This window comes from Grimontia sp. AD028 (assembly GCF_000973155.1).
GTDB lineage: Bacteria > Pseudomonadota > Gammaproteobacteria > Enterobacterales > Vibrionaceae > Enterovibrio > Enterovibrio indicus.
Window position 1 is genome coordinate 1 of the sequence record NZ_LASY01000058.1, and the last position, 51,454, is coordinate 51,454.

Consider the following 51,454-nt stretch of genomic DNA (forward strand, 5'->3'; position numbering starts at 1 on the left):
GCCGTACCGATTTGAGTGGGCGTTTCCGCTGTGGAAGCCGCTCTCCGTGTCGGTGAGGCGGCATTATAGAGACTGGGATCACATTGGCAAGGGTTTTTATTGGTTTTTTTTTCGTTCGAACACAATTCAACCTAAACTTTGAAAAACACAACAAATTGCAACATTAGATAGCCGTCACATTCACTTACTAGCAATAAGAACTCAATATCCGTAATATCAACCCGACAATTGTATTTATTTTAGTCAGCATTGATTTCGATTCTTCATGCTATTTCTTCTAACCGACGTTTACTTTAGACGATTATGAAAACATCTATCAGCTTGCTTATTACTGCAGCCATCGCACTTCTTGGTGCATTGCTTTTAAAAAACTCCACTTTAATTGCCAGTACAGGTTATGCATTCGCACTTGGTGCAATTACAACAGGTATTGCCATTTCTCTTTTTTCTACTAAATCTTCAGGCGATATTTCAGAGTCTACCCCTTCCACCAGCAAAACCATCTATGTGGGCAACCTTCCTTACCGTGCAAATGAAAATGACGTGAAGGAACTGTTCTCTAAACATGGTGAGGTCTTTGCCGTGCGCTTGATGAAAGACAAGCGCACCGGGAAGCGACGTGGCTTTGGATTTGTCGTGATTGCAGCAGGAGATGCTGCTGATGCAATAGAAGCTTTGAACAACAGCGAATACGGTGAAAGGACTCTTAAAGTTAGAGAGGCGAATGATCCTAGAAAATCGGAGCGCGGCTAATCGTTGCAAAGCCCAACTTTTCTAACTCTTGATTTAGTGCTTCTTCTTCTTTCACTGGAGCGCTACTAAAAACAAAATGTTCAGCTTTACTGAGGGAGGTCATTTGATCTCCCTCTTTTAATAATGTCACTACACGGTTGGCGATCGCTTTACCTGAATCAATTACCAGACATTGTTCGCCTAAAATGTCTTCAATTTCTTCACGAAGTAACGGGAAGTGTGTGCAACCCAATACAATGCAGTCTGTTTTATTTATAAACGGTGCCAGTACATCGCTTAATATTTTTTTATCGACCTTTCTGCCACGCAATTTCCCCTCTCCCATTTGTACGAGTTCCGTTGAACCCACCATTTCAACTTCACAATCGGGCGCAAACTCTTTTACAAGCTGATGCGTATAAGGACGTCTTATTGTTGCGGGAGTAGCCAAAAGGCCAATGATTTTGGATTTACTGATTGCGGCAGCAGGCTTAATAGCAGGAACAACCCCGACCACCGGGACATTAAGCAGATCCCGCAGATGTGGCAGCACGAGTGTGCTTGCGGTATTGCATGCAATGATAACTAACGAGATATCCTGCTGTTGGCAAATCGCGGAGACCATTCCACAGACACGCTGGATAAGCACATCATCCGCCAACTCACCATAGGGAAAAGCTGCATTATCGAAGGCATACACGACATGCTGTTCCGGCAGTAGCTGAGCCACTTCCTTAAACACAGAAAGGCCACCTACACCAGAATCAAAAATCAGCACACTCTTCACGCTATAACCCTTTGTTATCCACTTGCGACGCAATCATACTTCGCACGTCAGCGAATTTGAATCTTTCACCTGACGAGATGATAGCTAAGGTGGTGGAATCTCCCTTCCCGCTGAAAACCTGTGATCTCAATATCCAGGGGATACTGAAAGCAAGGAGCATCGGTAACGATAGTGTGAAACTCCCCGTCTTCGCCACAAAGGTCACAGCCATCCGGAAGCTCAGCTAACAAATTGGCGTTATAGTCCCAACCAAGAAACCTTCCATCCAACTGAGAGGTATCAACGGTAGAAAGTGTGGTCTTAATGCCTGAAGCAATGATGTCGTTTGCAAGCACCTCGCTTCCCTCACCGAGCAATGGAAAAACACACTCCCAGCCCTGAGGTTCAATATAGCTTCTGCGGTATTCTTCAATGCCATTACAGAACATATCGCCAAACGCCACTGCATCGACATTTAGCCCACTACTGCGTATACCTTCGACAACCCTCTTCTGATAAACATCATTGGGAGGAAAGACTTCGTTCAGTTCGATAAGCACCAAAGGCAATCCAACGCTTGCTGCCTGCGCTTTGACAACATTGATGGGCGTGGCCTGGAAAGGAACAGTGCCTGCTACGTAAGTGGTATAAAGCCCGACAACTTGATAACGATCGTCTTCCAACAGTCGACACAGTGTCAGGGTTGAATCCTTACCGGATGACCAACTGATAATGACGTGTTTTTTCATGTTTGTTCCTGAAAGTAAAAAGCCGCCCGTAGGCGGCTTTAGTGAAGCTTAGAAGCGGTAGTCCATGCTGAGGTAGTAAGCACGTTCTGGGGCAGGATAGCCGCCTGCAGTTTCATAATCTTCATCCAGGAGATTATCAACTCTGCCTCTAACCGCTAGCTCATCATTGACCCAGTACGTTGCAGCAAGGTCCCAAAGACTATAAGCATCTAGGAATGCAGCAGCATTATTGATAGTCGCTCTATCCGGTCGTTTGCCGGAATATATATAAGAAAGGCTTAGATCAACATCATTAATGGAAAGCTCACCATTCCACTTAAAGTTAGTCTTGGATCGACGAGGTAACTGTGAGCCGTTGCTGTCTTTAGGATCTTTGAATTCTGCAATAAAAGTGTGCGCTAAAGGTCCTGTATCAAACAAAGCTTCAAGCTCAACTCCTCGAATTCGCGCATCAACATTGAATGGGTCGTTAGACTCAACGTAGTAAACGATAAGGTTATCTATCTCATTATCATACGCTGCAATAGATAGCGTCACCGGTTCATAGTCAGCGATAAAACCAACCTCGGCATTTCGCGACTCTTCCGGTTCTAGATCAGGACTTCGCGCAAACTCAAGGAAAGTCGGAGCCTTAAAAGCAGAACCAATGCTCGCCTTAAATTGATAAGTACTGTTGATTTGGTAAATGGACCCGACAGACCACGTTGTATACTCATCATATGAATCATGCTTATCATAGCGTACGTTAGACAACAACGTTAATGACCCAAACTGACCTGTAGCGCCTAAATATCCACCTGTATTATTTCTGCGCTGCCCAGCAAGAATATCGGTATACCCAATCGTTTCTTCACCCATTTTTTCTGATCGCCAGTCTACGCCAGCCTGAAGACCAACATAGTCATTTATTTGATATAAATTTGACCACTGAATATTGGTTTGCTTAATTGCGATTCTTGAAGATGGTGAAGTTTGATTACGAGGTGTTTCTTTCGTATCGTCATCTTGGAAGTTAAATACAAGAAAAGACTGGTAGTCATTATTGTCGTACTCAAGCTTAGCAGTGTAACTTGCGCTCTCTGATTGAGACTCTGTATACGTACCAAAGTTGTCATACTGAACAGTGTTATCAAACCACCGAATAGATGCGAATCCCACCCACCCCTCCGTAATGGCATGTTCGTAATTTAACATCAACTGACTACCGTCATAGCCATGCTTGTCATCATCATTTAAGCCGGGTTGTGGTCTTACATTATAGCCTTCGGTTTCTTGGAAACCTCCAGCAATTTTTAGCTGGCCATCTTCAGAAATTTCACTATTTACAGAGAAGTTACCCTCTCGATAAGCATTACTTCCAACCCCTACAACTACACTCTTTTCTTCAGAACCAGGCGCCGAGCGGGTGATGATATTCAGCACACCACCAATTGCATCGGAGCCATACATGGCTACCCCTGAACCACGAATTAATTCAATTCGCTCAACTTGATTGAGGGGAAAGCGATTAATATTTATTCCAGCTGTCATTGAGTTGTTCATGCGAACACCATCAACGAGAACTAACGAGTGGTTTGAGTTGGTACCTCTTAGGAATAGAGAAGAGTTATGTCCAATACCACCATTTGACCCCATTTCCACGCCCGGCAAGCGACGCAACACTTCAGTCAAAGTTTTGGCTTGGCTTTGGTCGATTTCAGCACGAGTCACAACAGTGATTGGAGCAACAACGTTTTCGACTGGCTGTTCAAATCGGGAAGCAGTAACGACCATAGTATCGTCAACAGAGGAAGTAGTAGATTCGGCGTGCGCAAACGCAGCCCATGGCAGCATACCTGCTGCAAGTAGCTTTTTAGACATATCAGATCCAAATATCGCGTGTATCCAATGATGTCAGGAGATCCTGAAACCATATTGTGACCCAGCTGATATTCGGACTTAGAGACGACCTACAGTGACGACTTCCCACATTCAGATGCAGTGTCTGGCTTTCGCCTTGTCACTTTCGTTTCTCTTTACCGCTGCGCGCCAGTTCCGGATTCTCACCGGATTCCCAGCTGGAGTGAAAGCGCGCAGAGTATAGAGGAGTCAGCGCGCCATTGATACATAGATATTGAGAACTTGGTCTCATTCGCCCGGGAAATGGGTGATTTGTGCTTGGCAGCGCTTTCAATAGCTGAGGCTGATAAACTCCACTTCTTCTACGTCCAGCTTCATCTTGATATACACCGTCAGTACGAAGAAGAAGTTAGCAAGCAGATTGGCGAAACGGGGCAGTACTGGCTCAAAGGTCACGCCGGATTCATCTAAGCGATGAAGCAGACGCACGGTTTTCTTTGAGCCCGTGCGACACTGATGTAGCGCCATTACACCAACCGGACCTCTTGGCATCACAAAACGGTTAATACGACCACGGCTTAATTCGTTGTAATGGTCGTATCTGGCATGTAGCCATTCCAAATCTTCTTCAAAGATGGCCGTCTTCCCCCGCACCGAACCATTGAGGTGATAGATTTTCGGGTGAAGGGTCTCGAGATCTTCCCTCACATCATCAAAACCTTCCGGCAAGGTTGCCAGAGCCATCCCCACCAAACTGCAAAGCTCGTCAGTGTGGATTTCATAGTCGCAGGTCAAGGCCGACTCATAGATAAACGGATAACAAATCTCTTTGCGGTTCTTTGGTTTTCGAAAGCTCATGGCAAGGCTCGGTCTGATAAAAGTGTGCCAATATTATCCCAAGGCACAGGTTTACGCTTCTACTGGCGAAAAAGTCAGCGAAAAGGCTGGACAATATGGTTCCGCTACTTACAATTTGCGCTCATTTTTAGTTATGCAGGTTAGGTAACATGAGCAATACCCTGATTGACACCACCCAATATCAGGCGCAATTGGACGAGAAAATCACGCGTATGCAAGACACGTTTGCCGAGTTCAATGCACCTGAGCTGGAAGTGTTTCCGTCTCCAGACAAACACTACCGCATGCGTGCGGAATTCCGTGTCTGGCATGAAGGGGATGACCTCTATTACATCATGTTCAATCAAGAGACCAAGCAGAAGTACCGCGTGGATCAGTTTCCGCAGGCAAGCCGCATCATCAACGATCTGATGCCTCTGCTGGTTGATGCTATCCGTCCGATTGAAAGCCTGCGTCGCAAACTGTTCCAGGTGGACTTCCTATCTACCCTGAGCGGTGAAGTACTGGTTTCAATGCTTTACCACCGTCAGCTTGACGAAGAATGGGAAGCAAATGCGCGCATGCTGAAGCAACGTCTGAACGATGAAGGCTTCAACCTGAACCTGATTGGCCGTGCGCGTAAGCAAAAGATCGTGATTGACCGCGATTACGTGGTGGAAAAGCTGAGCGTTAACGATCGCACCCTGACCTACCAGCAAATTGAAAACAGCTTCACCCAGCCAAACGGGAAAGTGGCAGAGAAGATGCTTGAGTGGGCAGTGGATTGTACTCAGGACAGCGCAGGCGATCTGCTCGAACTTTATTGCGGTAACGGTAATTTTTCACTGGCACTGGCGGACAACTTTGATCGCGTACTGGCAACCGAACTGGCCAAGCCTTCTGTAGAGTCGGCACAGTGGAACATTGCAGCGAACAACATCGACAACGTCCAGATCATTCGTATGTCTGCGGAAGAATTCACGGAAGCGATGGAAGGTAAGCGAGAGTTCCGCCGTTTGCAGCAAGCCGGTGTTGATCTGAAGAGCTACAACTGCAACACCATCTTCGTCGACCCACCGCGCTCAGGCATGGATGAAGGTACCTGCCGCATGGTGCAGGCTTACGACCGCATTCTGTATATCTCCTGCAACCCGGAGACACTGAAAGAGAACCTGGATATTCTGTCAGAAACACACCGCATCACACGTTTTGCGCTGTTTGACCAGTTCCCATATACCCATCATATGGAAGCAGGTGTGCTACTTGAGCGTAAATAAAAAACCAGAAACAGAAAAAGGCGCCTGAGGCGCCTTTTTTGTTTCTGCTGCCAGCATTACTCTTCGGCAGGGGTTTCTTCTTTCTTAGTGCCACCGACACTCAGCCAGCCCATCTTGAATGCCACCCAGAAAACCAACAGCATGGTCACGATAATTGGGAAGAAATTACCGCCAAGCTCTGGCACCTGCATGCGCACAAACGCCGTGTAACCAAAGGCACCGACCAGGAAACAGGCGAACGCGATAAGCGGTGTACCCTCGGTCAGTGGTTGATTAACATGCTGCTGGTAAAAGCAGTACACCGCCAGAATAAAGGCAATGATCGGGAAAACGGAGAAAGCAACGCTGTCGACGAAAAGCGTTGCCAGTGATGCGCTGCCACATAGACCTGCGACCACGGCGAGAAGGAGAAATTTACGCTCTGATTGGTGATTCTGTTCCATATTACTTACCTGCCTGAAGACAACTTATCCTTGAGAGCATTGCGTTCACGTTCTTTACGGTACCAGTAAGCGCCTTTCGCGATAATGCGCAGCTGGGTTACCAGACGTTCTGCGAGTTCAGCACGTGCGCGCTTGTCCAGATCCAGTGCTTCTGCACCTGAGCTGAATACCAATGTGACACATGCCTCTGCCTGATTATAGGCTTCATCTCGGGTCGATCCGCCTGTCGCCTGGAAATATTCCGTCAGCTCAGCGATAAAGTGTTGAATTTCACGTGCGACGGCTGCACGGAAAGCCGCTGAAGTACCGGAACGTTCACGCAATAGCAGCCTGAATACATTGGGGCTGCTTTCGATAAATTCCATAAAGGTTTCCACTGACGTTCTGACAACGCTACCCTCGGTGGCGATACGTTGGCGAGCTTGTCGCATCAATTGACGCAACAACAAACCACCTTCATCCACCATGGTCAGGCCAAGTTCGTCCATATCTTTGAAGTGGCGGTAAAACGACGTCGGTGCAATACCGGCTTCACGTGCCACTTCGCGTAAGCTGAGACTGGAAAAGCTTCGGTCTGCGCTGAGTTGGCTAAAAGCCGCGTCAATCAGCGTTCGCCGGGTTTTTTCTTTCTGTTGAGCTCTAATTCCCATCGTCAGTGTTTTACCTCATGAAATCTAACCGCAAACTATACTCGGTTTTTTTAGTGAGTTCAGTGCTAATACTCAAACTACGTTAAGAAGCTTTATTGTCCTATTCATCAACTTGCCTCATTGAAAAACCCAAAACACCTCATTTAATGCCTTGCCAGTCCTTTTCATGCCATAACCCCAGCCAATACTGACAAATTTGAGTCATGTCGCTCATTTATTATTCGGCCTAAGATCGGCGCCATATGCTCATTCCTGTTAACGACACAGAAGGCCTGATTTATGAAACATGTAAAAGTTGCCACCTGCCTCCTCTTCGCGGGTTTCTCCTCAATAAGTAACGCACAACTAGCCAAAGAAGAAGGGGTGACTGGTGAGTTTTCCATGTTGGCGGGCATGTCTTCGACGAACTCAAATTTATCGACCTCTGGTGATGAGTATTTACCAAATGGCGCACAAAAACGCACCGAGGAGTTAATTGGGGGAGCGCTTGGCAACCTTACCTACACCTTTGGCGAAGACCTTAATAAACAGGTTTTTATTGGTACATCTCGTGAAGACATTGCCACGGGTCTCATTGCTCTGGAAATGGGTTATCGCTATTTGACTGACTCCGGCACTAAAGTGAGTCTGGCGTTCCTTCCAACCGTGCTCAGTGAAGAAGTGTGGAAGGATCCTTACAATTTTGACGCAGCAAGAGAAACTACTGACAGAACGGGCAACGCCTATCTTTTCTCACTCTCCAACATCAATGGTTCTGCCTACTCCGTTGATCTCGGCATCGCAAACATCAAGGTGGATGAGGAATTATCGGGAGTAACTCAAGACGCTCAACAACTGATGAACAGAGATGGCAACAGCTATTTTGGCAAGCTGAGTTACCAAGGCATGCTGACGCCAACAAGCGGCTATAGCGTTTCTCTTCGCTACCTGCATCATGACACTGAGGGTGATGCGATGGCCTATGATCACCTTGGTGCGGAAGGCACATGGTTCAAGCTCCATCAACGCCACAAGTTTGCAGCAACGCTAACTACCGGCTCATCAAAATACAAAGCGCCAAACCCTATATTTGAAGATGAAAAACGTTCAGATACGCATTACACAGCATTCGGTGCCTATGAGTATGCAAATCTGTTTGGTTTTGAGGATTTCTCGTTTGTCTCTTTAGCGAGCTACACCCATCACACCTCGAATATCGACTTCTATGATTACGATGAATATTTCTTCTCGGCAGGGTTTAGCGTCTTTTTCTAAGGTATTTCCTTTCGTATATGCATTTAGAGGCCTGTTTTTACGTTAAGTTGCGTGATCACCTACGCTGAATAGGAGCGAGTTGATTCTCGCCACGCCTTGTGAGCGCTACACTTAGCCCGCAATCCTTAACATAATGAAAACAAAAGGCCATACGGACATGAGCAAAGCGACCCCTACATCGTCTAACCATTTTGATGTCATCGTAATAGGTAGCGGCCCTGGCGGCGAAGGGGCTGCCATGGGCCTGACCAAAGCGGGCTTACGCGTCGCGGTGATTGAAAAAGAAGGTACCGTTGGCGGCGGGTGTACCCACTGGGGCACCATTCCATCCAAAGCGTTGAGACACACCGTCAGCCGTATTATCGAATTCAACCAGAGTCCGATTTACACCGGCGACAACAAGCAGGTACACAGTACCTTCTCTGCCATTCTTGGCCATGCCCAATCGGTTATCGGCAAACAGACACGCATGCGCCAGGGCTTTTATGACAGGAACCTCTGTAGCATCATTCACGGCAGCGCCAAGTTCAGCGGCACGCACGAAATTGAAGTGAAAGCCGCGGATGGCAGCGTCGACAAATACACGGCCGACAAATTCGTTATCGCGACAGGTTCACGCCCTTACCGTCCAAAAGATGTCGACTTCAGACATCCTCGTATCTATGACAGCGACTCCATCCTCTCGCTGCAGCACGACCCTCGCCACGTTATCATCTACGGAGCGGGCGTTATCGGCAGCGAATATGCGTCTATCTTCCGTGGTCTTGGTATCAAAGTGGATTTGATCAATACCCGTGACCGCCTGCTCTCGTTCCTCGATAACGAAATGTCAGACTCGCTTTCCTACCACTTCTGGAACAGCGGTGTTCTGATACGTAATGATGAGACCTACGAGAAAATCGAAGGCACCAAAGACGGCGTTATCTTGCATCTACAGTCCGGTAAGAAGATGAAAGCTGACTGTATTTTGTTTGCCAACGGCCGTACCGGTAATACTGATGCGCTGAACCTGAAAGCCGTCGGCTTGAAGGCAGATTCACGTGGTCAGCTGAAAGTGAACGATAACTACGGCACCGAAGTAGAGCACGTTTATGCTGTTGGTGATGTGATTGGTTATCCAAGCCTTGCGAGTGCGGCTTACGACCAGGGCCGAATTGTGGCACAGGCAATTGGTGAAGGTCAGGCAAAAGGTCGCCTTATCGACCATATCCCAACCGGGATTTACACCATTCCGGAAATCAGCTCTGTGGGTAAAACCGAACAGGAGCTGACAGCAGCAAAAGTGCCTTATGAAGTGGGACGCGCACAATTCAAGCATTTGGCGCGTGCACAGATTGCAGGCATGGATGTGGGAAGTCTGAAAATCCTGTTCCATCGCGAAACCAAGGAGATCTTGGGGATCCACTGTTTTGGTGAGCGTGCGGCGGAGATCATCCACATCGGCCAAGCGATCTTTGAGCAAAAAGGCGAAGGAAATACATTGGATTACTTCATCAATACTACCTTCAACTATCCGACCATGGCAGAAGCCTATCGTGTAGCAGCCTTGAACGGCCTTAACCGTCTGTTCTGATTTGCCAACAGGCAATAAAAAACGGAGCTTCTGCTCCGTTTTTTGTCTCTGGACGAAAGTGAAAGGTGGCTAGATTAGCCTTCCAGCCTCACAATCTGTCGCCAAGGCAGTTCGGTATCACCCAATACAATGAAGTTCGGGTTTTCCAGAGAGTCCCGCTCGTTGTAGGACAGCGGTGAAAGCGTCATATCCAGAATACGTCCGCCCGCTTCTTCTACGATGCATTGGGTCGCCGCCGTGTCCCATTCACCCGTTGGGCCAAGGCGAAGGTAGCAATCCACCGCGCCTTCTGCGACTAAGCAGGACTTCAGCGCCGCAGAACCCAGAGGCACCAAATCATAGTTACGGCTAGGTTCAAGGCGGTCAGTGATCGCTTTAATGTCCTGACGACGGCTGATTGCAATCGACAGGGATGCGAGTTCATCTTCATGCTTGAGGATAGACAGGCGGTGCTTTTCACCATCCGGCATCACCTTCCAGGCACCATGACCTTTGGCGGCATAGTAAGAGACCCCTGAAACTGGACCATACACCACGCCCATCACCGGCTGATTGTTTTCCACCAGTGCGATAATGGTGGCAAAATCGCCGCTCCCGGCAATGAACTCCTGTGTGCCATCCAGCGGATCCACCAGCCAGTAACGCTCCCAGTTGCCACGCTCAGCAAACGGAATCGAAGCGTCTTCTTCTGACAGCACAGGAATATCCGGGGTTAGTGCACTCAGGCGTTCAGTGACCAGTTTGTGCGCCGCGAGATCGGCGCTGGTCACCGGTGTGTCATCGCTTTTTATGTTCTTTTCAAATTCACCACGCTGATAGATGTCCAGGATCACCTGACCGGAAGCCCGGGCAATCTCTATCACCGGCTGAAGCAGTTGTGACAGCTCCATGTAACACTCCTCTTGGGCTCTCACACTACGACTTTGTACAATGGTCTTTGGTCACGAAGTGATCAACGGCCGGAAAGCTCTCTCAAGGCCAACAGTAATGCGGTAATACTGCGCGCTTCCCCAAAATCGACGTGAGATAACAATTCTTCTGCCTGCGCAACAGGCCAACGGACCAACTCCAACGGCTCAGGTTCATCGCCCTCGAGCTTCTCTGGGTATAGGCCCTGCGCCAGAAGCAGGGTCATTTTGCTGGAGAAGTAAGACGGTGCAAGCACCACTTCTTTCAGCGGGAACAACTGATGGGCACCGAAACCAATTTCTTCTTTCAGTTCTCGGTTTGCCGCTTCTAAGGCGGTCTCACCCGGATCAATCAGCCCCTTTGGAAAGCCTAGTTCATAACGTTCAGTTCCGGCAGCGTATTCGCGCACCAACAGTAAGTCGCCGTTTTCTGTTACCGGTACGACCATCACTGCATTGCGACCGCTTGGCTTCATGCGCTCGTAAGTGCGCTCTTCGCCATTACTGAACTTTAAATCCAAGGCTTCAATCTGAAACAGACGCGATTTAGCAACAACCTTGGCGTCCAGAATTTCAGGTGGAATCTGCTTTTTCATGCTTGCTCTCCCGTTAACCGCTAAAACTGAGGCGATAACGGCCTTCGCTGTCCGGCGTACCTAAGAAACCAAGTTGGCCACGCATGCTTTCCGGGAATGTCTCTCCAGGCGCAAACCAGCCATTCAGGCTATAGCGTTGATCCGGTGACAGCGAAATATTGAAATCAGTTTCAATCGCATCTGATGCACTGTCACCATCCATCACCAACTGACCTTCATTACAGGACAATTGCGCGACCACCAACCCCGGATCAATCGTGCCGATGGGTGAAGCCACGTTGCCTTGCGACCAGGCTAGGTTGCCAGAGAGCGATTCACAGAAAGGCTGTTGGTTAAACAGGTAATCGCGTACGGTTAAATCAAACTGTCCGGACAGACTAACAGGCATTGGATACGGAATAAACGACTGCACCACATTGGCAGACGCCGAGACCAAAAGGTTGTTCGCGTAGAGACCGCCCAGGCTGTACCCCAGATTGCCACGTGCTGACAAACCCGGCGAGCCAGAAAGGCGCAGTTCCACATCTGCTTTGCCGGTAAAGAGTTTCAGTGGGTTGAACTGCCACTTCAGCGCGCCCATTTCCCGACCTTGAAACGTAAAGTTAGACGCCGAGCCATTCCACAAGGTTCCCGATACGCCACTGAGCGCCAGTCCTTGCATGGGCGGAAGGTAACGCACAACCAGATTCGCCGGAATGTGCACCACCGCGCTCGAGATCAATACGACAAGAAAAAGCACGCTCCATAGGATCACACGTTTCATCTTACCCTCTTCCCAGTTGCAGTCGTTTTACTTCAACGACACCCTGAGTGTCGGTTTTGCCCACATCAATAAACTTCACTTCGACGCCGTGATTAATCGATAGGTAATCAAGCCAGCTGATAAGTGAATTGAATGGCATCGGCTTCAGCCACACTTGAATCTCTTCCTGCTGAGGCTGCAAACGCACAATTTCGAGGTTATAACGCTTCACTGACGTGGTCACAGACTGGTTAAGTGGGAGGGCGCTCACCTGACCGCTGTTTCCAGCCACACGGCGCAACGCTTGGATTTCGGCGGCTTTGCCATCCACCCAACTCAGCAAGCTACGCTCGCTATTCAAGCGTTGTTGGGCTTGCTCGGCACGCTCTTGTAATGGACTGACGACACCCCAGTAAAGAACACCCACAACCAACACTGCGCTTGCGACACTCAGCAAACGTTGCTCGCGGCGGGAGAGGCCTTTCCAATAAGCAATCAATGCGTTCATGATGGCTCCTTACGCAATACAAAGGCGCCGGTCACGGTTTGCTGATCGCGGCTTAGCTGCCCCAGCTCCGTGTTGTATTTGGTCGACAAGGCTTCACGCAATTTTTCGAAGTCTCCGAAATCCTTTCCACGCGCATTCAAACGAAGCTCCCCACGATCCTGATCGAACCGAAGCGCATCAAGCTGGATGCCCGGCGCAGATTCTAACAGTGGGCCTAATTCGGACATCCACACCATCACGCCTGATTGGTTGCCACCACCGGAGAGTCTGCTCACTTCCCCTTCTATGATGCGTCGCATATAACTGGTGGTTGGAATACGTTGGTTCTGTGGCAGAAGTGCGCGCACTTTCGCTTCGCTTTGCTCGCGGTATTGCGCAGCTTGTGCTTCCATCTGGTAGATGTCTGCGATTTTCTCGCCACCCAGCACGGCCAATAACACGGCTGCTGCGATCGCTGCGCCGCGCCAAGGTTTGAGGTGTTTGTAGATTTGGTTCTGTGGTTTGTATCGTCCTGCCAGCAGGTTGTGGCGGCTTTGCATCGCCTGCTGGGCAAGAAGAAGCATCACCAGCTCACATGGTTCGGTTTTCCAGTTGTCACCCATGTCTTCCGGGACATCTGAATAGCTATAAACGGTTTTAATACCGCCATCCTCTTCATGGAGGCTGTTAATGCTTTGCATCCAAACTGGCAGCCAGCCTTCTTCGACGGCGCTGCCCTCTGTTTCGCCGGTGCGCATCAGCCAGCGATGGTTCAGATTCGCCGCACTGTAGCCATCATCATGCATTGGCAAACACAAGCAATCCGGCACCAGCTTACGAACGTGCAGTCCGGCGTCAGTCAAGTCGTCCAGCCAACGCTGTAATAGCTTGTGCTCGACCACAGCAACATTGGCAAGCTCGCCGCTTTTCCCCAGCAAGGTGATATGAACCTGATCAACATCCTGTGCCAAGTCATCTTCTAAAAGGAAGGGTAAAACGGTGTCGAGCTGGCGTTCACTGCCCGCAGGAATCATCGCGGTAGTCAGCGTGATAGCAGCACTGTCAGCCAACGCCACCACGTCCCGCTCAGCCGCATAATCCGTCAGCTGTGACAAGCTCTCGGCTTCACCAGAAGCAATCACTTCCTGCTGGGCTGGCGACCAGACCAGCCAGGGGATCAACTCCTGCGGATCACTGTTAAGCCTGATTGTCAGGATCTCGCTCACTCATTCCTCCAAAGCGACGACGGATAACGGTTACCGCGCCGTTGTCATCCCTCTGCAGCAAAGAACGCAGTCTTAGCGTCACGCTGTCGAGGGTAATTTCTGTATCCAATTCAAAGTAGCGGCTGCGCACATCCAAATATTGCTGCAGTCGTTCCCTTTCATCTTGTTCAATGCCCGCCAGTACTGGCTCGGCCATAAAGCTGGCCACGTCCTGCCAGCCATCAACGGCGTTTCTTCCGTTGATCAATTCTTTTGCCTGATCCTCACTGAGGTTCGGGTGGAAGATGGCGCTCAATATTGGCGCATCTTCCTCGGTCAGTGTGTTAACGTTCACCACCAACTTATCGCTGGGAATCGCACAAAGTAGCGAACCAACTTTGTCGAACATATCTTGCGTCACGCCATTGATGGCACGCCATTCAGAGATGTCCGCGATAAAACTGTTTGGCGCTACGTGTGGCACGGGACGCGCTTCGTATTCACTGTCTTCCACGCCTAGCGGCGACTGGACATTGGTGTCAGTATCGACAAATTCCCAGGTTGCCGCTGCCGCAGTTTCCGCTTCAAAGCTGTCGATGCCCTGCGACTCAATCAGCTGTTGAAACGACACCACCATTTTAGGGTTAGTGCCGTTTTCCGTCGGTTTCACACTGCGAAGTCCGTTGACGTTAAAACACGCCTGTCGGTCGTAAACATTACCCGTCGCCTGACCACCATCGAGCGGATAAACCTGATCACGCACTGCCCACGGCTGACTGAGGGTCACAGTATCGTTACTGTCGAAGCTTTCCTCGATACCAAAACGGGCCAGCGACTCAACCGATTGAGCGTACCAATAGGCCTGTTGATATCGCACCTGACTTTCTGCCCGGTTGAAGTTTACAAACATCCTACCCGACATGCTGACCGCAACCGTGGTCATCAATGCCATGATGAGTAGCACCACCAAAAGGGCAACGCCGCGTTGTGACCGACGCTTCATCATGGCGTATTCCCCGCCGGCGGTGCCAGAGTTTGTCCTGGCAGCAGATAAATACGGGTTAGCTCACCGTAGCGCTCGGTATCCAACGTCACCCGGATGGCTTTTGGCATTTCGAGCGGCGTGTCCCAATCGCGTTTCCAGCCATCTGAGCCCTGCACCTCAAACTTAATGCCTGTCACACCCTCCAGCAAAGGCATGGAAGCAGGTTCCGTCGCTGAGCTGTCATCTGGGTACATCCAGCGGATGCGCTCCAGTGTGTCATCCTGAATGCGATACCCCACCTTCACCACTTCTCCACGAGGGAAAAGCTGCTGTGGGTTAATCCAGCCACCGCGTACAAATCGGATCCCCTGCGATTCTGAATCCAGTAAATCGTCACCAAATTCCAACAAGGTTTCTTTGGCTTCGTCGCCACCATTTCGGTATTGGCGTGCCAGCATCTGACGGAAATCGCTGTCCATAATTAATAGTGTGCGTTGCAGGCTTTTTAGTGCATTGCCCACTTCTTCTGTCTGTATGTTGCTGTTAATGACGTTCCGGAAAATCTGATTCGCCGCCAGACTCAGGGTGGCGAAAATCATCAACGCCAGCAGCACTTCAATCAGGGTAAAACCCTTCGCTCTCTTAGTTCGCAGGCACATATGTCCTCACCGATACCAGAGAGCCTTGACGACGCTCATCCGCCCAGACAATCACATCTACCGCCCGAAGCAGGTTGTCAGAGGTCGGAATAGGTTTCACCGTCCAGTACCACTCGCGACCTGCCATTTCTGATTTACCGTTTTTCGCCGATGAAATCGGTTTGTCTTCCAGCACAAACAGTGCCAGCTGGTTATCTGCCACCATGGACGCGAAGGTTTTTTCTTCCAATACGCCCAGAGAATTAACATGTTGGCCGGTGGCATTGAGCACCGCCATGGCCGCCACGGCAAACACCGCCATAGCCACCAAAACTTCAATGAGGGTAAAGCCGCGACGCTTTCTCACTCTTTATCCTCATTCAAGTTCTTCACTTCGAATGTTGCCACATCATTGCCTTTCACCTGCCAAAGGCGTTTTTTGTCCGCCACGATGGTCAGGGTAAATGGAATAATTTCGCCGTTCCCCATCAGGACAACCTGAGGCTGGGGCGGTTTGTTCTCCTCGTCAGCAAACATCTCTTCGTCGAACAGGCTTTCTCTGTCGAACAAACGATCTTCTTCAGACACAAAGCCACTGACTTCTAAATCAAGCACCAGCCCTTCAGGCAAGGTAACGGACGTAATGTTTCGCTCTTGCTCTACTGGCTCCCAATCCTCACGGGTCAGGCGAAGAAGCTGGTAACCGTCTTTTTCAACGTTGAGGCCAAACGTCTGCCCTGTCAGCAATGACTGCTCTGTCCAAAGTTGAATGAGCTGGAAGAAGCGCTGGGCTTCTTCCTTGGCTTCATCACTTTTGTTTTGTGGAAGATTGGGCACCACGATGACAGCGCTGATTGCCAGCAGCACCATCACCAGCAGGATTTCCAGCAATGTAAACCCGGACGGGCGCCCTCTTCTCATCGATTAGTTGATGTCCAGCATGTTCCAGTTGCCGATGTCCTGATTCACGCCTTCACCGCCTTCCTGACCATCTGCACCCAGCGTGAAGATATCGACTGTGCCGTGCTCACCCGGATTCAGGTATTGGTACTGGTTACCCCAAGGATCTTGTGGCAGACGTTTGATGTAACCATCCTGACGGTAGTTACGTGGCTCTGGCGACGAAGACGGTTTTGATACCAATGCATCCAGGCCCTGATCGGTGGTTGGGTAAACACTGTTATCCAAGCGGTACATATCCAGCGCATTTTCCAGTGCACTGATATCAGTGACGGCTTTTTGTTGGTCAGCTTTGTCTTTGTTACCCAGCAGGTTAGGTACCACCAAACTTGCCAGTACACCCAAAATAACGATAACAACCATGATTTCCAGCAGGGTGAAGCCCTGTTGACGACGTTGCATTTTCTATCTCTCCTGAAAAAACACTGCTTGGCAGCGAGTTGTGGTTACACGCCCACGATATTGTTGAGCTGGATAATTGGCATTAAGGTTGCCACGACAATAAATAGTACGATTAGTGCCATCACAATGATGAGCAAAGGCCCGAAGATCCCCAGTGCGATATTGACCTGAGATTCGAAGTCTCTGTCCTGATTGTCAGCCGCGCGGGTCAGCATTTGCTCAAGCTCACCACTTCGCTCACCACTGGCAATCATGTGTAACATCATGGGTGGAAACAGTTTCGACTTTTCCAGCGATACCCGAAGGCTCGCCCCTTCCCGGACGCGATCAGACGCTTCCAGAACTTTACTTTTCACCCAGGTATTGGTCATCACGTCTGCCGCAACCTTCATCCCATCCAACAAAGGAATGGCGCTTGAAGTACAAATCGACAGAGTACGGGCAAAGCGTGAGGTATTCAGCCCCCGCGCAACCCGCCCAACCACAGGCATACCAAGTACGCTTCTATCCCAGCCTAGGCGCCGCTCTGCGTTTCTGAGCATCACACGGAACAGTACGAACAAAGCCACCGAGACACCCAGCACCAACAGTCCCCAGTTGGTGACGAAATCGCTCGCCGCGAGCAATATTTTGGTGATGTTTGGCAGCTCAGCCCCGGTTTGCAGGAACTGGCCCACGATGTCCGGCACCACGGTTGCCAGCAAAAAGGCAACGATACCGATCGCAGCGACCGTCAGTACCATGGGGTAAACCATGGCCTGAATCAGTTTGTTCTTCACTTGCTGGCGGTTTTCCACGTAATCGGCGAGACGCTCAAGCACAGGGCCGAGATGACCGGATTTCTCACCGGCCGCTACCATGGCGCGGAACAGTTGGTCAAACACATGAGGGTAATCGCCAAGGCTATCAGAAAGCGTGTAGCCTTCGACCACCCTTGCACGCACGCCGGTGAGCATGTTCTTGAGTCGCTGCTTTTCCGATTGGTCGGCAACAGCTTTGATACATTCTTCCAATGGCATGGCAGCCTGCACCAGCGTCGCAAGCTGACGGGTCAACAGCGCCAGTTCGTTGGTACTGATCCCGCGTTTGAATCCGACAGAAGCAGATTGCTTTTGCTGCTCTTTTTCATGCGTTTGCGCCACTTCCATCGGCACCAACGACTTCTCACGCAGCATTTGGCGCGCCTGGCGCGCCGTGTCTGCTTCAATAACGCCTTTTACGGTGCGGCCTTTGGCATTTAACGCTTTGTATTCAAACGCTGCCATTAGCCCTCCCGCGTCACACGCAGGACTTCTTCCAGCGTGGTCTGGCCCTTGCGAACTTTCATCAGGCCATCAGCGCGGATACTCGGCGTGGACTCGCGAACGTAACGTTCAATCGCCTGCTCACCTGCTTCGTTATGAATGAGCTCCTGTACCTGGGTATCAACGACCAGAAGCTCATGGATACCGGTACGGCCGCGATAGCCTTTATGATTACACTTCTTACAGCCCTTGGCTTTGTAAAGCGTTAGCGGTTCGTTTTCTGACAACTCAAACCAGGCTTTGCTTTGAGCATCCGCTTCGTAAGGTTCTTTACAATCCGGACACAGGGTACGCACCAGTCGTTGTGCCAGCACGCCAAGCAGCGACGAAGACACAAGGAAAGGCTCGATGCCCATGTCACGAAGACGGGTCACTGCACCGACTGCGGTATTGGTGTGAAGGGTCGACATCACAAGGTGACCCGTCAGTGACGCCTGCACCGCGATTTGCGCGGTTTCAAGGTCACGGATCTCACCAACCATCACCACATCCGGGTCCTGACGCAAAATGGCGCGAAGACCGCGGGCGAAGGTCATATCCACCTTGGTGTTCACCTGTGTCTGGCCAATGCCATCGATATCAAATTCGATAGGGTCTTCGACCGTCAGAATGTTTCGCTCTGCACTGTTTAGCTCCGTCAGACCTGCATACAGCGTGGTCGATTTACCCGAGCCTGTCGGACCGGTCACCAGCAAAATGCCGTGCGGGCGTTTGATAAGATGCTGGAAGTTGTCGTGAACCGCCGGAGTCATACCCAGACTTTCCAAATCAAGCTGAGTAGCGTTTTTATCGAGAAGACGCAGCACTACGCGCTCGCCGTGGGATGACGGCATGGTCGATACACGCACATCTACCGCACGTCCACCGATACGCAGTGAAATACGGCCATCCTGTGGCACGCGCTTCTCTGCAATATCGAGTCGCGCCATGACCTTGATACGTGAAACCAAAAGCGGCGCCAGCTTGCGGCTAGGACTTAATACCTCACGCAGCACACCATCTACACGGAAGCGGATAGACAGGCTCTTCTCGAAAGTTTCGATGTGGATATCGGAGGCCGTTTCTTTGATGGCCTCGCCGAGCATGGCGTTGATGAGCTTGATGATGGGTGCATCATCTTCCGATTCCAGCAAATCCTCGCTCTGCGGCAGCTCTTCGGCCAGCGCAAAGAAATCGTCACTATCAGCGCCGATGTCTTCCATTAATTGCTGGGCTTCGGAAGAGTCACGCTGATAAAGCTGGGTCAGCTTAGGCTCGAAATCTTCTGAGCGCAGCTGGATCGGTGTAAAGCCATGACCGAGCACGCGGCGTACTTCATTCAGCACCGCAGGTTTTGGCTGGTCACGGTAGTACAGCAGGAAACCGTTCTCTGTTCGCTCCACCACCACGCCATGGCGCTTGGCAAAGCCAAATGGCAGCCGTGTGGCTACCATTGGGGCATCAAGGTCCTGAGCCAGTTCTGCTTCGACTTCCGTATCCTGGGACAGCAATTCCATGGCCTTACCTCAGCTCAGCCATAATGGCGCGTACTTCCGCAGGCATGGTCAAATCAGAGCCAAATTCCGGCAATACTGGCGTTGTCACGCCCGGCATCAACTTCACTTCTTCTTGTGCACGGAAAATCTGCTCGGCGCGGATGTAGTTGTACTTACGCTGTGTGATGCCATCTGCGGTCAGACCGGTGCGGATGATCGTCGGTTTGATGAACAGCATCAGGTTACGCTTGGTTTTGCCTGACGAGGTAGATTTGAACAAGTGGCCGAGGATAGGAATATCACCCAGCAATGGAACCTTCTGCTCACTCTCGTTGGTTTGCTCGTCAATCAGACCACTCAACACAATCATTTGCTGATCTGCCGCCAGTACCGAAGTATTGATTTGACGCTTACCAAAGCGGATATCGACGGCGCCACTTGCGCCCAATACGTTCGAAATTTCCTGTTCGATGTTGAGCTGTACGGAATCACCTTCGTTGATTTGTGGGGTAATCTTCAGCTTCACACCAACATCTTTACGCTCAACAGTCTGGAATGGGTTGTCGTTGTTGGAACCTGTGGCAGAGCCCGTCACAACAGGCACTTCCTCACCCACGATGAACGAGGCTTCTTCGTTATCCAATACCATCAAGCTTGGTGAAGAAAGGATGTTGGAATCACTGTTGGTCGACACTGCAGTCACTAGAGCAGTCCAGTCACCAAATACCACACCAGCAGCGAGTCCACTGACGCCACCCAACACTTCTGCAATCGCCGTTGGGTCGCCAGACTCAGTAATTGGCACCTGAACCAGGTTGTTATTGTTGTCGAAGCGCGATTCTGTGGTTGTGGTGTCTTTCGCTTCTTCCTGCGCAGCCAGGTAGTTAGTGATTGGTACGCCGGTGTTACCAAACTGGATACCACCACCGTCCAGTGAGCCCCACTGAATACCGAGATTTGCACCGTCGCTTTCTGACATTTCGACGATCATCGCTTCAATCAGAACTTGGGCACGGCGAATATCCAGCTGCGAAATCACGCCTTCCAAAGCACGCATAATGTCTGGTGGCGCAGTAATGACCAATGAGTTTGTGCCTTTATGCGCAGAAATCTTTACGTCGCCACCCACGCTGGCAGCAGCCTTCTGACCGCCCTGTTTCTCAGCAATCAAGTTTTCAGATACGCCTTGAAGCACATCAACAACATCTTCGGCCTTGGCGTAACGCAGATAAATAACGCGGTTGTTACCAACGGTTGCCATTTCACGGTCAAGCTGGGAAATCAGACGGCGAATGCGATCGCGTACCTGCGGCTCACCGGAGATCAGTACGGAGTTGGTGCGCTCATCGGCAACAAAGCTTGGCTGCAATAGCGCTGGAGTGTTCTTGCCGTCGCCTTGCTTATTCAGGCTTTCAACAATACGCACCATTTCTGATGCTGAAGCATGCTTGAGGTTAACCACTTCCACTTCTTTGTTACCGGCCTGGTCTACACGTTCAATGATGTCTGCTAGACGGTTTACCACCGCTGCACGGCCTGTGATCATGATGACATTTGCTGGGTCATAGTGAACCACGTTACCGGCACCGGCGTTATCAATCAGCTGACGCAGCAACGGAGACAATTCACGTACAGAGACGTTTTTCACTGAGACCACTCGGGTGACAACGGCGTCGCCTTGAATATTGTCATTGTCGCCCACGACTGGAATTGCCGATTGCTTGGCGTCTTTGTCACGCACCACTTTCAGCACACCGTTTTCCATTTCGACCACAGCAAAGCCGTAAACCGACAGTACGTTGAGGAAAAACTGGTAGTACTGATCTTCATTCAGCACGTCGTAGCTGCGCACGTTCACTTTGCCGCGCACGGCTGGGTCAACAATGATGGTCTTTTCGAGGTTGCGTCCGACAATCTCGATAAATTCCTGGATATCTGTTCCCTTGAAACTGGCACTGAATTCGGCAGCCCAAGCTCCCATGCTCTGCATGGCAAGCACACCTGCAACTAACCAGGATGTTTTACGTTTTTTCCACGTATTCACTTCGTTCTCCGTTTCCAGTCCAGTTACAGACCGATATAAATTTCGTGCAATTGACCGTCACGCTGGACGGTAAGGCTGATTTCAGAGGCATCAGACAAGCTTTGCCAGATACGGTTCATTTCTGCTGGGTTGGTCAAGTCAGCACCATTGATACCCACAGCAATGTCACCGGATTGAAGACCCGCCTGTTCGAACAGTCGGCTGTCTCCACCTGGCCCAAGGCGATAACCCACCAGCCCTTCTTCGTTTCTCTCTTGAGACAGTGTGATGTATTTCAGCAATGCTTGCGGATTATTCATGATTTCTGCTTTCACATTGCTCAGGTCAGCTTCACCCGTGTTCTTTGGAATATTCGGTTTGCTTTGCGCCCGAGTTGGCGCTGGGGAAGAGCTGGACTGGTTGTAATCGACCCCCGCTAGCATCAGCGCTTCATCACGCCCATTGTTTCGCAAAATAACGCGATCGGTTTGCACCTGACGAAGAATAACCCGCGTCCCCTCTATCGCTTCACCAATGCCGTAGGTTTTTTGCGAGCCACGGTTGGCTATCACAGCTAAACCGCGATCAGGTTCAGAACTAGCGACCAAGCCCACCAAGGTCAGATTCAGGCGGGTACGAGGAGCCTCGACGACAGGTTCAGGTTTTTTCTCTACGGGAGCAGCTTTGGCGCTGTATCGGCCAAAGAAGTGACGGTTTACCAATTGGTCAAGCTGATAGGCTGGTCCCTGTGCGACAACTGTCGCAGCAGCAGGCGCACCGGAAACGGCTTCAGGCGCAGAATTGGGCACCCAAACCCATACCAGTCTTCCCAGCGTCCATGCCAGTATCAATACCAGCAAACGCGTTACCCACTTCGCGAGTGTAGCCGGGAACGCTTTTCCTAGTTGTGGTTGCGCCCAGACAGGTAAGCGCTTTATCCCAAAATTCGAAGACATGTTTTTCCTGTTACAAACATCGGCACTTCATTGCCATTCAGTCAATTGCCGCAATCTGATGCCTTTTGGCACCTTAGAATAAGAATATGAAATTGACTCACCAATTTACCTGTTTTCTTGTCCATTGCCGATAAGTGAGAACTGATTTTTGTCTGAATGATTCCATTGCGGCTTGAAAGTTAGACGAATGGACACCATATAAGAGCTCGAATTGTGATGCTGATCGTATTCAGCAAACGTGATAAGTTTAGCCCCCCGAATGTAAAGGAGTGTCTAGTGGGCTCGAAAGATAACGATTTTGATCAGGATTTGCAGGTCAGACTGGATAAATGGCTGTGGGCGGCACGTTTTTATAAAACCCGAACCATCGCCAGAAATATGATTGATGGTGGCAAGGTTCACTACAACGGCCAACGTTCCAAACCGAGCAAACTGGTAGAGATCGGCGCAGAGATCAAACTGAGACAAGGCTTTGATGAGAAAATCATCATCGTCGAACAACTGAGTGAGCGTCGCCGCGGCGCGCCGGAGGCTCAGGCCCTTTACAGTGAAACCAATGAAAGCGTGACGCGCAGGGAACAACGAAGCCTTGAGCGTCAGCTGAATGCACACAACCCAAGTCCAGATCGTCGTCCTGACAAAAAGCAGCGACGCGATATTATCAAATTTAGACACAGTAACGATTAACGCCGGAGAAGTTATCCCATGGCACAAGACAGTCTGCACCGTTACTTGTTCGATGGCGTCTCTGTACGCGGCGAACTGGTTCAACTTTCTGATTCATTCCAACAGCTGACGGGCAGCAAAAGCTATCCGGCACCGGTAAAAAACCTGCTGGGCGAGCTGATGGTCGCAACCAGCCTGCTGACAGCAACGCTGAAGTTTGAAGGCAGCATTACCGTACAAATTCAAGGTGACGGCCCAGTATCTCTGATTGTTATCAACGGTAACCACAATCAGGTACTTCGCGGCACGGCACGCTGGAACGGCGATCTGCCAGAAACCGCAACCCTGCCAGAACTCATGGGTAAAGGTCACATTGTGATCACCATCGAGCCGGAGCAAGGCGAGCGCTACCAAGGCATCGTCGGTTTGGAAGGTGACACGCTTCAGGAATGTCTGGAAGATTACTTCGCACGTTCTGAACAGCTGAAAACCCGTCTATGGTTACGCACCGGGGAAGCGGACGGCCAATCAAAAGCGGCTGGCATGCTGTTGCAAGTATTGCCGGATGGCATGGGCAAAGAAGACGATTTCGACCATCTGGCAAAACTGACTGAGACAGTGAAAAACGAAGAGCTGTTCTCGCTGGAAGCGCAGGAAGTGTTATACCGTCTTTACCACCAAGAAAATGTGAAAGTCTACGAGCCGAAAAGTGTGACATTCAAGTGTTCATGCTCGCGTGAGCGCAGCGCTTCTGCAATTGCTGCCATTGAGCGTCAGGAAGTTGAAAAAATGGTCGCTGAGACCGGAAATATCAAACTTCACTGCGACTACTGCGGTGCTGACTACGAATTCGACTCTGTTGATATTTCAGCAATTTTTGACCAAAACGGTCCATCATCAGAAGCCGTACATTAATAATTTTCTCAAATAATTAATGGTTAAAAATCCCTCAAAAACCGGCCTCTGAGCCGGTTTTTTTCTGCCAAATCTCCACTTTTCGCAAAAAAAGTACGCTGAACGCTAACCTCTTAATTTTGTACAAATAATAACCAATCTCGTGTGGCACACATGCGCAACATGACGGTAATATTATAAGTACAGACTGGTTAAGACTATTACAAACCCTTAATTTGTTTGTGGTTATTTTTTGAGTTAACTCTCTGAATTGACTAATTCAGGTTGCTAGCATGGACGACAGTTACATTACATCTTACCCAAGGAGCACCTATGACTGTCATGAACGTCGAAAAAAAGGTTGCAAATAATATCGATTTGTCAAAACACGGCTTACACGATGTTAAAGAGATTGTTCGTAACCCTACCTATGAACAACTTTTCGTTGAAGAAACAAAGCCGGAGCTGGAAGGATTTGAGAGAGGCACTGTAACGGAGCTAGGCGCAGTGGCTGTCGATACCGGGATTTTTACCGGTCGTTCTCCCAAAGACAAATACATTGTGCGCGACAACACTACCGAAAACACCCTGTGGTGGTCAGATCAAGGAACGAATGATAATAAGCCTATCGACCAACACGTCTGGGATGACCTTAAAGCCCTCGTTACCCGCCAACTATCAGGCAAACGTGTGTTTGTGATTGATGGTTACTGTGGCGCCAACCCCGATACCCGACTGAGCATCCGCGTGATCACCGAAGTGGCCTGGCAGGCACACTTCGTGAAAAACATGTTTATCCGCCCAACCGAAGAAGAGCTGGAAAACTTTGAACCTGATTTCGTGGTCATGAACGGTGCGAAGTGCGTCAACGAGAAGTGGCAGGAGCATGGTCTGAACTCCGAAAACTTCACGGTATTCAACCTGACTGAGCGCATGCAGCTCATCGGTGGCACCTGGTACGGCGGTGAAATGAAGAAAGGTATGTTCGCGATGATGAACTACTTCCTTCCGCTCCAGGACATTGCTTCTATGCACTGCTCCGCCAACATGAACAAAGACGGCGAAGTGGCTGTCTTCTTTGGTCTTTCCGGCACGGGGAAAACCACACTATCTACCGACCCAAAACGTGCACTGATCGGTGATGACGAGCACGGCTGGGATGACAACGGCATCTTCAACTTCGAAGGTGGCTGTTACGCGAAAACCATCAAGCTCTCTAAAGAAGCTGAGCCAGACATCTATAATGCGATTCGTCGCGATGCACTGCTCGAGAATGTCACCGTTCGCAACGACGGCTCCATTGATTTCGACGACGGTTCAAAAACAGAAAATACCCGTGTTTCTTACCCGCTTTATCACATTGAAAACATTGTGAAGCCGGTATCGAAAGGCGGCCATGCTAACAAAGTGATCTTCCTGTCTGCCGATGCGTTTGGTGTATTGCCACCAGTGTCTAAACTGACGCCTGAGCAAACCAAGTACCACTTCCTGGCTGGCTTCACCGCCAAACTGGCGGGTACTGAACGTGGTATCACCGAACCAACCCCAACCTTCTCAGCGTGCTTCGGCAATGCGTTCCTGACTTTACACCCAACCAAGTATGCAGAAGTACTGGTGAAGCGTATGGAAGCGTCAGGTGCAGAAGCCTATCTGGTCAACACTGGCTGGAATGGCTCAGGTAAGCGTATTTCTATTAAGGATACCCGCGCGATCATCGATGCGATTCTGGACGGCTCGATTGAAGAAGCTGAAACCAAAGTGGTGCCAATCTTCAATCTGGAAGTGCCTGTGAAGCTGCACGATGTTGATCCAGATATTCTGGATCCTCGTGACACTTACGTTGACCCTCTGCAGTGGGAAAGCAAAGCCGAAGATTTGGCAAAACGCTTTATCGACAACTTTGCGAAATACACTGACACCCCAGAAGGTCAGGCGCTGGTGAAAGCAGGCCCGCAGCTAGACTAACCGACAGTCGCCACAAACATAAAGATAGAAAGCCCCCTGCTCCGGGGGCTTTTTGTTTTGCAGTTTGACGGACAATCTCTAAATTCCTCCATTGCCTTGGCGCTGAAACAGATTACTGCTTGAATAACGTTGATTTTTGCGCCAACCTCAACAGAATCGCGGCGTAACACGCTGCCCCTTTCGCATCTGATAACCATAGAGAGAACATCGCCAAATGCGTTTCCTCGCCAAGTTGTTTGCCTCGCTTGTCATTATCACCTTGGTCGCATTGGGTGCGCTTATCACCGTACTCAGCACGAATTACGGCCTGCCATTGGTGCAAAAAACCGTGGCAACTCTCACGCCTTATACCTTGCGTGCCACCTCGCTGGATTACGATCTGCTCTCGCCTTTTTCCTTCACACTGATTGAGCCAGAACTGGTTGAACAGGAAACAGAAAACACCCTTTACCGTGCAGGCTACGCTTCAGCAGCGCTGTCGCTTTGGGACTCCATTGATGGTTCGCTGGTATTGCAAAGCGCAGTGATCCGCAAAGCGACGATTAATTTGGCCGACAAAGCGGCACTTCCGGAATCACTGTCGATAAAGCATCTTGCGCTGGACGATGTCGCCTACCAAAGCAGTGCGTTTGCGTTTGACCATGCCGATATTCAAATCGCCAACTGGCAAAATACCGAAGAGAAATGGGGAAGCTGGCAGGGACAGTTCCAATTCTCGGCACCCTCTCTTTCTATCGACGGTCAGACCCTGACCAACCTCTTGCTCGACAGTGAGCTGAATGAGGAAAAATGGGAAATTTGGGGCCTGTCGTTTAACAGCCAGTTTGGCAATATCACTGGCAGTGCCACCATTGAGGACCGCAAGGTCACACTCCACCAGCTTACATTGAGTGACGCACGTATTGAGCCTTCTGATAACCTTTCGAATCTCACTGCAATGTGGGCATCGCTGAGCGAAGATTACGACATTGCCATCAACCGCCTTGATTTGCTGGACGTCAGTGCATCTCTGGACACGCTTACCCTCGAGCATCTAAACCTCTCGGCGCAATCGGTCAACTTGCAGGGCGGCGAGTTGGTGTGGGCTGCCAACGATGCTTCCTCCCTGCTTTCTTTCAATGCCAATTTGATTAACTACGATACGTGGCTCTTGACCGATGTGCTGGCAGAGATGTCGCTTTCCCCTGCACGTATCGAGGTCGGTGCCTTTTCCTCCAAAGTGGATGACGAGGGGTATATCTCCTTTGCCGGTGACATGACACCAGCGTCACTTTCATTGCGCTCACTGGTATTGAATGGACTCACCCTTGAGCTTGAAGACGGGTTGTCCCGGTCACTTTCGACGTACTGGAAGGGTTTTGACAATATCCGGTTGAACAACCTTACTGTGAGACACACGAACATCACTGTGCCAGATCCGGCTTTCCCACTGCAGGTGATGGGTCTCAACCTGAAAGGAAAAGATTTACTGCTAAGGCAAGCCAGTCACAACGGGATGTGGCTAGGTGAGCTAACGGGGAGTGCTAAAGCCGCCAGCATCAACCGTATTCCGGTTTCCTCTCCGTATCTGGCAATGCGTGTCGAAGATGGCGTATGGCGGCTTGACCCATTGAGCCTGACGTTTCAACAAGGCCAGCTGGCCGCTAAGGCCAATGCCGACCTAACCAACCCAAGTCGTCCTTGGCTGTTTGAAGGCACAGGGCTCAGTTTGCCAACCGCCATTTATTCGCGCTGGTTGGGTCTGAACCTGCCTCTTGAAGGTGAACATGATCTGTCAGTGCGAGTCTCTGCACTGGGTGGTGATAAGGACAGTCTGGCTTACAGCCTGACCGGAGATCTCAAAGCCACACCGCACCGTACCGTGATGCTTGCTAACCAAGGAGAATCCTTCGGTCAATCTTTGTTGATGTTGTTTGCGGATAAAAGCGGGGAAGCGGAGAAGGTGGCACTGCCAGTGAGTCTTGGCGAAGTGAAAATCGCTGCCGATCGCGGCCGGATTGGGCTGGCTCCGCTCAGTTTAGTGCAGGAAGGACAGCGCTCAACGTTGTCGGGACAATGGGATCTGGTGACGGGCAATGGCGGATTGTCCCATTCACGCCAGTAAACAAGTTGGAAAATCAGCCAAACAGTAATGTTTGGCTTTCAATGGTATCTGCTGCTTTTTCCTGCTCAGGAACCAGCATGTAAGTGCCTGTGAAGGTCCCCGCCACATCATCGCCACTGTAGAAAGTGACTTCCAGTTTCACCCGGGCTTTGCGGCCGTTTTCAAGGCGATCGAGATCCCCACTTAGCCCATCAAGAGATACCGCAGCGCGTGGACGTTCCAGAATCGGCCGACGGTATCGGATATGGCTGTCAGCCAGCACGATGCTTGCTGATAACTGACGCTCTTTCATCAGCAGCCATACCATCCCCCAACCAGCAAGGGTTGCCATGCTGAACACACTGCCTGCAAACATGGAATCATGGGGATTGAGGTTGGCATTGAGCAGCGCGCAAATTTCAAAGCGGTAGCCAGTAAACTGATTGATGCGGATACCCATTTTGTCGCTGATGGGGATTTGCTGTTCCCAGCGCTGCTGAAGTTCGTGACACCATTCCGGGCGGCGCACTACATCGGACATCATATCGAGGGTTTTCAGCATCTGTTGGTGACGCACAGGGCCGCGCTCTTCACTCAGCTCACCCTGATTGACAAAACCGTTCTGGCTATAGAAACCAATGGCGTCTTCACGGGCGTTACAGACCAGTCGCTTCGCCCCTTCCTGCCGTGCCAGCGATTCCAGCGTCATCAGGATCAGTGCACCTAAGCCACGCTGTCGATATTGCGGAGCCACGGCCATGTAGCGAATTTGGCCGTCGTTGTCCGGTGTCAGGTAAAGACGGCCAATGGCGATCGGCTCACCTTTAGCGTCAACAATCATGCGGTGGTGAGAACCAACATCATAGGCGTCACGCTCAGAGCCTTCCGGCAGACGCCAAGGTTCACGAAGCATCTTCCAGCGAAAATGAAAATACGCTTGAAGCTCATCATCCTTGGTAGGGGTGATTAACCGAAACATCCTGTTTCTCTCCTCGTGAACCCAACTGGGTTATTAAACCTGCAGCCAGAAAGTCACCGGACCATCATTCACCAGGCTCACTTTCATGTCGGCTGCAAACACACCATTTTCTGTTTTGACACCGCTTTCGCGACAATATTGCGAAAACAATTGATAAAGACGATCCGCTTCCGCCGGAGGCGCGCCGTTAAAACTGGGACGCATCCCTTTGTTAGTGAGAGCTGTCAGCGTGAACTGGGAAACCACCAGTACCTCTCCACCCGCCTGTTGCACATTCAGGTTCATCTTGTCGTTTTCGTCACTGAACACGCGGTAACCCAGAACCTTCTCATGCAGGCGATGCGCTTTCTTGTCGTCATCGCCTTTTTCAACACCCAGCAGCACCAACAGCCCTTTGCCAATCGCACCAACGGTCTCGCCGTCAACCACCACACTGGCTTCGCTTACTCGCTGGATAAGCGCAATCATAGCAGCTCCTTTCTTATCGTCTTAATTATCAGTAAGTTGTTTTGGTTCTGAAGGGGTGGGGGTATCCCACATCTTGCGCTCGCCGAGCGAAGCGGTGATCTCAGCACCAATCAGCACGATACACCAGCTGAGATAGACCCAGACAAACAGCAAAGGGACCACAGCAAGCGCACCGTAAATCAGTTCATAGGACGGGAAATTGGTGGCATAGAAGGCAAAGCCTTTTTTACTGAATTCAAATAGCAGAGCAGCTGATATCGCCCCGGCAGATGCATGCGCAAGGCGCACCCGGCAATTAGGTACCAGCGTATAGAGCCCCAAAAATGCCAGGCCGGTGAGCAAAAACGGCAACCACTTCAGCAGGGTCGGTGCCCATATGTCTGCCCCATCAAGCTCGAGCAGGTTCAATGACCCCAGATAAGAGCTCACACCCAGACTGCTGCCCACCAACACAGGGCCAAGGGTCAGCACCATCCAGTAAATAGAAAACGACACCACAGGCGCGCGTTTGTGTTTAATTCGCCAAATGTAGTTCAGGCTCTTATCGATAGCCGAGATCAGCATCAAAGCCACCACAAACAGGAAGGCCACACCAACAGCAGTCATCTTGCCTGCATTCGCGACAAACTGGTTGAGGTATTGCTCTAACGCATCACCGGAAGCAGGGACAAAGTTATGCAGTACAAAAGTGCGGATCTGATCGCCGGCATCGGCAAAGCCCGGGATTAACGATAATGCCGACAGCACCACAGTGATGAGCGGTACCAGTGACAGCAAAGTGACATAAGCCATGTAACCGGCAGTCACTGTCAGGCGGTCATGAATAACACGTCGAATAAGATGCCTTGTGAAGGCGAACAGAATTTGCCCTACCTTGGGCAATGAATGCTTGAGTCGTTCCAATGCTTCAACCATAGTCTTTATTTAGAAAATTAATCATACACGAAGGAGTGTACCGTGCGCCTCATCTCCACCCTGCTTTTGTTTTTTACGCTGGCTGGCTGTCAGTCAGCTTACTACGCCACCATGGAAAAGGTTGGCGTGCATAAGCGTGACATCATGGCCGATCGCGTTGAGGCGGCTTCCGATGCACAGCAGGAAGCCAGCGAGCAGTTTACCAGTGCACTTGATGCACTCACCACTCTGACTAATTTTGATGGTGGAGAGTTACAAACAATGTACGACACCATCAACGATCAATATGAAGACAGCGAAGCTGCGGTGAAAAATGTGCGCGAGCGCATCGAAGCCGTAGAAGATGTGTCTGATGCCCTGTTCGATGAGTGGCGCGAAGAGTTGTCACTCTATTCCAGTGCCACGCTTCGCCGTGACAGCGAACGTAAACTAAAGGAAACCGAACGCAGTTACGCACAAATGCTGTCTGCGATGAAAAAAGCAGAAAGCAAAATGGAGCCGGTTCTCGACACATTACGTGATAACACCCTTTACCTGAAGCACAACCTCAATGCCGCTGCGATTGGCGCCTTGAAGGGAGAGTTTGCTGGTTTAGAAAATGAAATAAATCGCGCAATCAAAGACATGCAAACCGCTATTGCAGAGTCAGAGCGTTTCTTGGCAACGTTAAAGAACTAGAGTGTAGGCTCTAACTGTCTCAATGCTTTTCTCGAAGTTGAAACAGACGGTGTGAGACAAACTACCGTAATGTGTGCCCAGGCAATTTACTGCCTGCATTCAACGGTAGTACCGTTTCTCAACTTGGAGGAGAAAATATGAGCATTATTTCTTGGATCATTCTTGGCTTACTCGCAGGTATTCTGGCGAAGTGGATCATGCCTGGAAAAGACGGTGGCGGTTTCATCATCACTACCCTGCTGGGTATTGCAGGCGCCGTGGTGGGCGGCTGGGTCAGCACACTGCTGGGCATTGGCACCACAACCGGTCTGAGTATTGGCGGCATCGTGATGGCAACAGTGGGCGCACTTATCCTGCTGTTTGTTTATAACAAGTTCGTCAAATAACGCAGAAAAACAAAAGCGATAGATACAAAAAAGCCTCCCAACCGGGAGGCTTTTTTACGTTCCTAAGAAGGCTTACTTGCTGCCGCGGCTTGCGCGCTTACGGTCAGTTTCTGTCAGCAGTTTCTTACGGATACGGATGCTCTCAGGGGTCACTTCTACCAGTTCGTCGTCATCGATGAACTCCAGTGCCTGCTCAAGCGTGTACTTGATTGGTGAAGTCAGCACCTGTGCGTCATCAGTACCTGATGCACGTACGTTAGTCAGCTGCTTACCTTTCAGCGCGTTAACAGTCAGGTCGTTGTCACGGCTGTGAATACCGATAACCATACCTTCATAAACTTCAACACCGTGACCGATAAACAGACGACCACGCTCCTGCAGGTTGAACAGGGCGTTAGTCAGGGCTTTACCCGCTGCGTTCGCAATCAGTACGCCGTTGTTACGCTGGCCGATGTTGCCGCCTTTGTGTGGACCGTAGTGGTCATAGGTGTGGTACATCAGACCTGAGCCAGAAGTCAGGGTCATGAACTCAGTCTGGAAGCCAATCAGGCCACGAGATGGCATGATGAAGTCCATACGTACACGGCCTTTACCGTCTGGAGACATGTCTTTCAGCTCACCTTTACGCAGGCCGATTTTCTCCATGATGCCGCCCTGGTGCTCTTCCTGAACGTCGATGGTTACGGTCTCAAACGGTTCCATCAGCTGGCCATCTTCTTCTTTCAGAATAACTTCTGGGCGAGATACAGCAAGCTCGAAGCCTTCACGACGCATGTTTTCGATCAGGATAGACAGGTGCAGTTCACCACGACCTGAAACGCGGAATTTATCCGGGTCTTCAGTTTCTTCAACGCGCAGTGCAACGTTGTGAACCAGTTCTTTCTGCAGACGCTCAAGGATGTTACGTGAAGTCACGAACTTACCTTCTTTACCTGCGAAAGGAGAGGTGTTCACCTGGAAAGTCATCGTCACAGTTGGTTCGTCAACAGACAGCGCTGGCAGCGCTTCAACCGCGTTCACGTCACAGATGGTGTCAGAGATTTTCAGCTCACCCAGACCTGTGATTGCGATGATGTCACCTGCCGCTGCAGATGCAACGTCATGGCGCTCAAGGCCCAGGTAACCCAGTACAGTACCGACTTTACCGTTACGGGTCTTACCGTCAGCACCTACGATGGTCACTTGCTGGTTAGGTTTTACAGAACCGCGGGTCACACGGCCAACACCGATAACGCCAACGTAAGAGCTGTAGTCCAGCTGAGAGATCTGCATTTGCAGAGAGCCTTCGGTATCAACTTCTGGTGCTGATACGTTATCAACGATAGCCTGGAACAGTGGTTCCATGTTCTCGCCGGTTTCGCCTTCTTCCAGTGTCGCCCAACCGTTTAGTGCTGATGCGTAAACCACTTGGAAGTCCAGCTGCTCGTCAGTTGCACCCAGGTTATCGAACAGGTCAAACACCTGATCCATTACCCAGTCAGGACGCGCGCCAGGACGGTCGATTTTGTTGATAACAACGATTGGCTTCAGACCGTGTGCGAACGCTTTTTGCGTTACAAAGCGAGTTTGTGGCATTGGGCCATCAACTGCGTCAACGATCAGAAGTACAGAGTCAACCATCGACATGATACGTTCCACTTCACCACCGAAGTCGGCGTGTCCTGGGGTATCTACGATGTTGATGCGGTAATCATTCCAGTTAATCGCGGTGTTCTTCGCCAGAATGGTAATGCCACGCTCTTTCTCGATGTCGTTCGAGTCCATGACGCGTTCTTCGTGCTCGCCACGGGTTTCCAGGGTGCCAGACTGCTGAAGCAGTTTGTCAACCAGGGTGGTTTTACCGTGGTCAACGTGCGCGATGATCGCGATGTTTCTTAGTTTATCTATCTGTAAAGTAGACATGGGTTCTCTTTCACTCAAAAAAGATGTGCCGCCAAAAGCCCCGGCTTTGCCGAAAGCGCTCACCGCCACTGATTAAAAATCCGGCCGTAATTTACCAGATTTTTATTGAAAACCCACGAAATATGTGACTTAGGATCAATTTATATTCGTTCTGCCTTGTTACCGACACAAAAAGTCCACTTTGGAAGTCTGTCTCCATCCCTTATCCAATACTGTCTGAGAGCCAACAGTGCGCTACATTTGGGCAACATTTTTCTCCCTTATCATGGGTCGACTTCTTGCGTTTTTTATTGCACCACAATAGGCCGAATTTCGATCCACCTCACAGCTCCAACATTGTCTTATCCATCACATTGATCTGACGTTGACAACATAGCCGAACCGCTGCTGAATGAGTTGATTGGCACGCAACCCTTCCAGTTGCACTATATTGGTGCGGACGCGCACCATAATTGATCGAAGTAACGCACTTTTTTAAGTCATTTTCGTGTAACAGCGCGGAATGACTGGGATTTCAAACTTGGCACACTTTTAGCTTTAGTGGAGCCAGACCCATTTTTTGGTGGAACGCATAGAAGCAACTTCACCAAGTTAGAGAACAATGACACCGGAGGTTTATTCACATGTCAGTAGAAAACGTACTCGCCTTAATCCAAGAGCACGAAGTTAAGTTTGTTGACCTGCGCTTCACCGATACCAAAGGTAAAGAGCAACACATCTCAATCCCAGCACACCAGATCGACGCGGACTTCTTCGAAGAAGGTAAAATGTTCGACGGTTCATCTGTTGCAGGTTGGAAAGGCATTAACGAGTCAGACATGGTGATGATGCCTGACGCGTCTTCAGCAGTACTTGACCCATTCACGGAAGACGCAACGCTGAACGTACGTTGTGACATTCTTGAGCCAGCAACTATGCAGGGCTACGACCGTGACCCACGTTCTATCGCAAAACGCGCTGAAGACTACATGCGCTCTACCGGTATCGCAGACACTGTTCTGATCGGTCCTGAGCCAGAGTTCTTCCTGTTTGACGATGTGAAATTCGCGACTGACATGTCAGGTTCTTTCTTCAAGATTGACGACGTAGAAGCAGCATGGAACACCGGTTCTGATTTCGAAGGCGGTAACAAAGGTCACCGTCCAGGCGTTAAAGGCGGTTACTTCCCAGTAGCACCAGTTGATTCATCTCAAGACATCCGTTCAGCAATGTGTCTGGTTATGGAAGAGATGGGTCTGGTTGTTGAAGCACACCACCACGAAGTAGCAACTGCAGGCCAGAACGAAATCGCAACGCGTTTCAACACCCTGACCAGCAAAGCGGATGAAATCCAAATCTACAAGTACGTTGTTCACAACGTAGCACACGCATTTGGTAAGACTGCGACCTTCATGCCTAAGCCACTGGTTGGCGATAACGGTTCAGGTATGCACGTTCACCAATCTCTGGCGAAAGACGGTCAGAACCTGTTCGCTGGCGACAAGTACGGCGGCCTGTCTGAAACTGCACTGTTCTACATCGGCGGTATCATCAAGCACGCTCGCGCAATCAACGCATTCGCGAACGCGTCTACCAACTCATACAAGCGTCTGGTTCCAGGCTTCGAAGCTCCAGTTATGCTGGCATACTCTGCACGTAACCGTTCTGCTTCTATCCGTATCCCAGTGGTACCAAGCCCGAAAGCACGTCGTATCGAAGTTCGCTTCGGTGATCCATCTGCTAACCCATACCTGGCGTTCGCAGCAATGCTGATGGCTGGTCTTGACGGTATTAAGAACAAGATCCACCCTGGCGATGCAATGGATAAAGACCTGTACGACCTGCCAGCAGAAGAAGCAGCAGAAATCCCAACTGTTGCTGAGTCTCTGCAGCAAGCTCTGCAAGCACTGAGCGACGACCGTGAGTTCTTGACTTCAGGCGGCGTGTTCTCTGATGACTTCATCGATTCTTACATCGCACTGAAATCTCAGGATGTTGAGAAGGTGAACATGACCACTCACCCACTGGAATTCGAACTGTACTACTCAGTGTAATTCAACGGGTTTCATACCAAATCAAAGGGCTCGCTCACAGGCGGGCCCTTTTTCTATTGTCTGGATTTCTCCCCCACGGAAAATAGGTTTGTTGGCATCCCGCCAGAAACTCAAGGAATTCATGATGCGCAAAATAGGTATGCTCCTTTTTGGTGCACTGTCTGTGTCCGCCAGCGCGGGTGAGTATTACCGCTGGGTTGATGAAAATGGCACTCTGCATTTCAGCGATTCGCCACCTTCCGTGAGTTTGGATCTCGAGGTGGAGTTAGGTACGATTCCTCTGCCCGCTCAGAGGCCATCCAATGTTGTTTCACCTGCCGCTCCGGAAGCGCCGCCCATACCTGATACCCCCGAAGCGCCGACGCTGGCCAGCTCAATTTCCCTGCTCTCTCCGGGCGATGAGGCCACCATTCGCAGTAATGAAGGCAGTATCACCCTCAACATTTCTACCGACCTGCCACTAGGGAAAAATCAATCTGTTCGCGCCGTGATTGATGGAAAGAAACAGCCTGCCTCAAAAGGTGCATCTCTCACCGTAACGAACGTCGATCGAGGCACCCACACCATAAAGGTGCAATTACTACAAGATGGCAAGGTAATTGCAGCATCCCATTCAATAACCGTGTATCTGCATCGGGCAACCAAGAAAAAAGCACTGCCTCCGGGCAAGCCAAGCCCCAGATAACACAGGTTAAGACGCTATTTGGCAGCGCTGCTGTAGAAAGCGGTTTTTCTTCGCTGCACAACAACGCACTATCGAGTAAACTAGATTGCACCATATTAGTGCAATCAAAAGGAAGGTAATGTGGCCACGCTGACCGAAACTGTTATGGATAACCTGATCACTGCGGTGTTGGTGCTTGATAATGATCTTGTTGTCACCTATGCCAACCCTGCAGCCGAGCAACTGCTCTGCCTGAGTGCACGTCGTTTACTAGAGCATCCCCTTCCCGAACTGTTGCAACACTGTTCAATCGACCTCAGCCTGGTCAAGGAAACGCTTTCTGGCGGTCAAGGACTCACCGACAGCGATGTCACCATCGTCGTAGATGGCCACCAGCGCAAAGTAGAGTTGAGTGCCAGCCCTTTGATGTGGGCGCGTAGTCCTTCCATGCTGATTGAAATCAAAGCCATTGGCCATCAACAGCAAATCAGTAAAGAGTTGCAGCAGCAAGCACAACAGCAGGCAGCCAAAGAACTGGTGCGTGGACTTGCTCATGAAATTAAAAACCCGCTCGGTGGCCTTCGTGGTGCAGCTCAGCTTTTAGAGAAAATGCTGCCCGACCCAAATCTTGCAGAATATACCCGCATCATCATTGAGCAGGCTGACCGTCTGCGCAATCTGGTCGACAGGCTGCTAGGGCCACAAAAGCCCGGTCACCGCCAACAAGAAAACATCCACGTCATACTGGAGAAAGTTCGCCAGCTGGTTGAACTCAGTGCAGATAAAGTGGTGGTAGAACGTGACTACGACCCCAGCCTGCCCGACATTGAGATGGATCCTGACCAGATGGAACAGGCCATTCTTAACGTGGTGAACAATGCAGCGCAAATTATGGGAGACAGCCCAAATGCTGAAATCGTTCTCCGCACCCGTACTGAGCATCAAGTCGTGATTGGCGGGAAACGCCACCGTTTGGCTGCACGTATCGATATTTCTGACAATGGTCCTGGCATTGCCCCTGAGCTCCAGGACACCTTGTTTTATCCCATGGTGTCAGGGCGCCCCGGAGGCACAGGGCTTGGACTTTCCATTACCCGAAACCTCATAGATCAGCATAAAGGCAAGATTTACGTTAATAGCTGGCCGGGACACACCACTTTCACCATTTTGTTACCAATTCGTCGCTAAGGGGAGAATATGAGCAAAGGACTAATCTGGGTCGTCGATGACGACAGCTCAATCCGCTGGGTACTGGAACGCACCCTGAGCGCAGCTGGGCTTGCTTGTGAAACTTTCGCCGACGCTGACAGCGTGCTGGATGCATTAAACCGGGAAGTCCCGGATGTACTTGTCTCCGATATCCGCATGCCAGGCACCGATGGCTTCACCCTGCTAAACCGTCTGCAATCTGAATACCCGACGCTGCCCGTCATCATCATGACGGCTCACTCGGATCTGGATGCTGCGGTGAGCGCGTATCAGAAAGGGGCATTTGAATACCTGCCAAAACCGTTTGATATTGATGAAGCCGTCGCGTTGGTTGAGCGCGCCGTCTCCCACAGTCAGGAGCAAAAACGCCAGCGCTCTCCCAAGGAAACCATGGAAGCCGCACCGGAGATTATCGGTGAAGCGCCTTCTATGCAGGAAGTTTTCCGCGCCATCGGTCGCCTTTCCCGTTCATCGATTTCCGTATTGATCAACGGTGAGTCAGGTACGGGTAAAGAGCTGGTTGCCCATGCTCTTCACCGCCACAGCCCACGTGCGTCAAACTCTTTTATCGCGCTTAACATGGCGGCCATCCCTAAAGACTTGATTGAATCAGAACTGTTTGGTCACGAGAAAGGGGCCTTTACCGGTGCCAACAATGTCCGTCAGGGCCGCTTTGAGCAGGCCAATGGCGGCACCCTGTTTCTGGATGAAATCGGTGATATGCCGCTCGATATCCAAACCCGTCTGCTGCGCGTGCTGGCCGATGGCCAGTTTTATCGTGTCGGCGGCCATCAGGCCATCAATGTGGATGTCCGCATCATTGCAGCAACCCACCAGAACCTTGAAAGGTTGGTCGCTGAAGGCAGTTTTCGTGAAGACTTGTTCCACCGCCTGAACGTCATTCGTGTTCACCTTCCACCGCTTCGTGAACGTCGTCAGGATATCGGTCAACTCGCCAAACACTTTCTCAAGCGAGCTTCTGATGAGCTCGATATCGAGGTCAAATCACTGCACCCGACCACGCTGGATTTAATGTCAGGTCTTTCCTGGCCCGGTAACGTACGCCAGCTTGAAAACACCTGTCGCTGGCTGACAGTGATGGCGAGCGGTAAAGAAATTTTGCCCGAAGACTTGCCGCCAGAGCTGATGCAACCTGAATCAATGGAAAGTACCGGCGAAGGTGACAGCTGGCAGGCCGCGCTATCCCAATGGGCCCGTCTGTCGCTGGATAACGGTGATGACAATCTGCTACGTGAAGCCTTGCCTGAATTTGAACGTATCTTGCTGCGTGAAGCACTCAGCCACACACGGGGGCACAAGCAGGAAGCAGCAAAACTGCTTGGTTGGGGACGTAACACTCTGACCCGTAAGCTCAAAGAGCTTCAAATGCCATAAACCCAAAACAGCTCACCATTTAAACAAATTTGGTAAACAACCTTTTCAAAACCGCCTTTTTAGGCGGTTTCCTTTTCCTGCCCTACTGACGACCTTGTATTTAGTCCTTATACTTGCCAAAAGTTGATTTAAGGATATTCACATGATCGCAACCCACCTTCCTCTGACGGACCTGCACCGTCACCTTGATGGCAATATTCGTATTAACACCATTCTGGAACTGGGTCAGAAGTTCGGCATGACGCTTCCTGCTGACACTATCGACACACTCCGCCCACACGTTCAGGTTATGTCTAACGAGCCGGATCTGGTTGGTTTCCTGTCCAAGCTGGATTGGGGTGTCGCTGTACTGGGCGATCTGGATGCGGTTCGCCGTGTTGCCTATGAAAACGTCGAAGACGCACTGAATGCACGCATTGACTATGCAGAGCTGCGCTTCTCACCTTACTACATGGCGATGAAGCACCAACTGCCAGTGCAAGGTGTGGTGGAAGCGGTGATTGATGGCGTTCAGGCTGGTAGCCGTGACTTCGGCGTGAAAACCAACCTGATTGGTATCATGAGCCGTACTTTTGGTGTGGAAGCCTGCATGCAAGAGCTGGATGCGCTGTTGGCACTGAAAGAGCACCTGGTTGCTATCGATTTGGCCGGTGACGAGCTGGGCCAGCCGGGTCACCAGTTCAACGACCACTTTGCCAAAGTCCGTAAAGCCAACCTGAATGTGACTGTGCACGCTGGCGAAGCAGCTGGGGCAGAAAGCATGTGGCAGGCAATCAATGAGCTGGGCGCAACCCGTATCGGCCATGGTGTGAAAGCCATCGAAGACCCATCTTTGATGGAGTTTCTGGCGAAGAACCGTATTGGCATTGAGTCTTGCCTGACCTCTAACGTGCAAACCAGCACCGTGGCTTCATTGGAAGCACACCCGGTGAAACAATTCCTGGCACAAGGCATTCTGGCAACGTTAAACACCGATGACCCTGCAGTATCAGGTATCGAGTTGCCTTACGAATACGAAGTAGCCGCACCACAGGCTGGTCTGAGCCAAGCGCAAATCACTCAGCTTCAAGCGAACGGCATGGAAATCGCGTTCCTGTCTGATAGCGAAAAAGCGGAACTGAAAGCCAAAGCGGCATCCCGCGGCTAATCCGTTCACCTGAAAAATATCCTGAAAACACCGGCAAAAGCCGGTGTTTTTTTGTTCAAAACTCAAGTAGAATGCCGCCGAATTTTAAGCAACCAAGGTCAATGCAAAGCCTTTGCTTTGATAATCCCCTTGGTTGAAAACCCATATTTACGCCGGATAAGAAGTATCATGTTCGACGCACTGTTTACCGCAAATGAAATTGTTGCTGCTGGCCCAGGTCAACTGGCAGCGGCAGCTCTGGCTGTGGTGCTGGCTATTTTCAGCATCGGCAGCGGCGTATAACGCCCCATCAACAGCCAACAAAAAAGCCGCAATCAGCGGCTTTTTTCGTTTCTTGTGGTGTGAGACAGCATTAAATCACGCGGGAAAACTGCTGCTGACGCGCTCTGTCACGCAAGTAAGTGTCAAAGCACATGCAGATGTTGCGAATCAGCAGGCGCCCTTTCAGCGTCACTTTAATGGTATCTGCATCGATGCTCACCAGCTCATCATCGACAAAGCACTGCAGTAAATCCAAATCTTCCGCAAAGTAGGTATCGAAGGAAACATCAAACTCGCGTTCAATCGCACGCTTGTCCAGGGTGAAGTTGCAGATCAGCGATTTGATGACTTCGCGGCGAAGCAAATCATCGCCATCCAGCATCACGCCTTTCCACAGCGCATGGCGTTGCTCGTCGACCTGACCGTAGTATTTCTTCAGCTCTTTCTGGTTCTGTGCATAGCAATCACCAATCATGGAAATCGCTGACACCCCCAACCCCAGCAGATCGCAATCGCCTTGGGTGGTGTAACCCTGGAAGTTTCTGTGGAGGATGCCTTCACGCTGCGCTACCGCCAGTTCATCATCCGGCAAGGCAAAGTGGTCCATACCGATAAACTGGTAGCCTGCGCCAGTCAGGGTGTTAATGGTTTGCTCCAGCATCGCCAGTTTTTCCTGTGGCGATGGCAAATCGTCTTCTTTGATTTTTCGCTGCGCCGCGAACAGCTGTGGCAGGTGCGCATAGTTGAAAACAGACAAACGGCCCGGCTGCATGGTCAGCACCTGCTCTAATGTCTTAGCAAAGGTTGCACTATCTTGGTGCGGAAGGCCATAAATCAGATCCAGGTTGGTCGAGCGAAAGCCCAATTCTTTGGCACGCACCACCATGGCTTTGATGAAGTCTTCATCCTGCTCACGGTTCACCGCTTTCTGAACTGTCTTATCGAAATCCTGCACGCCGATACTTAGACGGTTGAAGCCTTCACTGCGCAGGTGATCCAGCATGTCGAGTTCAATCTCACGCGGATCCACTTCGATACTGATTTCTGCATCGGCATTGAGACGGAACTCTTCACGCAACAGGGACATCAGTCGGGAGATCTGTTCCTTGGTCAGAAAGGTTGGCGTACCGCCCCCCCAGTGCAGTTGAGTCACGTTTCGGTCGCGAAGCAGGTATGCACGTTGACGGATTTCCAGTTCCAGCGCATCAAGATACTGATCCGCTTTGTGTGCATGACGGGTGATCACCTTGTTACAGCCACAGTAGTAGCAAAGGGTGTGGCAGAACGGGATATGCACATACAGAGACAGATTACGATCTGGGTATTGGGTGCACGCCATATCAAACTCAGCCGCCGTGAAAACCTCATGGAATTCCAGTGCGGTTGGGTAAGAGGTGTAACGCGGCCCTGAGTAGTTATACTTCTCGATCAGTGCCTGATCCCAGATAATTTGCTGCTTAGACATGTATGTTCCCGCCAAAATGAACAACCGGAAAGTGTAAGTTGGCTAATTCTGCCACACTCTCCGGCTGCTAAGAATTGTTCCCGCACAAGGAACGGGAAAATTGTTGGTCAGATCGTACCTTTTATGGCTGAGTCGTTAACTCGCTAAGGTACGCACTGGCGTCATTTTTGCGCCAGTAAATGCGAGGATTTCCTCAAGCTCTGTATGAATGGCCTGCTGAAGACGGGCTTCCGCCTTCATACGCGCCATGTCGTGGCGCATGCGTTCACGCTTTTCGATCTTCTTACGCGCATCGCCGCGTGGCATGTCTTTCACCACATCATACAATTCGTAAAGTGCGGGGAAGCGCTCAGGGAATTCTACGCGCTTCTCTCCCTGCAGGTGGTCCATGATCATGTAAAGACGGATAGCCGCTTCTGACAGGTCGCACTGCTCTTGCAGTGTCGCCATGGCAATCACATCTACACTCTCAATGATTTTCTCGTTACGTTGCTTGATAGCGGCGTTCATCGCCTTTTCCTGCATTTTGGTTTGATGGCGAAGTTTCGACAACAACCAGCCTGCATACACAGCCAAACCGAGAATGATGGCACCACCGAGTACCACAACACCTATAGGAAGAGTTTCCAACACTTACTCCTGGTCAAATTTGAAGTTTTCAAACTCCGCCAGCAAATCGTCGTCATCGCGGCGTTTGTTTTTCTTCGGTGCTTCTTCCACTTCAGGCTCGTCCTCTTCGAACAGACCCAGTTGCTTCATTAGCACCTCAATGCGATCCAGCTTCTCATCAACATATTGCTGAAGGCCTGCGCCCAAGCTATCACCGTTTTCAATACGGTCGAGAAGCACATTTAGTTGCGCATCATTTTCCAACATTTCCAATTCCTGCTCAGCGCTCAGGCGACGGGCCTTCTTCGCTTCTGCTGATTTTGGATGTGGTTTGGCTTCTACCACCAACTGGATAGGCTTTTTGCTGCCCAGACGCGGATCGCGCTGCGCTTGCGCCTGACGCTGTTGCGCGGTTTTGCCTTCCGAGTGGCGTGAGCCAGACTTCAGACCTTTACGCTTGTTCTTCCGCTTACGCGCCAACGCAGCAATATCTTCTCTAGTCAGCGACTTTTCGCTGTATTGCGCAGGACCTTCAGAGCCAACTTTGCGGGCTTTTTTCTTGCGGGTCATTCGTTTTTCTTCCTCAGTAAAATTACGTCGTTACCAACAAAGTCCACGTCAAGACCATCACGCTCGGCCAAAAAGCGGAACGTTTCGCGACTGAAAAAACTCACGTGGGTTGGGTCATTTTTGTAATGCCAGCTTTTGAAAGCTGGAGCATCAATAACGAGCTTGGTCATAATGGCTAACCAGCCTCCCGGCTTGACCAAGTTCAGCAATTGTCTCCATTCCCTGTGAGGCATATAAAAGTGTTCAATGGCTTCTGTACAGGTCACGAAATCATACGTGGCGTCCAACGCACTGAGGTTGGGCGCAAAATACGGATCGTAAACAGCCATTTGGTGTCCGGCTTCTTCAAGCATGGCGGCTAAAGCCGGACCTGGACCACATCCAAAGTCTAAGCCTTGCTTGGCGCCCTTACCCATTTTTTCCATAAGCGGTGTCGCGAGACGGCTTAGGAAACGTCGATAGCCTTCATCTTCCACGACATTTTCATGTTTGTCGTAGACGGCTTTTTCTTCTTCCGGTGATAACAGGCACTCAGGGTCTGCAAAGACCAGGTAGCATTCCTGACAACGGAAGTAACGGCGACGTCTATCCTGCTCGAAATCGGCTATATCAGCAGATCTACATAGAGGGCATTCAAGGGACATGGGGATTTCTACACCAAATTGAATGGCGGGAAATGTAGCAGAAAGTTGAATAAGAAAAAAGCGACAGGCAAAGCCTGTCGCTCTATAGCGTTCTAATGAACGGATTTACCGTTTTCATCCCTAACAGTAACACCACATCCCGGTGAATAAGGGTCCTTCTAAGCGCGGGCATCCTGCCGTTTTTATTTGAGTTATTACTCGCAACGTCCTGTCGTCATCACCATCCTGGTGTGTGTCCTAACCTTTCGTCCTGAAGGTGGTCCATGCTGAGTGTGAATCCTTCACACTTTTGAATGCCGTCCTGACAACATAACGTCCTGGTTTCTGAGGCTTTCCTAAGCCAAAGTCCGTTTGAATCCTTGCGCAGCCCTGCGAAATCGTCCTGATTGTCCTTTCCGTGTCGTGCTCCTGTCGACATGAATAAGTTTACGCTTTCGCACTTTTCAAAACAGGCGGTAACTCACAATTCAAACCATCACCAAATGCACTTAAAAAGTATCTTTCTGAAATATAGAAGAAAAAAATAAAAACCAGCAAATATTTAAGCACCTTTCTCTATAAAGAATGGTCAATCGCTTACAAGATCATGGGAAATAATAGAAACCCAAACGAAAAAAGGCAGCGAACGCTGCCTTTTTGACGTCTTTTTGCGCAATCTGACTATTGCACAGTCTGTTAGTGCAGACCGCCTACATAGTTCGAGATAGCTTCGATTTCTTTATCTGACAGCTTCTGCGCCACAATGCGCATCATGCCGTTAAGGTCGTTGTTGCGCTTACCGTCACGGAATGCCATCAGCTGAGCTTTCATGTAATCGGCGTTTTGACCGGAAATTTTCGGGAAGCCTGACAGTGCGGTGCCATTACCACGCGGGCCGTGACACGCAATACAAGCTGCAATACCACGCTCTTGGTCACCAGCCATGTACAGCTCTCTACCGATTTCGATAGAAGATTCCGGAGTCGTACCCGGCTTCGCTGTTTGTGATGCGTAGTATGCCGCCAAATCTGCCATGTCTTGCTCAGACAGTGCAGCCACCATTCCAGCCATCACGGCATTGTTACGACCTTGTTCACCGCCAGTCGTCATACCCAGCTTGAACTCTTTGAGCTGCTTAAAAAGGTATTTTTCGTGCTGACCTGCAAGGCTAGGGTTGGCGGGAATGACGCTGTTACCGTCTGCACCGTGACAAGCGGCACAAGTGGCTGATTTTGCTTTACCTGCTTCTGCATCGCCTTGTGCAAAGGCAGTAAAGCTCGCGAATAAAGTGAGTAGTAGCGCTAATCTCTTCATGACATTCCATTTATAATTATCAAGCTTCCAATACCACGATGCCCACGCCATCATGATACAATCATCGAGCAAAAACCGAGCACGGTCATTTTACACAATTTCACATAAAAGTAATCAGTCGACTACATAAAGTCGAGACGGAGTTAACAGTGAATCCTTCACTCAACTATCGAAACACCCACTTTATTACCAGTGCGCCAGATATCAGGGCTTTACCTCATGATACTGGTATCGAGATCGCATTCGCAGGTCGTTCCAATGCTGGTAAATCTAGCTCAATAAACAGGCTTTGTGATCAAAAAAGCTTGGTGAAAACCAGTAAAACGCCGGGTCGCACACAATTAATCAACCTGTTTAAAGTGGATGAGGGATGCCACATTGTTGACTTGCCGGGTTACGGCTACGCGCAAGTGCCGCTGGAAATGAAGCTAAAATGGCAGAAATCTCTGGGCGAATACCTGCAAAAGCGTAACCAGCTTAAAGGCCTCGTCGTGCTGATGGATATCCGTCACCCACTGAAAGAGCTGGATCAGGATTTGATTTTCTGGGCGGTAGACAGCAACTTGCCGGTGCTGGCACTGCTAACCAAGTGTGACAAACTGAAAAGCGGCGCGCGCAAAGCAGAGCTTTTAAAAGTGCGTGAAGCAGCCAAAGATTTTGGCGGTGATGTAGAAGTCGAGCTTTACTCATCATTAAAGGGTATTGGTGTCGATAAACTGCGTAAAAAGCTGGATGGTTGGTACGCTCCGGCACTCGAAATCCCACAAGAATCTGATCAGCAAGATACTGAAAACGACGACGCTTAATCTGTCAGGACGCTGAAAATAAAGACCCCACCAAATAGGTGGGGTAACGGGAGAGAAATAGGAGGTTTTTTTTAGTCGTTATAAAGCTAGTGTCAGTGATTTTCCCCAACCCCGCAAGTTAGACCCGCCTAAACACCTGTCATATTTGCCTCAAAGATCAGGCACCTGTTCTGTTAAAAATTCCAACACATTGATTGTTAATCGCTTTATTTTTATTTTCCAAACTTATTTTTTAAAATGAAATATCATGAGAATCGTATAAATAACGATCGTTTTCATTCTGGAAGTGAGTTACAGATTTGATTGGATAAAAAAAGACCGAATCGATCGCTCAATTCGGTCAGAAATAACGTGTGGGTTGCCTGTCGTAAGTTGGATTGCAGACAACCCTGACACATCAAGAACAAGAAGCAGTGGTCATTATAACGCCAACGCCCTCAAATTAAAGTATTTACTCTAATAAACGGTAACAAAATACAAATACATCAATAGAAATGCAGTTAAAGCAATGTATTTAAAGCAATTAAAGAGAGATATCCAGAAGAGATATTGGATAGGAAAAGCACAATAAAAAATGCCCCGGCTGACATTTGTCAACCGGGGCTGCTGAATCAGCTAAATCCAATAACGTGAAACAAAAGGTCTGAAAGATAGAACATCTTACCTCTGTACCCTACGCCTCTTACTGTATATCAAATGGCCGATTAAGAAAACCCTTTACGTAGTTTTTTTTCATCAAATTATAAAAATGAACACCTGATGTATTCATATTGTTTCATTTAAGAAATAAAAAAGCCCGCAACAGCGGGCTTTTTTCGCGTTAAGTTTTAAGTGTTTGTGCGAGTCAGGTCGGAATCAACCACCTGATTTAATGCGCCTGATCCCAGTTTTCGCCGCTACCAGACTCGGCGACCAGCGGAACTTCTAGCAACGCAGCCGATTCCATTAACTTACAAACCTGTTGCTCAATGTCAGAAAGGTGTTCGGTATCTACTTCCAACACCAATTCATCGTGTACTTGCATGATGAGAGCCACACGACCCTCAGGCTGGGTTTGAATCCAGGCATCCACCAAAATCATCGCGCGTTTGATAATGTCAGCCGCGGTTCCTTGCATAGGAGCATTAATTGCAGCGCGCTCAGCCCCTTTGCGACGCATGGCATTGCTGGATTTGATTTCCGGCAGGTGAAGACGGCGGCCAAAGATAGTTTCTACATAGCCCTGCTCCGCAGCCTGCAGTCGGGTGGTTTCCATGTACTGGCGCACACCAGGGTAGCGCTCGAAGTAGCGTTCCATGTATTGCTGCGCTTCACCACGTGGAATGCCGAGCTGTTTCGCCAGACCAAACGCACTCATGCCATAGATAAGGCCGAAGTTAATGGCTTTCGCACGGCGACGCATTTCTGAGGTCACATCACTGATATCAATCCCCATCACTTCCGCAGCCGTTGCCGCATGGATGTCTTTGCCATGACGGAAAGCGTCAATCAGGGCTTCATCACCAGACAGGTGCGCCATGATACGTAGTTCAATTTGCGAGTAGTCGACTGCCAGAATGGTTTTCCCTGCCGGCGCGATAAACGCCTGACGGATACGACGGCCTTCTTCATTGCGGATAGGAATGTTCTGAAGGTTCGGATCGGTTGATGACAAACGACCCGTTGCCGTGACTGCCTGATGATAAGAAGTGTGCACACGGCCAGTAGCTGGTTTCACCATCTTCGGCAGTTTATCGGTATAGGTGGATTTCAGCTTCGCCAGTCCACGGTATTCCAGAATGCGTTTTGGCAGCGGGTAATCCAACGCCAGCTCCTGAAGCACTTCTTCGTTAGTAGAAGGGGTACCTGATGGTGTCTTCTTCAACACAGGAAGACCCATTTTCTCGAACAGGATTACCTGAAGCTGCTTGGGTGAGCTCAGGTTAAATTCTTCGCCAGCAATCTCAAAAGTTTCCTTTTCGAGCTCGTCCAAGCGAATCGCAATTTCCTGAGATTGCTTCGCCAGCATTTCCGCACTGATCAACACACCATGGCGCTCAATACGCGACAGTACTGGCACCAACGGCATTTCATACTGTTCGAAAATAACTTTCAGTTTCTCGTCATTGTTGAGCTGCGCCATCAGGGCATTGTGCAAACGCAGGGTGACGTCAGCGTCTTCTGCTGCGTAAGGAGCCGCCTGATCCATTTCAATCTGGTTGAAGGTCAACTGCTTCTTGCCCTTACCGGCAATCTCTTCAAAGCTGATGCATTTATGCTGCAGGTAGCGAAGTGCCAGGCTGTCCATGTCGTGCTTACCTGCCACGCTGTTGAACACGTAAGATTCCAACATGGTGTCGTAAGCAATGCCGCGCATCGCGATATCGTAACGTGCCAGCACGCTCGCATCGTATTTCAGGTTCTGGCCAACTTTCAGCGCACCGGCATCTTCGAGCCAGGCTTTCATTTCTGCCAGCACCCAGTCTCTGTCGAGCTGTTTCGGCGCATCCAGATAGTCATGAGTCAGCGGCAGGTAAGCCGCTTCACCTTCAGCAACGGCGAAGGAAATGCCTACCAGGTTGGCTTCCATGTAGTCCAGGCTGTCGGTTTCGGTATCGAAAGCCACGACATTGGTTTTCTTCAGCTTCTCCATCCAGCGTTGGAAGTCTTCTTCTGTCAGGATGGTTTCGTATTGGCTGCGATCAATCGCAGCGGCTTCGAATGTCGCTTCTGCTTTGGCAGACGATTTCGCTGATGAAGCGCCAGAAGCTGCGCGCTCTGCGACGGCATCAACACCTGCACTGCCACTTTGGGCTTCTGCCAGCCAGCGCTTGAAGTTCAGTTCAGTGAAAAGCTCAACCAACTTGTCGTTATCTGCCGCGCGGTTAATCAGCTCTTCCGGCTTAAACGGCAGCTCACAATCAAGCTTGATAGTGGCAAGCTGATAAGAGAGGTAAGCGTTCTCTTTATTGTCCTCTAGCTTCTTCGCCATGGTTTTCGAACCACGGAAGCTAAGGTCTGCAATCTTATCAAGGTTGTCATACAGCGCATCCAGACCACCGATACCGGCGATCAACGCCGTGGCGGTTTTCTCACCTACACCCGGTACGCCCGGGATGTTATCGACTTTATCGCCCATCAGTGCGAGATAGTCGATGATGTGCTCTGGGCCAAAGCCGTATTTGTCATGCACGCCTTGTGGTGTCATGATCACGTTGGTCATGGTGTTAATCAGGGTGACGTTTTCATCCACCAACTGCGCCATGTCTTTATCACCGGTGCTGATAAGGATTGGCATGCCTGCCTTAGAACCTTGCACCGCCAGTGTGCCGATAACGTCATCCGCTTCAACGCCTTCAATCACCAGCATCGGGAAGCCCATGGCTTCAATGATTTGATGCAGCGGAGCAATTTGGCTGCGCAGATCATCCGGCATTGGCGGACGGTGCGCTTTGTATTCCGCATACATGTCGTCACGGAAAGTCTTGCCTTTGGCGTCGAAAATCACCGCCACATGAGATTGCGGATACTGTTTCACCAAGCTGCGCAGCATGTTCACGACGCCATAAACAGCACCTGTTGGCTCGCCATTGGCATTGGTCAGGTTGGGAGAAGCGTGGTACGCGCGGTAGAGATAAGAAGAGCCGTCGACCAGGATCAACGGGTTATCAGAAGTCGTCGCCATAACGTTATAAGCTAACCGGAAAATGATTGATGGGTAAGGATGCCACGAGTTCCGGAGTCTGTTAACCCGAGATTTCGCTCTTCGGCTCAGGAATGCCAAGGTGATCGCTTTGGATTTACAACATTATTCTTCTCTACTTAGCCGACCTTCCCCACCCTGTGCATAAGCCTTATACACAGCTCATTCACTAAAAATCGCTGTGGATAAGTTTGTTGGTATTTATTTTCAGGTCTGTAGATCAAATTCGGAATGCCATAAGGGAAAGAAATTTACCTTATAATTTTTAGACACTTAACCTTAAGTTATTGATCATGATCAGGATCGATCGCCGATCATCGACTGTGGAAAAAGAAATTAGTGGCATGATCGAGTTATCCAGAAAAATTTTCTTTTATCGATCTGTAAGGATGTGATCCGGTTAGATTCAAATCCCTACCAGTTTGCTCATAAACTAGCCTAGCATTGATGATCTGACAGGCTAGGAATGAGCGTTGATTGCCTGTCCCGAATTTAAAATGAGGACACATTTATGAAGAAAGTGGCAGTCATTCTGGCTGGGTGTGGTGTCTACGACGGCGCAGAGATCCATGAATCCGTTTTATCCCTGTTGGCCATTGAGCAGGCGGGTGCTTCCTGGCATTGCTTCGCGCCGGATGTTGATCAACACCATGTGATTAATCATGCCGCGGGTGAAGAATCCGGTGAAACACGTAATGTTCTGGTAGAGGCGGCGCGCATTGCCCGCGGTGATGTAAAACCACTCACAGAACTCAACGTGAATGAGTTTGATGCCCTGCTGCTACCCGGCGGATTTGGCGTTGCTAAGAACCTGAGCTCCTTTGCCACCAGCGACGAAGAAATGGAGATCGAGAAAGAAGTGCTGCGCGTGTGTAAGGCATTCGCCATCGCAGAAAAACCGGCTGGTTATGTCTGTATCTCTCCCGTCTTGATCCCGAAAGTGTATGGCCCCGGTGCGAAAGGGACTATCGGTAACGATCCGCAGACCGCAGCGGCTTTCAACGCCATGGGCGGTGAGCACATTGATTGCCCAGTGGATGACTTCGTGCTGGATCAAAGCCGTCGCCTACTCTCAACACCGGCATACATGCAGGCAACCTCTGTCAGTCAGGCAAATGCGGGGATCTCTAAGCTGGTCAGTAAGCTGGTTGAACTGGCGTAGGGTTTAGCTAGGATAAAAAAGAAAAAAGCGACGCTTTTGAGCAAAAGCGTCGCCTGCATCAGGGTCAACTGCACAACGTAAGCAGTTTCATGCAAAAAACATATACTGGAAGCAATGTGAGCAATGTCGTGTGTCCGAAAGTAAGTTTCCCACTTGCCCTCGAACAAGACAAATAATAATCATTCTCATTACTATTTAGCAAGCAGTATTTTTGTTGTTTTTTACCTTCATGCCACAGGTGTGATTTTCTTCACAAAATGAAGGCGATATTGCTCCAATGCCTCTTTCTTCTCCAGATGTTCAATCTGGTAGTGGTTGTTAAGCAGCAAACACAGCATGCCTGCAAAGCAATTACGGGACTTTACCCTGAGACTGGTATAGCCATGCTTTGCCACCCAACGTTCCTGCGCATGTAACAGCGCCTGTGCAATACCGCGGCGGCGACCAGTTTTGGTCACGCCACCCAGCCAACTGTAAAAACACTCATCATCTAACTGATAGCCAATTTTGACACCGCAAAGCTCTCCGTCGATATCAGCAACCAATACCAATGAAGGCTTGTCACCAATACGTTTTTTTAGTGACTCGAGGGATTCCTGATGGGCAAATTCATCAATCTGGCTGAGCACGTTCACAGCTTCCGCCAGCGTGCCTTCTCGAATGATCATGGGATAGTCCTTGAAATGATTAGCGCCAAGACGCTCGTGTTTCGATTATAGCGCTTGAAGTTAAGACATAAAAAAAGCCGGTCTTTCGACCTAATGCATGTGAATTAAG

Annotated in this window: 48 protein-coding genes and 1 riboswitch; of the genes, 17 read left to right on the forward strand and 31 right to left on the reverse strand. The window is 50.1% G+C overall.

Annotated features, from left to right (window positions below; genetic code table 11):
* Positions 1-303: 303 nt before the first annotated feature.
* Entirely contained in the window at positions 304-753 is a 450-nt protein-coding gene (locus tag RN22_RS13490; protein ID WP_002539763.1) for an RNA-binding protein, read from the forward strand.
* Here RN22_RS13490 and murI read toward each other — a convergent pair.
* The 4 genes from murI to RN22_RS13510 form a co-directional block, all read right to left on the reverse strand.
* A complete protein-coding gene (gene murI / locus RN22_RS13495) occupies positions 731-1,519 on the reverse strand; it encodes a glutamate racemase (RefSeq protein ID WP_082111411.1) in 789 nt (262 codons plus the stop codon). The two genes, RN22_RS13490 and murI, sit on opposite strands and share 23 nt — an antisense overlap.
* Before the next feature lie 65 nt (positions 1,520-1,584).
* Positions 1,585-2,247: an ATPase gene (locus RN22_RS13500; protein ID WP_046305048.1), complete on the reverse strand. Its 663-nt coding sequence runs from the start codon at positions 2,245-2,247 to the stop codon at positions 1,585-1,587.
* A 48-nt stretch (positions 2,248-2,295) separates the two neighbouring features.
* Positions 2,296-4,107, reverse strand: a complete 1,812-nt coding sequence (locus tag RN22_RS13505; protein WP_046305050.1) for a TonB-dependent receptor domain-containing protein — start codon at positions 4,105-4,107, stop codon at positions 2,296-2,298.
* 45 nt (positions 4,108-4,152) lie between these two features.
* Positions 4,153-4,340, reverse strand: a riboswitch (cobalamin riboswitch).
* 76 nt (positions 4,341-4,416) lie between these two features.
* Positions 4,417-4,944, reverse strand: coding sequence for an ATP--cob(I)alamin adenosyltransferase (locus RN22_RS13510; RefSeq protein ID WP_046305052.1), 528 nt, complete (start codon positions 4,942-4,944; stop codon positions 4,417-4,419).
* 149 nt (positions 4,945-5,093) lie between these two features.
* On the opposite strand from RN22_RS13510, the gene trmA reads away from it, so the two are divergent.
* Complete coding sequence (trmA, locus tag RN22_RS13515; RefSeq protein ID WP_046305055.1) at positions 5,094-6,200, forward strand: tRNA (uridine(54)-C5)-methyltransferase TrmA; 1,107 nt, start codon at positions 5,094-5,096, stop codon at positions 6,198-6,200.
* A 56-nt stretch (positions 6,201-6,256) separates the two neighbouring features.
* On the opposite strand, the gene RN22_RS13520 is transcribed toward trmA, so the two are convergent.
* Both RN22_RS13520 and fabR read right to left on the reverse strand, forming a co-directional pair.
* Positions 6,257-6,643 (reverse strand): YijD family membrane protein, encoded by a 387-nt coding sequence (locus RN22_RS13520; RefSeq protein WP_002539753.1) that lies wholly within the window; start codon positions 6,641-6,643, stop codon positions 6,257-6,259.
* Positions 6,644-6,648: 5 nt separating this feature from the next.
* Positions 6,649-7,293: an HTH-type transcriptional repressor FabR gene (fabR, locus tag RN22_RS13525; protein WP_002539752.1), complete on the reverse strand. Its 645-nt coding sequence runs from the start codon at positions 7,291-7,293 to the stop codon at positions 6,649-6,651.
* 279 nt (positions 7,294-7,572) lie between these two features.
* On the opposite strand from fabR, the gene RN22_RS13530 reads away from it, so the two are divergent.
* Positions 7,573-8,547, forward strand: coding sequence for a DUF2860 family protein (locus tag RN22_RS13530; RefSeq protein ID WP_002539751.1), 975 nt, complete (start codon positions 7,573-7,575; stop codon positions 8,545-8,547).
* A gap of 157 nt (positions 8,548-8,704) precedes the next feature.
* Positions 8,705-10,120, forward strand: a complete 1,416-nt coding sequence (gene sthA, locus RN22_RS13535) for a Si-specific NAD(P)(+) transhydrogenase (protein WP_039850161.1) — start codon at positions 8,705-8,707, stop codon at positions 10,118-10,120.
* Positions 10,121-10,194: 74 nt separating this feature from the next.
* Here the strand turns inward: sthA and cysQ are convergent, their stop codons facing one another.
* From cysQ to gspC, 14 genes are all read right to left on the reverse strand, one after another.
* Positions 10,195-11,010, reverse strand: coding sequence for a 3'(2'),5'-bisphosphate nucleotidase CysQ (gene cysQ, locus RN22_RS13540; RefSeq protein WP_046305057.1), 816 nt, complete (start codon positions 11,008-11,010; stop codon positions 10,195-10,197).
* 62 nt (positions 11,011-11,072) lie between these two features.
* Positions 11,073-11,624 carry an ADP compounds hydrolase NudE gene (gene nudE / locus RN22_RS13545; RefSeq protein WP_046305059.1) on the reverse strand — a complete coding sequence of 184 codons (552 nt, stop codon included), beginning with the start codon at positions 11,622-11,624 and terminating at the stop codon, positions 11,073-11,075.
* A 13-nt stretch (positions 11,625-11,637) separates the two neighbouring features.
* Positions 11,638-12,387 carry a type II secretion system protein N gene (locus RN22_RS13550; protein WP_046305061.1) on the reverse strand — a complete coding sequence of 250 codons (750 nt, stop codon included), beginning with the start codon at positions 12,385-12,387 and terminating at the stop codon, positions 11,638-11,640.
* A gap of 1 nt (position 12,388) precedes the next feature.
* Positions 12,389-12,874, reverse strand: a complete 486-nt coding sequence (locus tag RN22_RS13555; protein ID WP_046305064.1) for a type II secretion system protein M — start codon at positions 12,872-12,874, stop codon at positions 12,389-12,391.
* The gene (gspL, locus tag RN22_RS13560) at positions 12,871-14,079 is read right to left on the reverse strand and encodes a type II secretion system protein GspL (RefSeq protein ID WP_082111412.1); all 1,209 of its coding nucleotides are present in this window, start codon (positions 14,077-14,079) and stop codon (positions 12,871-12,873) included. The genes RN22_RS13555 and gspL overlap by 4 nt, the downstream gene beginning before the upstream one ends.
* Positions 14,051-15,064: a type II secretion system minor pseudopilin GspK gene (gspK, locus tag RN22_RS13565; RefSeq protein WP_369700101.1), complete on the reverse strand. Its 1,014-nt coding sequence runs from the start codon at positions 15,062-15,064 to the stop codon at positions 14,051-14,053. The genes gspL and gspK overlap by 29 nt, the downstream gene beginning before the upstream one ends.
* Positions 15,061-15,702 (reverse strand): type II secretion system minor pseudopilin GspJ, encoded by a 642-nt coding sequence (gene gspJ / locus RN22_RS13570; protein ID WP_046305066.1) that lies wholly within the window; start codon positions 15,700-15,702, stop codon positions 15,061-15,063. The genes gspK and gspJ overlap by 4 nt, the downstream gene beginning before the upstream one ends.
* Positions 15,686-16,048 (reverse strand): type II secretion system minor pseudopilin GspI, encoded by a 363-nt coding sequence (gspI, locus tag RN22_RS13575; RefSeq protein WP_046305068.1) that lies wholly within the window; start codon positions 16,046-16,048, stop codon positions 15,686-15,688. The genes gspJ and gspI overlap by 17 nt, the downstream gene beginning before the upstream one ends.
* Complete coding sequence (gene gspH / locus RN22_RS13580) at positions 16,045-16,602, reverse strand: type II secretion system minor pseudopilin GspH (protein ID WP_046305070.1); 558 nt, start codon at positions 16,600-16,602, stop codon at positions 16,045-16,047. The genes gspI and gspH overlap by 4 nt, the downstream gene beginning before the upstream one ends.
* 3 nt (positions 16,603-16,605) lie before the next feature.
* A complete protein-coding gene (gspG, locus tag RN22_RS13585; protein WP_002539739.1) occupies positions 16,606-17,043 on the reverse strand; it encodes a type II secretion system major pseudopilin GspG in 438 nt (145 codons plus the stop codon).
* A gap of 44 nt (positions 17,044-17,087) precedes the next feature.
* The gene (gene gspF / locus RN22_RS13590; protein ID WP_002539737.1) at positions 17,088-18,308 is read right to left on the reverse strand and encodes a type II secretion system inner membrane protein GspF; all 1,221 of its coding nucleotides are present in this window, start codon (positions 18,306-18,308) and stop codon (positions 17,088-17,090) included.
* The gene (gene gspE, locus RN22_RS13595) at positions 18,308-19,843 is read right to left on the reverse strand and encodes a type II secretion system ATPase GspE (protein ID WP_156168207.1); all 1,536 of its coding nucleotides are present in this window, start codon (positions 19,841-19,843) and stop codon (positions 18,308-18,310) included. The genes gspF and gspE overlap by 1 nt, the downstream gene beginning before the upstream one ends.
* A gap of 4 nt (positions 19,844-19,847) precedes the next feature.
* Positions 19,848-21,866 carry a type II secretion system secretin GspD gene (gspD, locus tag RN22_RS13600; RefSeq protein WP_002539733.1) on the reverse strand — a complete coding sequence of 673 codons (2,019 nt, stop codon included), beginning with the start codon at positions 21,864-21,866 and terminating at the stop codon, positions 19,848-19,850.
* Positions 21,867-21,889: 23 nt separating this feature from the next.
* A complete protein-coding gene (gspC, locus tag RN22_RS13605) occupies positions 21,890-22,801 on the reverse strand; it encodes a type II secretion system protein GspC (protein ID WP_046305072.1) in 912 nt (303 codons plus the stop codon).
* Between the two features lie 276 nt (positions 22,802-23,077).
* Between gspC and hslR the strand changes: the two genes are divergently transcribed.
* The 4 genes from hslR to RN22_RS13625 all read left to right on the forward strand — a co-directional run bounded on the left by hslR (position 23,078) and on the right by RN22_RS13625 (position 28,430).
* A complete protein-coding gene (hslR, locus tag RN22_RS13610) occupies positions 23,078-23,488 on the forward strand; it encodes a ribosome-associated heat shock protein Hsp15 (protein ID WP_002539730.1) in 411 nt (136 codons plus the stop codon).
* A gap of 18 nt (positions 23,489-23,506) precedes the next feature.
* Complete coding sequence (gene hslO / locus RN22_RS13615; protein ID WP_002539728.1) at positions 23,507-24,382, forward strand: Hsp33 family molecular chaperone HslO; 876 nt, start codon at positions 23,507-23,509, stop codon at positions 24,380-24,382.
* 312 nt (positions 24,383-24,694) lie between these two features.
* Positions 24,695-26,326: a phosphoenolpyruvate carboxykinase (ATP) gene (pckA, locus tag RN22_RS13620; RefSeq protein WP_046305074.1), complete on the forward strand. Its 1,632-nt coding sequence runs from the start codon at positions 24,695-24,697 to the stop codon at positions 26,324-26,326.
* 214 nt (positions 26,327-26,540) lie between these two features.
* A complete protein-coding gene (locus RN22_RS13625) occupies positions 26,541-28,430 on the forward strand; it encodes an AsmA family protein (RefSeq protein ID WP_046305076.1) in 1,890 nt (629 codons plus the stop codon).
* Between the two features lie 13 nt (positions 28,431-28,443).
* Here the strand turns inward: RN22_RS13625 and RN22_RS13630 are convergent, their stop codons facing one another.
* The 3 genes from RN22_RS13630 to RN22_RS13640 are packed head-to-tail and all read right to left on the reverse strand — an operon-like array spanning position 28,444 to position 30,771.
* A complete protein-coding gene (locus RN22_RS13630; RefSeq protein WP_046305078.1) occupies positions 28,444-29,388 on the reverse strand; it encodes a bifunctional GNAT family N-acetyltransferase/hotdog fold thioesterase in 945 nt (314 codons plus the stop codon).
* A 33-nt stretch (positions 29,389-29,421) separates the two neighbouring features.
* A complete protein-coding gene (gene dtd, locus RN22_RS13635) occupies positions 29,422-29,856 on the reverse strand; it encodes a D-aminoacyl-tRNA deacylase (protein WP_002539721.1) in 435 nt (144 codons plus the stop codon).
* A gap of 21 nt (positions 29,857-29,877) precedes the next feature.
* On the reverse strand, positions 29,878-30,771 hold the full coding sequence (locus RN22_RS13640) for a virulence factor BrkB family protein (protein ID WP_046305081.1): 894 nt from the start codon (positions 30,769-30,771) through the stop codon (positions 29,878-29,880).
* A gap of 42 nt (positions 30,772-30,813) precedes the next feature.
* Between RN22_RS13640 and RN22_RS13645 the strand changes: the two genes are divergently transcribed.
* Both RN22_RS13645 and RN22_RS13650 read left to right on the forward strand, forming a co-directional pair.
* Positions 30,814-31,449, forward strand: a complete 636-nt coding sequence (locus tag RN22_RS13645; protein WP_046305084.1) for a DUF2959 domain-containing protein — start codon at positions 30,814-30,816, stop codon at positions 31,447-31,449.
* A gap of 137 nt (positions 31,450-31,586) precedes the next feature.
* A complete protein-coding gene (locus RN22_RS13650; protein ID WP_002539716.1) occupies positions 31,587-31,835 on the forward strand; it encodes a GlsB/YeaQ/YmgE family stress response membrane protein in 249 nt (82 codons plus the stop codon).
* A gap of 72 nt (positions 31,836-31,907) precedes the next feature.
* On the opposite strand, the gene typA is transcribed toward RN22_RS13650, so the two are convergent.
* A complete protein-coding gene (gene typA / locus RN22_RS13655; protein ID WP_046305085.1) occupies positions 31,908-33,737 on the reverse strand; it encodes a translational GTPase TypA in 1,830 nt (609 codons plus the stop codon).
* Positions 33,738-34,360: 623 nt separating this feature from the next.
* Between typA and glnA the strand changes: the two genes are divergently transcribed.
* From glnA to add, 5 genes are all read left to right on the forward strand, one after another.
* On the forward strand, positions 34,361-35,770 hold the full coding sequence (gene glnA, locus RN22_RS13660; RefSeq protein WP_046305087.1) for a glutamate--ammonia ligase: 1,410 nt from the start codon (positions 34,361-34,363) through the stop codon (positions 35,768-35,770).
* Positions 35,771-35,891: 121 nt separating this feature from the next.
* A complete protein-coding gene (locus tag RN22_RS13665) occupies positions 35,892-36,455 on the forward strand; it encodes a DUF4124 domain-containing protein (RefSeq protein WP_046305090.1) in 564 nt (187 codons plus the stop codon).
* Positions 36,456-36,575: 120 nt separating this feature from the next.
* The gene (gene glnL, locus RN22_RS13670; RefSeq protein WP_046305092.1) at positions 36,576-37,622 is read left to right on the forward strand and encodes a nitrogen regulation protein NR(II); all 1,047 of its coding nucleotides are present in this window, start codon (positions 36,576-36,578) and stop codon (positions 37,620-37,622) included.
* Between the two features lie 9 nt (positions 37,623-37,631).
* A complete protein-coding gene (glnG, locus tag RN22_RS13675; protein WP_002539706.1) occupies positions 37,632-39,038 on the forward strand; it encodes a nitrogen regulation protein NR(I) in 1,407 nt (468 codons plus the stop codon).
* A 142-nt stretch (positions 39,039-39,180) separates the two neighbouring features.
* The gene (gene add / locus RN22_RS13680) at positions 39,181-40,185 is read left to right on the forward strand and encodes an adenosine deaminase (RefSeq protein WP_046305094.1); all 1,005 of its coding nucleotides are present in this window, start codon (positions 39,181-39,183) and stop codon (positions 40,183-40,185) included.
* A 352-nt stretch (positions 40,186-40,537) separates the two neighbouring features.
* Here add and hemN read toward each other — a convergent pair whose 3' ends face one another.
* The 5 genes from hemN to RN22_RS13705 all read right to left on the reverse strand — a co-directional run bounded on the left by hemN (position 40,538) and on the right by RN22_RS13705 (position 45,027).
* Positions 40,538-41,911, reverse strand: coding sequence for an oxygen-independent coproporphyrinogen III oxidase (gene hemN / locus RN22_RS13685; protein ID WP_002539701.1), 1,374 nt, complete (start codon positions 41,909-41,911; stop codon positions 40,538-40,540).
* Between the two features lie 135 nt (positions 41,912-42,046).
* On the reverse strand, positions 42,047-42,544 hold the full coding sequence (locus tag RN22_RS13690; protein WP_046305096.1) for a DUF2489 domain-containing protein: 498 nt from the start codon (positions 42,542-42,544) through the stop codon (positions 42,047-42,049).
* Complete coding sequence (yihI, locus tag RN22_RS13695; RefSeq protein WP_046305098.1) at positions 42,545-43,090, reverse strand: Der GTPase-activating protein YihI; 546 nt, start codon at positions 43,088-43,090, stop codon at positions 42,545-42,547. It abuts the gene before it with no gap.
* A complete protein-coding gene (locus RN22_RS13700; RefSeq protein WP_046305101.1) occupies positions 43,087-43,734 on the reverse strand; it encodes a class I SAM-dependent methyltransferase in 648 nt (215 codons plus the stop codon). Before RN22_RS13700 ends, yihI begins: the two co-directional genes overlap by 4 nt.
* A gap of 675 nt (positions 43,735-44,409) precedes the next feature.
* Complete coding sequence (locus RN22_RS13705; protein WP_046305103.1) at positions 44,410-45,027, reverse strand: cytochrome c; 618 nt, start codon at positions 45,025-45,027, stop codon at positions 44,410-44,412.
* Positions 45,028-45,176: 149 nt separating this feature from the next.
* On the opposite strand from RN22_RS13705, the gene yihA reads away from it, so the two are divergent.
* On the forward strand, positions 45,177-45,833 hold the full coding sequence (gene yihA, locus RN22_RS13710; protein ID WP_046305105.1) for a ribosome biogenesis GTP-binding protein YihA/YsxC: 657 nt from the start codon (positions 45,177-45,179) through the stop codon (positions 45,831-45,833).
* Between the two features lie 868 nt (positions 45,834-46,701).
* Here the strand turns inward: yihA and polA are convergent.
* Positions 46,702-49,497: a DNA polymerase I gene (polA, locus tag RN22_RS13715; protein WP_046305107.1), complete on the reverse strand. Its 2,796-nt coding sequence runs from the start codon at positions 49,495-49,497 to the stop codon at positions 46,702-46,704.
* 529 nt (positions 49,498-50,026) lie between these two features.
* Between polA and elbB the strand changes: the two genes are divergently transcribed.
* The gene (elbB, locus tag RN22_RS13720; protein ID WP_046305109.1) at positions 50,027-50,677 is read left to right on the forward strand and encodes an isoprenoid biosynthesis glyoxalase ElbB; all 651 of its coding nucleotides are present in this window, start codon (positions 50,027-50,029) and stop codon (positions 50,675-50,677) included.
* Positions 50,678-50,904: 227 nt separating this feature from the next.
* Here elbB and RN22_RS13725 read toward each other — a convergent pair whose 3' ends face one another.
* Positions 50,905-51,345, reverse strand: coding sequence for a GNAT family N-acetyltransferase (locus tag RN22_RS13725; RefSeq protein ID WP_046305112.1), 441 nt, complete (start codon positions 51,343-51,345; stop codon positions 50,905-50,907).
* Positions 51,346-51,454 lie beyond the last annotated feature (109 nt).

Coding starts and splice junctions, on each gene's coding strand:
- RN22_RS13490 (WP_002539763.1), top strand. CDS start 304: ATGAAAACATCTATCAGCTTGCTTATTACTGCAGCCATCGCACTTCTT.
- RN22_RS13500 (WP_046305048.1), bottom strand. CDS start 2,247: ATGAAAAAACACGTCATTATCAGTTGGTCATCCGGTAAGGATTCAACC.
- RN22_RS13505 (WP_046305050.1), bottom strand. CDS start 4,107: ATGTCTAAAAAGCTACTTGCAGCAGGTATGCTGCCATGGGCTGCGTTT.
- RN22_RS13510 (WP_046305052.1), bottom strand. CDS start 4,944: ATGAGCTTTCGAAAACCAAAGAACCGCAAAGAGATTTGTTATCCGTTT.
- trmA (WP_046305055.1), top strand. CDS start 5,094: ATGAGCAATACCCTGATTGACACCACCCAATATCAGGCGCAATTGGAC.
- RN22_RS13520 (WP_002539753.1), bottom strand. CDS start 6,643: ATGGAACAGAATCACCAATCAGAGCGTAAATTTCTCCTTCTCGCCGTG.
- fabR (WP_002539752.1), bottom strand. CDS start 7,293: ATGGGAATTAGAGCTCAACAGAAAGAAAAAACCCGGCGAACGCTGATT.
- RN22_RS13530 (WP_002539751.1), top strand. CDS start 7,573: ATGAAACATGTAAAAGTTGCCACCTGCCTCCTCTTCGCGGGTTTCTCC.
- sthA (WP_039850161.1), top strand. CDS start 8,705: ATGAGCAAAGCGACCCCTACATCGTCTAACCATTTTGATGTCATCGTA.
- cysQ (WP_046305057.1), bottom strand. CDS start 11,010: ATGGAGCTGTCACAACTGCTTCAGCCGGTGATAGAGATTGCCCGGGCT.
- nudE (WP_046305059.1), bottom strand. CDS start 11,624: ATGAAAAAGCAGATTCCACCTGAAATTCTGGACGCCAAGGTTGTTGCT.
- RN22_RS13550 (WP_046305061.1), bottom strand. CDS start 12,387: ATGAAACGTGTGATCCTATGGAGCGTGCTTTTTCTTGTCGTATTGATC.
- RN22_RS13555 (WP_046305064.1), bottom strand. CDS start 12,874: ATGAACGCATTGATTGCTTATTGGAAAGGCCTCTCCCGCCGCGAGCAA.
- gspK (WP_369700101.1), bottom strand. CDS start 15,064: ATGATGAAGCGTCGGTCACAACGCGGCGTTGCCCTTTTGGTGGTGCTA.
- gspJ (WP_046305066.1), bottom strand. CDS start 15,702: ATGTGCCTGCGAACTAAGAGAGCGAAGGGTTTTACCCTGATTGAAGTG.
- gspH (WP_046305070.1), bottom strand. CDS start 16,602: ATGAGAAGAGGGCGCCCGTCCGGGTTTACATTGCTGGAAATCCTGCTG.
- gspG (WP_002539739.1), bottom strand. CDS start 17,043: ATGCAACGTCGTCAACAGGGCTTCACCCTGCTGGAAATCATGGTTGTT.
- gspF (WP_002539737.1), bottom strand. CDS start 18,308: ATGGCAGCGTTTGAATACAAAGCGTTAAATGCCAAAGGCCGCACCGTA.
- gspE (WP_156168207.1), bottom strand. CDS start 19,843: ATGGAATTGCTGTCCCAGGATACGGAAGTCGAAGCAGAACTGGCTCAG.
- gspC (WP_046305072.1), bottom strand. CDS start 22,801: ATGTCTTCGAATTTTGGGATAAAGCGCTTACCTGTCTGGGCGCAACCA.
- hslO (WP_002539728.1), top strand. CDS start 23,507: ATGGCACAAGACAGTCTGCACCGTTACTTGTTCGATGGCGTCTCTGTA.
- pckA (WP_046305074.1), top strand. CDS start 24,695: ATGACTGTCATGAACGTCGAAAAAAAGGTTGCAAATAATATCGATTTG.
- RN22_RS13625 (WP_046305076.1), top strand. CDS start 26,541: ATGCGTTTCCTCGCCAAGTTGTTTGCCTCGCTTGTCATTATCACCTTG.
- RN22_RS13630 (WP_046305078.1), bottom strand. CDS start 29,388: ATGTTTCGGTTAATCACCCCTACCAAGGATGATGAGCTTCAAGCGTAT.
- dtd (WP_002539721.1), bottom strand. CDS start 29,856: ATGATTGCGCTTATCCAGCGAGTAAGCGAAGCCAGTGTGGTGGTTGAC.
- RN22_RS13640 (WP_046305081.1), bottom strand. CDS start 30,771: ATGGTTGAAGCATTGGAACGACTCAAGCATTCATTGCCCAAGGTAGGG.
- RN22_RS13650 (WP_002539716.1), top strand. CDS start 31,587: ATGAGCATTATTTCTTGGATCATTCTTGGCTTACTCGCAGGTATTCTG.
- typA (WP_046305085.1), bottom strand. CDS start 33,737: ATGTCTACTTTACAGATAGATAAACTAAGAAACATCGCGATCATCGCG.
- glnA (WP_046305087.1), top strand. CDS start 34,361: ATGTCAGTAGAAAACGTACTCGCCTTAATCCAAGAGCACGAAGTTAAG.
- RN22_RS13665 (WP_046305090.1), top strand. CDS start 35,892: ATGATGCGCAAAATAGGTATGCTCCTTTTTGGTGCACTGTCTGTGTCC.
- glnG (WP_002539706.1), top strand. CDS start 37,632: ATGAGCAAAGGACTAATCTGGGTCGTCGATGACGACAGCTCAATCCGC.
- add (WP_046305094.1), top strand. CDS start 39,181: ATGATCGCAACCCACCTTCCTCTGACGGACCTGCACCGTCACCTTGAT.
- hemN (WP_002539701.1), bottom strand. CDS start 41,911: ATGTCTAAGCAGCAAATTATCTGGGATCAGGCACTGATCGAGAAGTAT.
- yihI (WP_046305098.1), bottom strand. CDS start 43,090: ATGACCCGCAAGAAAAAAGCCCGCAAAGTTGGCTCTGAAGGTCCTGCG.
- RN22_RS13700 (WP_046305101.1), bottom strand. CDS start 43,734: ATGTCCCTTGAATGCCCTCTATGTAGATCTGCTGATATAGCCGATTTC.
- RN22_RS13705 (WP_046305103.1), bottom strand. CDS start 45,027: ATGAAGAGATTAGCGCTACTACTCACTTTATTCGCGAGCTTTACTGCC.
- polA (WP_046305107.1), bottom strand. CDS start 49,497: ATGGCGACGACTTCTGATAACCCGTTGATCCTGGTCGACGGCTCTTCT.
- elbB (WP_046305109.1), top strand. CDS start 50,027: ATGAAGAAAGTGGCAGTCATTCTGGCTGGGTGTGGTGTCTACGACGGC.
- RN22_RS13725 (WP_046305112.1), bottom strand. CDS start 51,345: ATGATCATTCGAGAAGGCACGCTGGCGGAAGCTGTGAACGTGCTCAGC.